48 protein-coding genes and 1 pseudogene (2 of these 49 cut by a window edge) are annotated in these 57,671 nt (G+C 39.6%); 26 read left to right on the forward strand and 23 right to left on the reverse strand.

Annotated elements, in window-relative coordinates; genetic code table 11:
* Nucleotides 1-75, forward strand: the end of a protein-coding gene (locus KTR06_RS09070; protein ID WP_009040190.1) for a DUF3836 domain-containing protein. 441 nt of this gene lie to the left of the window's left edge; only the last 75 of its 516 coding nucleotides appear in the window; its start codon lies off the left edge, out of view; it ends in the stop codon at nucleotides 73-75.
* 142 nt (nucleotides 76-217) lie between these two features.
* Here KTR06_RS09070 and msrB read toward each other — a convergent pair whose 3' ends face one another.
* The 6 genes from msrB to KTR06_RS09100 form a co-directional block, all read right to left on the reverse strand.
* Nucleotides 218-1,246 (reverse strand): peptide-methionine (R)-S-oxide reductase MsrB, encoded by a 1,029-nt coding sequence (gene msrB / locus KTR06_RS09075; protein WP_004315001.1) that lies wholly within the window; start codon nucleotides 1,244-1,246, stop codon nucleotides 218-220.
* A gap of 88 nt (nucleotides 1,247-1,334) precedes the next feature.
* Nucleotides 1,335-2,672: a TolC family protein gene (locus tag KTR06_RS09080; protein ID WP_217290243.1), complete on the reverse strand. Its 1,338-nt coding sequence runs from the start codon at nucleotides 2,670-2,672 to the stop codon at nucleotides 1,335-1,337.
* Between the two features lie 9 nt (nucleotides 2,673-2,681).
* The gene (locus tag KTR06_RS09085) at nucleotides 2,682-3,782 is read right to left on the reverse strand and encodes an efflux RND transporter periplasmic adaptor subunit (protein WP_151934573.1); all 1,101 of its coding nucleotides are present in this window, start codon (nucleotides 3,780-3,782) and stop codon (nucleotides 2,682-2,684) included.
* Between the two features lie 56 nt (nucleotides 3,783-3,838).
* Nucleotides 3,839-5,080, reverse strand: a complete 1,242-nt coding sequence (locus KTR06_RS09090) for an ABC transporter permease (protein WP_008644985.1) — start codon at nucleotides 5,078-5,080, stop codon at nucleotides 3,839-3,841.
* A 4-nt stretch (nucleotides 5,081-5,084) separates the two neighbouring features.
* Nucleotides 5,085-6,344: an ABC transporter permease gene (locus KTR06_RS09095; RefSeq protein WP_008026227.1), complete on the reverse strand. Its 1,260-nt coding sequence runs from the start codon at nucleotides 6,342-6,344 to the stop codon at nucleotides 5,085-5,087.
* A gap of 76 nt (nucleotides 6,345-6,420) precedes the next feature.
* Entirely contained in the window at nucleotides 6,421-7,137 is a 717-nt protein-coding gene (locus KTR06_RS09100) for an ABC transporter ATP-binding protein (RefSeq protein ID WP_008026229.1), read from the reverse strand.
* Nucleotides 7,138-7,316: 179 nt separating this feature from the next.
* Here KTR06_RS09100 and KTR06_RS09105 point away from each other — a divergent pair, with 179 nt between their 5' ends.
* Nucleotides 7,317-8,297, forward strand: a complete 981-nt coding sequence (locus KTR06_RS09105) for an ROK family protein (RefSeq protein ID WP_004315007.1) — start codon at nucleotides 7,317-7,319, stop codon at nucleotides 8,295-8,297.
* 182 nt (nucleotides 8,298-8,479) lie between these two features.
* Nucleotides 8,480-9,613 carry a hypothetical protein gene (locus KTR06_RS09110; RefSeq protein WP_217290244.1) on the forward strand — a complete coding sequence of 378 codons (1,134 nt, stop codon included), beginning with the start codon at nucleotides 8,480-8,482 and terminating at the stop codon, nucleotides 9,611-9,613.
* Between the two features lie 181 nt (nucleotides 9,614-9,794).
* On the opposite strand, the gene rplS is transcribed toward KTR06_RS09110, so the two are convergent.
* On the reverse strand, nucleotides 9,795-10,148 hold the full coding sequence (rplS, locus tag KTR06_RS09115) for a 50S ribosomal protein L19 (protein ID WP_008026232.1): 354 nt from the start codon (nucleotides 10,146-10,148) through the stop codon (nucleotides 9,795-9,797).
* Between the two features lie 155 nt (nucleotides 10,149-10,303).
* On the opposite strand from rplS, the gene KTR06_RS09120 reads away from it, so the two are divergent.
* From KTR06_RS09120 to KTR06_RS09130, 3 genes are read left to right on the forward strand one after another with little or no spacing between them, the layout of a single operon-like run.
* Nucleotides 10,304-11,089: a 5'-nucleotidase C-terminal domain-containing protein gene (locus tag KTR06_RS09120; RefSeq protein WP_015531672.1), complete on the forward strand. Its 786-nt coding sequence runs from the start codon at nucleotides 10,304-10,306 to the stop codon at nucleotides 11,087-11,089.
* A 26-nt stretch (nucleotides 11,090-11,115) separates the two neighbouring features.
* The gene (locus tag KTR06_RS09125) at nucleotides 11,116-11,949 is read left to right on the forward strand and encodes a bifunctional UDP-sugar hydrolase/5'-nucleotidase (RefSeq protein WP_049701170.1); all 834 of its coding nucleotides are present in this window, start codon (nucleotides 11,116-11,118) and stop codon (nucleotides 11,947-11,949) included.
* A complete protein-coding gene (locus tag KTR06_RS09130; protein ID WP_217290245.1) occupies nucleotides 11,946-14,957 on the forward strand; it encodes a glycoside hydrolase family 3 N-terminal domain-containing protein in 3,012 nt (1,003 codons plus the stop codon). The genes KTR06_RS09125 and KTR06_RS09130 overlap by 4 nt, the downstream gene beginning before the upstream one ends.
* A gap of 88 nt (nucleotides 14,958-15,045) precedes the next feature.
* Here KTR06_RS09130 and KTR06_RS09135 read toward each other — a convergent pair whose 3' ends face one another.
* The 4 genes from KTR06_RS09135 to KTR06_RS09150 all read right to left on the reverse strand — a co-directional run bounded on the left by KTR06_RS09135 (nucleotide 15,046) and on the right by KTR06_RS09150 (nucleotide 19,458).
* A complete protein-coding gene (locus KTR06_RS09135) occupies nucleotides 15,046-15,672 on the reverse strand; it encodes an outer membrane beta-barrel protein (RefSeq protein WP_008019936.1) in 627 nt (208 codons plus the stop codon).
* Nucleotides 15,673-15,687: 15 nt separating this feature from the next.
* On the reverse strand, nucleotides 15,688-16,323 hold the full coding sequence (locus tag KTR06_RS09140) for a DUF4136 domain-containing protein (RefSeq protein ID WP_004314298.1): 636 nt from the start codon (nucleotides 16,321-16,323) through the stop codon (nucleotides 15,688-15,690).
* A 227-nt stretch (nucleotides 16,324-16,550) separates the two neighbouring features.
* Nucleotides 16,551-16,901: a winged helix DNA-binding protein gene (locus tag KTR06_RS09145; protein ID WP_004314299.1), complete on the reverse strand. Its 351-nt coding sequence runs from the start codon at nucleotides 16,899-16,901 to the stop codon at nucleotides 16,551-16,553.
* Between the two features lie 31 nt (nucleotides 16,902-16,932).
* A complete protein-coding gene (locus KTR06_RS09150) occupies nucleotides 16,933-19,458 on the reverse strand; it encodes an FAD-dependent oxidoreductase (protein ID WP_217290246.1) in 2,526 nt (841 codons plus the stop codon).
* 130 nt (nucleotides 19,459-19,588) lie between these two features.
* Between KTR06_RS09150 and KTR06_RS09155 the strand changes: the two genes are divergently transcribed.
* The gene (locus tag KTR06_RS09155; protein WP_217290247.1) at nucleotides 19,589-20,929 is read left to right on the forward strand and encodes a sigma-54 dependent transcriptional regulator; all 1,341 of its coding nucleotides are present in this window, start codon (nucleotides 19,589-19,591) and stop codon (nucleotides 20,927-20,929) included.
* Between the two features lie 13 nt (nucleotides 20,930-20,942).
* Here the strand turns inward: KTR06_RS09155 and KTR06_RS09160 are convergent, their stop codons facing one another.
* The gene (locus KTR06_RS09160; RefSeq protein ID WP_217290248.1) at nucleotides 20,943-22,256 is read right to left on the reverse strand and encodes an aspartokinase; all 1,314 of its coding nucleotides are present in this window, start codon (nucleotides 22,254-22,256) and stop codon (nucleotides 20,943-20,945) included.
* Nucleotides 22,257-22,695: 439 nt separating this feature from the next.
* Between KTR06_RS09160 and KTR06_RS09165 the strand changes: the two genes are divergently transcribed.
* The 6 genes from KTR06_RS09165 to KTR06_RS09190 all read left to right on the forward strand — a co-directional run bounded on the left by KTR06_RS09165 (nucleotide 22,696) and on the right by KTR06_RS09190 (nucleotide 28,646).
* Nucleotides 22,696-23,988 carry an MATE family efflux transporter gene (locus KTR06_RS09165; RefSeq protein WP_217290249.1) on the forward strand — a complete coding sequence of 431 codons (1,293 nt, stop codon included), beginning with the start codon at nucleotides 22,696-22,698 and terminating at the stop codon, nucleotides 23,986-23,988.
* A 42-nt stretch (nucleotides 23,989-24,030) separates the two neighbouring features.
* Entirely contained in the window at nucleotides 24,031-24,738 is a 708-nt protein-coding gene (locus KTR06_RS09170; protein WP_217290250.1) for a TIGR02757 family protein, read from the forward strand.
* On the forward strand, nucleotides 24,738-25,394 hold the full coding sequence (locus KTR06_RS09175) for an ATP-binding protein (protein ID WP_254306409.1): 657 nt from the start codon (nucleotides 24,738-24,740) through the stop codon (nucleotides 25,392-25,394). The genes KTR06_RS09170 and KTR06_RS09175 overlap by 1 nt, the downstream gene beginning before the upstream one ends.
* Nucleotides 25,395-25,653: 259 nt before the next feature.
* On the forward strand, nucleotides 25,654-26,007 hold the full coding sequence (locus tag KTR06_RS09180) for a type II toxin-antitoxin system MqsR family toxin (protein ID WP_032812139.1): 354 nt from the start codon (nucleotides 25,654-25,656) through the stop codon (nucleotides 26,005-26,007).
* A 5-nt stretch (nucleotides 26,008-26,012) separates the two neighbouring features.
* Nucleotides 26,013-27,008: a type II toxin-antitoxin system antitoxin SocA domain-containing protein gene (locus tag KTR06_RS09185; RefSeq protein WP_217290251.1), complete on the forward strand. Its 996-nt coding sequence runs from the start codon at nucleotides 26,013-26,015 to the stop codon at nucleotides 27,006-27,008.
* A gap of 507 nt (nucleotides 27,009-27,515) precedes the next feature.
* Complete coding sequence (locus KTR06_RS09190; protein ID WP_217290252.1) at nucleotides 27,516-28,646, forward strand: ISAs1 family transposase; 1,131 nt, start codon at nucleotides 27,516-27,518, stop codon at nucleotides 28,644-28,646.
* A gap of 156 nt (nucleotides 28,647-28,802) precedes the next feature.
* Here the strand turns inward: KTR06_RS09190 and KTR06_RS09195 are convergent, their stop codons facing one another.
* The 8 genes from KTR06_RS09195 to KTR06_RS09230 form a co-directional block, all read right to left on the reverse strand.
* Nucleotides 28,803-29,228, reverse strand: coding sequence for a hypothetical protein (locus tag KTR06_RS09195; protein WP_217290253.1), 426 nt, complete (start codon nucleotides 29,226-29,228; stop codon nucleotides 28,803-28,805).
* A 7-nt stretch (nucleotides 29,229-29,235) separates the two neighbouring features.
* Nucleotides 29,236-31,389, reverse strand: coding sequence for an AAA family ATPase (locus tag KTR06_RS09200; protein ID WP_217290254.1), 2,154 nt, complete (start codon nucleotides 31,387-31,389; stop codon nucleotides 29,236-29,238).
* 12 nt (nucleotides 31,390-31,401) lie between these two features.
* Entirely contained in the window at nucleotides 31,402-31,605 is a 204-nt protein-coding gene (locus KTR06_RS09205) for a hypothetical protein (RefSeq protein ID WP_217290255.1), read from the reverse strand.
* 10 nt (nucleotides 31,606-31,615) lie between these two features.
* Nucleotides 31,616-33,829 carry a DEAD/DEAH box helicase family protein gene (locus KTR06_RS09210; protein ID WP_217290256.1) on the reverse strand — a complete coding sequence of 738 codons (2,214 nt, stop codon included), beginning with the start codon at nucleotides 33,827-33,829 and terminating at the stop codon, nucleotides 31,616-31,618.
* Nucleotides 33,823-34,221, reverse strand: coding sequence for a DndE family protein (locus KTR06_RS09215; protein WP_217290257.1), 399 nt, complete (start codon nucleotides 34,219-34,221; stop codon nucleotides 33,823-33,825). Before KTR06_RS09215 ends, KTR06_RS09210 begins: the two co-directional genes overlap by 7 nt.
* A gap of 1 nt (nucleotide 34,222) precedes the next feature.
* Entirely contained in the window at nucleotides 34,223-36,340 is a 2,118-nt protein-coding gene (locus KTR06_RS09220; RefSeq protein ID WP_217290258.1) for an AAA family ATPase, read from the reverse strand.
* The gene (gene dndC / locus KTR06_RS09225) at nucleotides 36,337-37,671 is read right to left on the reverse strand and encodes a DNA phosphorothioation system sulfurtransferase DndC (protein WP_217290259.1); all 1,335 of its coding nucleotides are present in this window, start codon (nucleotides 37,669-37,671) and stop codon (nucleotides 36,337-36,339) included. Before dndC ends, KTR06_RS09220 begins: the two co-directional genes overlap by 4 nt.
* Nucleotides 37,672-38,162: 491 nt before the next feature.
* Nucleotides 38,163-38,648, reverse strand: a complete 486-nt coding sequence (locus KTR06_RS09230) for a hypothetical protein (RefSeq protein WP_217290260.1) — start codon at nucleotides 38,646-38,648, stop codon at nucleotides 38,163-38,165.
* A gap of 563 nt (nucleotides 38,649-39,211) precedes the next feature.
* Between KTR06_RS09230 and KTR06_RS09235 the strand changes: the two genes are divergently transcribed.
* Entirely contained in the window at nucleotides 39,212-40,432 is a 1,221-nt protein-coding gene (locus KTR06_RS09235; RefSeq protein WP_217290261.1) for a site-specific integrase, read from the forward strand.
* 215 nt (nucleotides 40,433-40,647) lie between these two features.
* Here the strand turns inward: KTR06_RS09235 and KTR06_RS09240 are convergent, their stop codons facing one another.
* A complete protein-coding gene (locus KTR06_RS09240; RefSeq protein ID WP_217290262.1) occupies nucleotides 40,648-41,532 on the reverse strand; it encodes a helix-turn-helix transcriptional regulator in 885 nt (294 codons plus the stop codon).
* 267 nt (nucleotides 41,533-41,799) lie between these two features.
* On the opposite strand from KTR06_RS09240, the gene KTR06_RS09245 reads away from it, so the two are divergent.
* From KTR06_RS09245 to KTR06_RS09300, 12 genes are all read left to right on the forward strand, one after another.
* On the forward strand, nucleotides 41,800-42,393 hold the full coding sequence (locus KTR06_RS09245) for a DUF3575 domain-containing protein (RefSeq protein ID WP_217290263.1): 594 nt from the start codon (nucleotides 41,800-41,802) through the stop codon (nucleotides 42,391-42,393).
* Nucleotides 42,394-42,401: 8 nt separating this feature from the next.
* Nucleotides 42,402-43,565, forward strand: coding sequence for a DUF3868 domain-containing protein (locus KTR06_RS09250; protein ID WP_217290264.1), 1,164 nt, complete (start codon nucleotides 42,402-42,404; stop codon nucleotides 43,563-43,565).
* A 42-nt stretch (nucleotides 43,566-43,607) separates the two neighbouring features.
* A complete protein-coding gene (locus KTR06_RS09255; RefSeq protein ID WP_117811151.1) occupies nucleotides 43,608-45,365 on the forward strand; it encodes an Mfa1 family fimbria major subunit in 1,758 nt (585 codons plus the stop codon).
* Nucleotides 45,366-45,471: 106 nt separating this feature from the next.
* Complete coding sequence (locus KTR06_RS09260; protein WP_117811148.1) at nucleotides 45,472-46,470, forward strand: FimB/Mfa2 family fimbrial subunit; 999 nt, start codon at nucleotides 45,472-45,474, stop codon at nucleotides 46,468-46,470.
* 22 nt (nucleotides 46,471-46,492) lie between these two features.
* On the forward strand, nucleotides 46,493-48,478 hold the full coding sequence (locus KTR06_RS09265) for a hypothetical protein (RefSeq protein ID WP_217290265.1): 1,986 nt from the start codon (nucleotides 46,493-46,495) through the stop codon (nucleotides 48,476-48,478).
* 5 nt (nucleotides 48,479-48,483) lie between these two features.
* Nucleotides 48,484-50,115, forward strand: coding sequence for a fimbrial protein (locus KTR06_RS09270; RefSeq protein WP_217290266.1), 1,632 nt, complete (start codon nucleotides 48,484-48,486; stop codon nucleotides 50,113-50,115).
* A gap of 35 nt (nucleotides 50,116-50,150) precedes the next feature.
* On the forward strand, nucleotides 50,151-50,477 hold the full coding sequence (locus tag KTR06_RS09275) for a hypothetical protein (protein WP_009040202.1): 327 nt from the start codon (nucleotides 50,151-50,153) through the stop codon (nucleotides 50,475-50,477).
* Nucleotides 50,478-50,619: 142 nt separating this feature from the next.
* Nucleotides 50,620-51,438 carry a DUF5106 domain-containing protein gene (locus tag KTR06_RS09280; protein ID WP_032812131.1) on the forward strand — a complete coding sequence of 273 codons (819 nt, stop codon included), beginning with the start codon at nucleotides 50,620-50,622 and terminating at the stop codon, nucleotides 51,436-51,438.
* 384 nt (nucleotides 51,439-51,822) lie between these two features.
* Nucleotides 51,823-52,341 (forward strand): HU family DNA-binding protein, encoded by a 519-nt coding sequence (locus KTR06_RS09285; protein ID WP_055236048.1) that lies wholly within the window; start codon nucleotides 51,823-51,825, stop codon nucleotides 52,339-52,341.
* Between the two features lie 85 nt (nucleotides 52,342-52,426).
* Entirely contained in the window at nucleotides 52,427-52,777 is a 351-nt protein-coding gene (locus tag KTR06_RS09290) for a hypothetical protein (RefSeq protein WP_004296148.1), read from the forward strand.
* A gap of 30 nt (nucleotides 52,778-52,807) precedes the next feature.
* Nucleotides 52,808-53,728 carry an N-acetylmuramoyl-L-alanine amidase gene (locus tag KTR06_RS09295; RefSeq protein ID WP_217290267.1) on the forward strand — a complete coding sequence of 307 codons (921 nt, stop codon included), beginning with the start codon at nucleotides 52,808-52,810 and terminating at the stop codon, nucleotides 53,726-53,728.
* 148 nt (nucleotides 53,729-53,876) lie between these two features.
* A complete protein-coding gene (locus tag KTR06_RS09300; protein WP_217290268.1) occupies nucleotides 53,877-55,433 on the forward strand; it encodes an ATP-binding protein in 1,557 nt (518 codons plus the stop codon).
* 91 nt (nucleotides 55,434-55,524) lie between these two features.
* Here the strand turns inward: KTR06_RS09300 and KTR06_RS09305 are convergent, their stop codons facing one another.
* Together KTR06_RS09305 and KTR06_RS09310 are read right to left on the reverse strand one after the other, a co-directional pair.
* Nucleotides 55,525-55,821, reverse strand: a complete 297-nt coding sequence (locus tag KTR06_RS09305) for a DUF1905 domain-containing protein (RefSeq protein WP_008645043.1) — start codon at nucleotides 55,819-55,821, stop codon at nucleotides 55,525-55,527.
* Between the two features lie 98 nt (nucleotides 55,822-55,919).
* A pseudogene (locus KTR06_RS09310) lies at nucleotides 55,920-57,671 on the reverse strand (UvrD-helicase domain-containing protein) (it continues 311 nt past the right edge of the window).

The raw sequence follows: 57,671 nt of genomic DNA on the forward strand, positions 1-57,671 counted from the left end.
TCTAGTGTGAACTGGGCTATGAACGTGGCTACTCCGGCAACGAATGAAGCAACTCTGTTGACTGCCAGCAGATAAAAATAAATTAGGAGTTGTGAAACTCCTTCTCTCTCTTAATTTAACTGCATTAAAAACGGTGGATTGCCCTATGAGGAAGTCCACCGTTCTGTTTATCTGATAAACAGCTTATATTGATTTGTATTACTTTCCGGTGCGGTGCCTATTTAACGAGCGGCAAATATTCTCCATAACCTTCCTCTTTCATTTTCTCTTTCGGGATAAAACGAAGGGAGGCGCTATTGATGCAATAGCGTAATCCGCCTTTCTCTTTCGGACCATCTGTGAATACATGTCCCAGATGTGCATCTCCGGTTTTACTGCGTACTTCCGTACGTATCATGCCATGCGAAGTATCTTTCTTCTCTGCGATGATATCTTTTTGAATCGGCTGGGAAAAGCTAGGCCACCCGCAACCCGAATCGAACTTGTCGGTAGAAACAAACAAAGGCTCTCCGGTGGTAATATCAACATAAATGCCTGGGCGATGCTCATTCCAGTATTCATTGTGGAAGGCCGGTTCGGTGGCATTCTTCTGGGTTACTGCATATTGTTCCGCCGACAGTTCCTTGCGGAGGGTTGAGTCATCCGGTTTTTGATACACTTTTGTTTTCGGTGCATTGGCTTTGCGTGCCATTTCAAATAAAGCAGGATTGATATGGCAGTATCCTCCCGGATTTTTATCCAGATAGTCCTGATGGTAAGTCTCTGCCGGATAGAAATTAGTCAATGGCTTTACTTCTATAGCGATAGGAGTCTTATATTGTGTAGACAATAGTTTAATAGCCTGGTTAATGACAGGAAGATCTTCTTTATTTATATAATAAATTCCGGTTCTATACTGTGTTCCCCGGTCATTACCCTGACGGTTGAGGCTGGTAGGATCAATTGTCTTGAAATACAGATCGAGCAGCAAATTTAAATCTACCGTTTTAGGATCATAAACCACCTTTACTGTTTCCGCAGCATTGGTTTTTCCTGAACAGACCTGTTCATAACTTGGGTTGGCAACATTACTGTTGGCATATCCTACTTGAGTACTTTCTACTCCTCGAATTTGTTTCAGGAAATGTTCTGTTCCCCAGAAGCATCCTCCTGCAAAATAGATTTCTGCTTGATTTTTCATTGGTTTAGCAACTCCTAAAAATGTATTACTAATCACTACGATCACTATGATGATAAAATACTTCATATCCGTTAGTTCTTTCTATAATAACGAATGAACCAACGGATATGTTTGAAGGAACTACTTACTATACTAAACTCAAATATATTTCTTTTTATTCAATGATCTGTCCTTTGTAGAAATCCAGAATTTTAGTCCGGAACAGATAGTCGTATTTAGCTTGCAACTTATCCGAAAGAGCTTTCGTCAGATTAAGTTTGGCTTCATTATATTCTACAAAGGTAGCTTTGCCGTTATTGAATTTCTCACTCATCAGGCGGAAAGACTCCTCGTTGGCTTTCACTGCCACTTCACTGGAGTTGTACTTGCTTTCAGCAGCTAGAGCATTATACCAAGCCTGCTGAATCTCTTTGTAGAGTACTTTCTTTGCGTTATCCAATCTCAAAGATAAGTCTATTTGTTGTAAACGAGCGGTGCGTACTCGGTTTCGTGTAGAAAAACGATTAAAGATCGGAACGCTCAAATTGAATCCTATATACTTATTTAGGTTGTTCTTTATCTGACTGCCGAAGCTGTTTTCTGATCTTCCGCTCACCGTATAATAATTGCTACCCAAACCGGCGCTGAAAGAGAGTTGTGGATAGAATGCACTTTGAGCAATACGAATGCTATTAAGACTACCTTGTAAACGGTATTCTGCAGCCTTAATACTTGGTTTGTAAGCAAGAGCCTGTGTATATATATCATCCGGTGGGGTGAGAGATTCGAACTCTAGTTCTTCCTTAGGACTTTCGAGCACGAATCCTTCAGGCGTAGGTAATTCCAAAAGTTGGGTGAGGTCTAATAATGACAACTTGTACGTATTGTCTGATTGTACAGCAGTCATTTCGTCCTGTGCGACACGGGCTTGTGCTTCGGCCACTTCAGAAGGGGATGCTTTACCTACTCCGTGAAGTCCTTGGATGCGCTTTAGCTGGTCTTTGCTTAAATCTACCTGATTATGAGCAACCTTACTTAATTCTTGGTTGAATAAAACCTGCAAATAAGCGGAAGTGACATTGATTGCAATGTCTTCTTTGGCTTTATTCAAATCTTCTATAGCGGCTTTTAAATCCAACTTGGCAAGTGAATATTGGTTGGATAACTGCAAACCGGTAAATATAGGTACATTGGTTCCCAAGCTGAAACTGGTATTGGCACTGTTAATGTCACTATACGAGTTGTCTATCGGAGAAGCAGTACGTCCCCAACTCCAGTTTTGGCTGGCGCTACCGCTCAAATTCGGAAGACGTGTCCATTTACTAGTGTTTACACTCACTTTATTAGCTTCAACACTGTTGACCGATTGACGAATCTCTATATTATGCTCGATAGCATAGTCGATACATTGCCGCAATGTCCATGCTTGCGGAGAGTTGTTCTGCGCTTGGATAGAAGTGATTCCGATCCCGGCAAGCAGAAGGGCTGATATGGTTTTACGAATTATTTTCATTGAATTCAATTATTTATCTTTTTTCTCTGCACCCCGTACTTTGTCCTGTGCAGTTATTCCTTTCTTGATTTCTATTTTGATTCCATCACTCATTCCGGCAGTCACCTGCGTACGCTGGAACTTTTGTTCAGGCACTGAATCTGTCATGATGTACACAAATGTAGAGTCGCCATTAAACTCAATAGTGCTTTCGGGCACTGCCAATACTTGATTTGCTCTTTGCAACACGATTTCCGCATTAGCCGAATATCCGGAACGAATCTGAACGGAATCTGGAATGGTAATTGCAGCCTTGATTTCAAATTGGTTGGCACCATTGGTTTCTACCCCTTTCGGAGAGATATATTCCAGAATGGCGTTGAAAGTCAGATTCTGCAAAGCTCCGATTGTCAGTTTGATCGGCATCTGTTCATGGATACGTCCCACTTCCGTTTCATCAATATTACCACGGAAAATCATGTCGTTCATGTTGGCCACCGTAGCAATCGTGGTTCCATCATTGAACGTGTTACTCATAATCACAGAGTTACCGGCTTTTACAGGTACATCCAAAATCAACCCGTCAATGGTAGAACGAATCATCGTACTACTGAACGATGCACTGTTTTTAGTAATCCCTTCTTTTACGATTTCCAGATTATCTTTAGCCGTCTGTCTCTCTTCACGAGCTTGCTTCAAGGCTACTTCACTTTTCTCATATTCTTCCCGGCTAATCAGCTGATCTTCGTACAACTTCTTTACGCGGGCAAAATCCGTTTCTGCCTGTGTTGCATTAATCTCTGCCAGGCGCACACGACTTTCCGCAGAATTCAGTTGACCGAGTTCAGGGATTACTTTTACTTTGGCGATCACTTCCCCTTTCTTCACAGCTTGTCCGGCTTCTTTGTACACTTCGTCGATAATACCCGAAATCTGCGGTTTGATTAAAATTTCGTCTCTCGGTTCCACCTTTCCGGTAGCTACTGTAGTCTTTTGGAGGTCAGTGACTTCCGGTTTTACTATTTCGTAAGTGATTACCTTGGGTTTAGACTTCTGATAAAGGAATACGAATGTTCCGACAAGAATGATAGCAATGACTACCAATAATGTGATTTTCAGATACTTTTTCATGACTTTATTTATATTTTTATTGTTTACGATTAATAATTGAAATCCCTCACACCTCTTTATTCGTCGCGGATAGCTTCAATCGGTTTGATAGCCATAGCCCGATAAGCAGGTGCCAGACCTGCCAACATTCCCAGTGCGATCAGAAGAGCACAAGTGCCGATTGCCAGTCCGAAGGTAACCTGAAAACGGACGTCTCCTCCGTCGGCGTTTGCTCCCATCTCTACCAGTTGCAACACCATGACGGCAAAAGAGATTCCACACATTCCTGCAATAGTAGTAAGCACCATACTTTCCGATAGAATCTGTTGCAGAATATCTTTGGGGCGTGCGCCGATTGCCCGGCGGATACCAATTTCGGTGGTACGTTCTTTCACGGTTACCATCATAATATTAGATACGCCGATGGCACCTGCCAGCAGAGTTCCCAATCCTACCATCCAAACCAGTATGTTGATACCGGTAAACAGATTGTCTACCATCGAGAACATTGCTTCCGCATTCAGGTACATAAGTGCCTGTTTGTCGTTAGGCGCGATATAATGCGCAGCTTTAATAATCTGCTCCATTTCCGGTTGTACATCGGACACTTTGATTCCATGCTTCACGGTGAAGCAGATGACGTCGATCCGTCCCCCTAAGTTATACGTTTGCTGCATCGTGGTGAAAGGCAGGGTGACAGCTTCCGAAGCCCGTCCCTGTATGTTCATATCCCCTTCGGAGGAAGACATGCCAATCACCTGATAATAAATTCCGTCCACACGTATGTATTTTCCGCAAGGGTCCTCTCCCGGTTTGAACAGGCTTTCATAGATACGCTTTCCAATCACGCACACTTTACGCGCTTCCTGTATATCCACTTCGTTGATAAACCTGCCGTACGCCATTTCCTGTGATTCGATGTGGAGATAGTCCGGATATAATCCTTTCACGCTGCAATCGTATTTCTTATCTTCGTATACAGCTTTGGAACCCCAACGGGCAATGGAAGGAGTAATGACCTCCACATCTTTGACTTGCGAACGGAGGCGCTCGATGTCGATAGCTTCCAGATTCCACCATCTGCCTTTGCGGAATCCTTTGTAAGCTTCGCCCGTTTTCTGTGCGGCAAGGAAGCCGGAGTTGGTTGCGAATCCTTCAAAGTTCTTTTTCATCATGCCTTCCAGTCCTTGTCCGCCGCCGATCAGGGCGACGAGCATAAAGATTCCCCAGAAAACACCGAATGCAGTCAGCAGGCTTCTCGTTTTATTTCTTGTAATGGTAATGAGGATTTCCTCACAGGTATCCATGTCTATTCTCATAGTCTTAATCTGCTCTAAGTGCTTCGATTGGTCGGATGCTGACTGCTTTTCGGGCAGGAAATAATCCGGCTAACGTACCAGCTATTATTAATGTGAGTGTAGCCTGTATGGCGATTCTTATATCTACTGTCGGATTCAGGAAAACAGTTTCCGTCCACATTCCGGTATCCATTGTCTGATTGCCAAAGGCGTTATTCATCCATTCGGTCACTCCGATGCCCGCTACCATACCTATATATCCGAATATCGTGGTAATGGTGACACTCTCTACGATAATCAACCAGAGGATAGAAAGCGGCTTGGCACCCAGAGCTTTGCGGATACCGAATTCACGGGTACGCTCTTTTACAGTAATCAGCATGATGTTGGACACTCCTACAATCCCGCTTAACAGCGTGAAAATACCGATCACCCAGATAGCGATGCGTAGCATGTTCGAGCCTTGCTGCTGTTGCAAGTAGTTGGTAAACCGGTTCCAAATCCAGATAGCACTATGGTCTGTCGGGTCAAAGCGATGATTGGCCCCCAGCACCTTGCGGTAATGAGCTTCAAATGCTTCATTCGCTTCTATCGTTTCCAGGTTTTTGGTAGTCATGACAAGGTTATTCAACTTGTCTCCTTTGTTGTAAATCGTTTGCAGGGTGGTGAAGGGGATGTAAGCATCGCTGTCTCCGCTGTCTCCTTTATCATTATACAGCCCTACTACCTGATAAACCACATTACCGGCATTGACAAACTGCCCGATAGGCTCGGTATGCGTTTTATCGAAAAGAATCTCTGCTGTCTTTTTATGGAGCACAATTACTTTCCGGCGCTCTTTAATATCAATTTCATTGATGAAACGTCCTTTGAAGAGTTTCACCACTTCTACTTCCGTATGGTTGGGATATACGCCGGAAAGATTCAAACTGACGTATTCTTGTCCGAAACTTAAGTTAATACCTCCTTGCCACACGGTTGCCCCGGCTTTAATGACATGGTCCGGAAAATAATGGTCGGTAGCATCTACGTCTTTATTATCCAGTTGCACTCGTCTTCCTTCTTTCAGTCCATCGTATGATTTGCTGGTCCATCCCGGAAAAATCTTGATGGAGTTCATGGCACGTTCGGAAGCCGATTGCTCGAATGCATGGATCAATCCATTGCCTGCGCCTAACAGGACGATCAGCATAAAGATACCCCATGCCACAGCAAATCCTGTGAGAAAAGTCCTTAGCTTGTTACGCTTGATGGTACTGTATATTTCTTGCCAAATATCAATCATTTTTTTAAGTATTAAGTGATAAGTAAGTATTAAGTATTAGGCTGCGCTGCGACCGCATGGAATTAATACTTATTACTTATTTCATGAAACCGTCTTTGCCGAACGGAGAGGCATCGTGGTCGATATTATCTTCAATGCGTTCGATAACCCCGTCCTTGATGTGTATAATCTTGTCTGTTTGGTTGGCAACTCCGCTTTCGTGGGTGACAACTACAATCGTCATTCCCAGCTTATGAAGATCTTTCAGAATTTGCATCACTTCCACGGAAGTTTTACTGTCCAAAGCTCCTGTAGGCTCATCTGCCAGAATGATTTGCGGTTGGGTGATTAAAGCCCGTGCGATTGCCACACGTTGTTTCTGACCGCCACTCATTTCGTTGGGCATGTGATGTGCCCAGTCTTTTAAACCCAGACGGTCGAGATATTCCAAGGCAAGTGCATTTCGCTTCTTGCGGCTTATCCCTTGATAAAATAAAGGAAGTGCTACATTCTCTACGGCATCTTTAAAGGAAATCAGGTTAAATGACTGGAAGATAAATCCGATCATGCGGTTCCGGTATTCGGCAGCTTTGGTTTCGCTTAAGTTCTTGATGAGTACGTTATTCAGATAATACTCTCCGGTGTCGTAGTTGTCGAGAATTCCCAATATATTGAGTAAAGTTGATTTCCCAGACCCGGATGCTCCCATGATGGAAACAAATTCTCCCTGTTCGATATTGAGATTGATACCTTTAAGTACATGGAGAGGCGCTCCGTTGTTGTAGGTCTTGTTGACGTTTGTTAGTTGTATCACAATTTTCTTTATTTAGATTCTGTTTTCTAATAATTTTCTACTATTAGACGGCTGCAAGATACGAAAAGTTGCAAAGAGGTTGAACTTTTTTTGAAAAACATTTTGTAGACTCAATCTTCTTTACGTAATTTGTGTGCAGTAAACTTAATGATTAACTAACCCTTTTAAATAAAAGTATCATGAATTCAAACATGGAAAAGCCCTACGTAGTAGGTATTGACATAGGCGGAACGAATACCGTCTTTGGAATTGTAGACGCACGCGGAACTATTATTGCCAGCAGTTCAATCAAAACATCTGGTTATCCTACAGTAGAAGAATACGCTGATGAAGTGTGTAAAAGCCTGCTTCCATTGATTATTGCTAATGGTGGCGTTGATAAAATCAGAGGTATCGGTATCGGTGCTCCGAATGGTAACTATTACACGGGAACGATTGAATTTGCTCCGAACTTGCCTTGGAAAGGAATTCTTCCGTTGGCTGCCATGTTTGAAGAAAGACTGGGTATCCCCACTGCTTTGACAAACGATGCAAATGCTGCTGCTATCGGTGAAATGACTTATGGCGCTGCCCGTGGTATGAAAGACTTTATCATGATTACACTGGGTACCGGTGTGGGTAGTGGTATTGTTATCAACGGCCAGATGGTATATGGACATGACGGTTTTGCAGGCGAATTAGGACACGTGATCGCTCGTCGCGATGGTCGTCTTTGCGGTTGTGGACGTAAGGGATGTCTGGAAACTTACTGTTCGGCTACCGGTGTAGCTCGCACAGCTCGCGAATTCCTTGCCGCTCGTACGGATGCCAGCTTGCTTCGTAACATTCCTGCAGAAAACATTACTTCAAAAGATGTATATGACGCAGCTGTACAAGGAGATAAATTGGCACAGGAGATCTTCGAATTTACAGGTAATATCTTGGGTGAAGCTTTGGCGGATGCTATTGCATTCTCCAGCCCTGAAGCCATTGTATTGTTCGGTGGCTTGGCTAAGTCCGGTGACTATATCATGAAACCGATTCAGAAGGCCATTGATGATAATATCCTGAATATCTATAAAGGTAAGACGAAATTGCTCGTTTCCGAATTGAAGGATTCTGATGCTGCTGTACTGGGTGCCAGTGCATTGGCTTGGGAACTGAAAGATTTGAAAGAATAATATATCGTTATTATAATAAAGGTGATGAAGCCTCGGGAGTCTATGACTTTCGGGGCTTTGTTTTTAGATGCTATCCTGTGGTTGTGTTTATTCGGTTGAGATACAAAAAACGAAGTTAATAATAAATAACCCTATATTTTTGGTACTTTTGTGGCATATACTAAGAATAGAAGAAATACGACATGAAAAAAATATCCTCATTCACCGTCCTCATTATATCCCTGATGTTATTATTTATCTGTAATTCTGCAAAAGCCAATATGGCATCACCTTTCATTGAAGGAACCAAAGCAGCCAGTGCCATTTCGAGCAGGCATGTGGATATTCTGCATGAAAGTATCTTTATTCAGATAGACGAGAATTTCCATACTGCAAAATATAAGGTAGAATACACGATCAAAAGTGACGTAGTCGGTAAGCAAATTCCTCTCCTTTTTTGTGCCGTTGACTATAAAGACGACTTTTGCGTATGGCTTGATGGTCGTCCGGTAAAAGTGTTCGATATTCCGTTCAAAAAAGAAGAGGGGGAAGAATCTTCTGATTCTATATTCAGTGATTTCACTAACAGTTGTGATCGTTGTGACGACAACAACAGAAAAATAGAATGTCGATGGGACGATAATACGAGCGAAACATATTATTCTTTTGAAATGAAGTACTTCCAGCCCGAACTCTCGCAAGGTACTCATCGTATCCGGGTGGAATACACTGCATATCCCTGGCGAAACTGTCTTGATTGGATAACTAAATACAACTTTCGTTACTCTCTGTCGCCAGCCAAAAAATGGAAATCTTTCGGCACACTGGACATTACTGTTGAACAAGCAGGAAAGATAAAAGACTATTCAAGTAACCTTGGAAAGCCCCAAGAGGGTGGAATCAAACAAATCAACACATGGCATTTTGATTCGTTGCCCGAAGACGAATTCATGGAACTGACTTATAAGCCCGAACCGAATTCTTATGCTAAAATATTGTTAACCTTTGGTCCGGAAGGATTGGCAGCAGTGTACGGAATATTCTTATTTCTGCTACACTTGAAATTTATAACCTGTTATCGAAAGAGTAATCGTCAAAAGCGATTCTCATGGGTAGTCATTCTGGGAAGTATTTTGGTTCCATTCTTTATTTTGCTCTTTTTCATTTACTCCTACTCAATAATAGATTTTGTTATTGGCAAAGACGCTTCGCAAAGACATGGATATATTGCACTGATAATAATATTTTATCCCATTATATTACCCTTCTACTGGGTACTCATGTGGCTGATAGACAAACGTATAAAATATAAAATGTTGCATCAACAAGAAAAATAACACAATATTAAAAACCTTATTTGTTATTTTATATGTCAGGAGAAACAAAACCGTGCGGAATTGAATAATCATACGGTCAGTAAATTGAAGAAATAGGATTGCTTAGAGGATGGTAGCAATAAAAAAGGGAACCTCATAATGAATGAAGTTCCCTTTTTTATTTCGAATCGAAAAGTTCGGCTTAGCCGTTAACTCTTTTTTCTTTGATTCTAGCTTTCTTACCAGTAAGAGCACGCAGGTAGTACAATTTAGCGCGACGAACTTTACCTACCTTGTTCACTTCGATGCTATCGATAGCCGGTGATTCGATTGGGAAAATTCTTTCTACGCCTATAGTTCCTGACATTTTACGTACAGTAAAACGTTTCTTGTCTCCGTGACCGGCGATTTTGATAACAACACCACGGTACAACTGTACACGTTCTTTGTTACCCTCGATAATACGATATGCCACTGTTACAGTGTCTCCTGCTTTGAAGCTCGGGTGCTGTTTTCCGGTAGCAAATGCTTCTTCTGCAATTTTAATTAAATCCATTGTTGTTATTATTAAATTGTTTCATCGTTACAACGCAACATACCAAGTATCTCTTCTCTTGACAGCGATTGCGCGAAAGCGGTGCAAAGTAACGAATTATTTGCCAGATAGCCAAATGTTTTTGTATATTTGTAGCATATCTAAAAATAGCGAACATGAAACAGACTTATGTAAAGTATCTGATGGTGGCAGCGTTTGCAGGAGGTTTCCTGTTTACTTCCTGCCGGACCGCACGCGAGACTACGGCACAGTACGAAGTAACCAAAGTAGAGGGTAGCATGATAACGATTGATTCTGTTTGGGACACCACCCCCAACGTGAAAGCTACCGAAATCTTAAAGCCTTATAAGGAAAAGGTGGATGCGATGATGTATGAAGTCATCGGTACCAGTGCGATGAAGATGGATAAAGGAGCTCCTGAAAGCTTGCTATCCGACCTTGTCGCGGGTGTTCTACAGCAAGCGGCAACCCAGGTATTGGGGAAACCGGCCGATATGGGATTGGTAAATATGGGCGGCTTGCGTAATATCTTGCCCGAAGGAGATATCACGGTAGGAGATGTTTTTGAAATTCTTCCTTTCGAGAATTCCCTTTGTGTATTGACTATGAAAGGGACAGACTTGAGACGGCTTTGTGAAGCAATAGCGTCTCTGCATGGCGAAGGAGTGAGCGGTATCCGCCTCGAAATCACAAAAGACGGAAAGCTGCTGAACGCATTTATTGCCGGAAAACCGTTAAAAGATGACCAGCTTTACACAGTGGCTACTATCGACTATCTGGCAGATGGAAACGGACGAATGGATGCGTTCCTGCAGGCAGAAAAGAGAGTATGCCCCGAAGATGCTACCTTACGCGGACTGTTTCTTGATTATGTACGCAAACAAACAGCCGAAGGCAAAGTGATTACCTCCAAACTGGACGGACGTATTACGATAAAATAAAAAAGGAGAATCTAAAAATATTGAATATGAAAAGATTTCAGATATTATTCCTGCTATGTCTTGCATTGAGTTTCACTTTTTCAATCTTTGCGCAGGATACCAAAGAAGTGATCATTTTACAAACAAGCGATGTGCATAGCCGTATCGAACCTATCAATCAGAAGGGCGACCGATATTATAACAAAGGTGGTTTTGTCCGCCGGGCTGCTTTTCTCGAACAGTTCCGCAAAGATCATAAGAATGTATTGCTTTTCGATTGCGGAGATATTTCCCAGGGGACACCTTATTATAATATGTTCCGTGGAGAAGTAGAAATCAAACTGATGAATGAAATGGGCTATGATGCAATGACAATCGGTAACCATGAGTTTGATTTTGATGTGGATAATATGGCCCGTATTTTTAAGATGGCTGATTTTCCGGTCGTTTGTGCCAACTATAATCTGGATGCTACGGTGTTAAAAGATATAGTCAAGCCCTACGTCGTTCTGGAAAAATATGGTTTGAGAATTGGCGTGTTCGGTCTCGGAACCCAGCCGGAAGGAATGATTCAGGCCAATAAATGCGAAGGAGTCGTTTATGAAGATCCTATCCGTGTATCCAACGAGATAGCTACTTTGTTGAAAGAAGAAGAAGGTTGTGATCTGGTTGTATGCCTGTCTCATCTGGGCATCCAGATGGATGAACATCTGGTTGCCGGAACACACAATATCGACGTGATTCTGGGTGGACACTCCCATACATTTATGGAAGGTCCCAAAACATACTTGAATATGGACGGAAAAGAGGTGCCTGTCATGCACACAGGAAAAAATGGTGTTCGTGTAGGCCGTCTTGATTTGACATTGAAACATAAATGAAGATAATTCCCTTAATAGTAACGCTTTTATTCCTTATCGCGGTCGGCACAGTTTCGAGTCCGGCGCAAAATGCTACCACCGTTGAACCTCTACTGGTGTATAAAGCCCTTCAGGACAAGGACTGCCGGCACTGGGTTGATTCGGTGATGGATAAACTTTCTTTTAAAGAAAAGGTAGGTCAGTTATTCATCTATACCATTGCTCCGGTAGACACCAAACGAAACCTGGAACTGCTGCGCGAAGTCATCGACACTTATAAAGTAGGCGGCCTTCTCTTTTCCGGCGGGAAGATGCAAAACCAGGTCGAACTGACGAACCGGGCGCAGCGACAAGCCAAAGTCCCTTTGATGATTACCTTTGATGGAGAATGGGGATTGTCTATGCGCTTGCGCGGTACGCCTGTCTTCCCGCGAAATATGGTGCTGGGATGTATCCGCGACAACCGGCTGCTTTATGAGTACGGACGTGAAGTTGCCCGCCAATGCCGGCAGATTGGAGTGCAGGTAAACTTTGCTCCGGTGGCAGACGTGAATATAAACCCTAAAAATCCTGTCATCAATACCCGTTCTTTTGGCGAAGATCCGATCCAAGTGGCCGATAAGGTAATCGCTTATGCTTCCGGTTTGGAAGGTGGAGGGGTGTTATCTGTGTGCAAACACTTTCCCGGACACGGGGATACTGATGTCGATTCGCATAAAGCGCTTCCGGTACTTCCTTTCACTCGCGAGCGTCTGGATAGTGTGGAGCTTTATCCTTTTAAAGAGGCCATCCGTGCCGGACTGGGCGGTATGATGGTGGGGCATCTGCAAGTTCCGGTGATTGAACCTATTGGCGGACTTCCGTCTTCCTTGTCCCGCAATGTCGTGTATGATTTGCTGACCGATGAACTGGCGTTCAAAGGGCTGATATTTACCGACGCGCTTGCCATGAAAGGTGTGGCAGGAAATGGAAATGTCAGTTTGCAGGCTTTGAAAGCAGGTAATGACATGGTACTGTCTCCCCGGAACCTGAAGGAAGAAATACCAGCCGTACTGGCAGCTGTTGAAAAAGGGGAACTAAGCCGTGAAGAGATTGAAAACAAATGCCGCAAAGTCTTGACTTATAAATATGTGTTGGGACTTAAGAAGAAGTCGTATGTACAATTATCCGGTCTGGAACAACGCATTAATAGTCCGCAGACACGTGACCTGGTTCGTCGGTTGAATTTAGCGGCAATAACCGTTTTGAGCAATAAGAATCATATCCTTCCTCTACATACAGACAAGGAACAAAAGATTGCACTGCTCGAAGTGGGAAATCCCGGAAAAACTGATGTATTGGCCAAACAACTTTCCCGTTATACCTCTTTAGCTCGCTTTTGCCTTCGCGCTAATCAGACAGAAGAGGAAAATCAACGGTTGCGTGATTCTCTGTCTACCTATAAACGAATCATTGTAGCCATTAGCGAACAGCGCTTGGCTTCTTATCAGCCTTTCTTTGCGAAGTTTGCTCCTCAAAGTCCGGCTATTTATCTGTTCTTCACTCCTGGGAAGATGATGTTACAGATTCAGCGGGCCGTGGCTCATGCTTCGGCAGTCGTGTTGGGACATAGTTATAATGTAGACGTGCAGCGTCAGGTCGCAGATGTGTTATTTGCCAAGGCATCCGCAGACGGACAGTTGTCGGCAAGCTTGGGAGAACTGTTTCCAACGGGAGCAGGAGTGACCATTACCCCCAAGACGCCATTGCATTTCGTGCCGGAAGAATATGGGCTTTCTTCCACTCATCTGAAACGCATTGATTCTATCGCATTAGACGGCATTCGTCAGGGAGCTTATCCCGGTTGCCAGGTGGTAGTGTTGAAAAACGGGCATATCATGTTCGACAAATCTTTCGGCACTTATGCGGGTAAAGGAAGTCCGCGTGTCGAATCTACCAGTATCTACGATTTGGCTTCCCTATCAAAGACGACGGGCACTTTGCTTGCCATCATGAAACTCTACGATAAGGGACGTTTCAATCTGACAGATAAGATTTCGGATCATTTACCGTTTTTGCAACGTACTGATAAGAAAGATATAACGATTCAGGAAATCCTGTATCATCAGTCCGGTTTACCTTCCTGGATTCCTTTCTACCAAGAAGCCATTGATAAAGACAGCTATGACGGAAGATTGTTCAGCGCACGCAAAGACGCGCATCATCCGTTACAGTTGGGAACAACTTCATGGGCGAATCCGAAGTTCAAATTCAAAAGTGAATACGTCTCTCCCGTCAAGACTGGTGATTACATTGTTCAAATCTGCGATAGTTTGTGGCTAAACCGTTCCTTTCGGAAGGTGATGGAAGAGAAAATAATAGAAGCTCCGTTAAAGCAGAAACGCTATGTATATAGTGATGTCGGATTTATTCTGTTGGGTATGTTGGTAGAACAACTGGCGGGTATGCCTATGGAAGCCTATCTGCAACGTGAGTTTTACGAACCGATGGGGTTGGAGCATACAGGCTACTTGCCTTTACGCCGTTTTGCCAAATCGGAAATTGTCCCTTCCAACAAAGACCGTTTCTTGCGTAAAGAGACTTTGCAGGGATTTGTGCATGATGAGGCTTCCGCTTTCTTTGGCGGATTGGCCGGAAATGCCGGACTTTTCTCTACTGCCCGTGATGTAGCCCGCGTTTATCAGATGTTGCTGAATGGAGGAGAAATAGACGGTCAACGCTATCTAAGCAAAGAAACCTGTCAGTTGTTTACTACGGAAACTTCAAAGATCAGCCGGCGTGGCTTGGGCTTTGACAAACCGGATGCTGATGATCCGAAGAAAGGAAATTGTGCTCCTGCCGCACCTGCCGAAGTGTACGGTCATACCGGCTTTACCGGTACATGTGCATGGGTAGATCCGGTCAATGAACTGGTTTATGTATTCCTTAGCAACCGGATTTATCCGGATGTAACAAATCGCAAACTGAACCAACTGCACATTCGTGAGCGAATACAGGGAGCTATTTATGATGCGATGAAGAAAAAATAAAAAAAGAAAGGTAAAAGGTGCCTATATTAAAAGCTACCTTTTACCTTTTTTATTATTAACGTAATATTCTGATAGTTGTCAGCCAGTCTTAGAAGGATACACCCAGGCGGAAGCCGAAGTTGCTCAATCCATCTACACTGTAATGCAGTACGTCAGCCTTGTTGGTACCATAGCTGTAGTACAAAGCAAAGTGCAAGCCCGGTCCGTAAACCCATGGGAATACATTGATACCTACTTCAGGAGAAGCGTAGAATCCCCAACTGTTTTCTCTTGCTTCCAGCATGCTGAAATTAGAGCGGATTTTAGCATATTCAGCACCTAATTTAGCACTGACGTATGGTTGAAAGGCTCCACCGCGATTCCACTGGTAACGTGCAGCAGCACCGAAAGGCAATTGGAAAATGGTATGTTGCTGATCGGTAGTCACTTCACCGGCGCCCATCTGGAAGGTTTCGCGACCTACATATTCGTGGTTGCTGTGATAGTTGAGGAAAAGACCCAAACCGATGTTAGGAGTAACGAAATAACCACCTTCGAAGTTCATACCCCAACCGCTTGCTTTATCAGCAAAATTGTTACTTAGCGGAGCGTTGAACTGCCAGTCGATATTTGCATATCCATTGTCCGATAGCTGTGCCTTAGCCGGCATGGCGAAGGCGATGGCAATAGCCGCCAAGGCTACTACCTTGAAGTATATATTTTTTCTTGTTTTCATAACAGTTGTAGTTGTTTATTTGTTAGTAAGATAAGGTGACTGTGTAAATGACTGGTTGACAGCTTCTACTGCAAGAGTACGGTTGATAGCTTTGGAACCAGTTTCAAATCCGGTCAGATAACTTGTCCATACAACAGGCAGTTTTTTACTGTCTCCCTGTTCGGCTTTCAAGTTCACCATTTCTGTCAGGAAGGAGTTGGTGCTATAACTATAAGTTACTGCATACGGGTAGTACCATCCACCACCCCAGTTGCCACCCCAGTAGCCAGGGCCCCAATATCCGGGATAACCCCACCACCATTCAGGTTGTGTGTAGCTGGTGAAATAATAAGTACTTGCGATGTAGCTCACTTGGATACCAAGATCTGCGCTTTCCTGGTCAGCTGCTGCTTCGTAACCTCTAGCTTCCATATTGTCTGTATAAGCTGCCAGAATTTGTTCTGCGCCTTCACCTTCGAGATATTCCGGTTCTTTACTATCACTGATGACCAGAATCTGTGGTGCCAGATAGAATGTAGGAACTTTGAAATCGGCTTTCTTGTCGTAGTTAGTGTATACCAGATAATTGTCATCCAGTTTACCCATGTCCGGGTCTTTTTCACATGAAGCGAGTGCAAAGACCGCCAATAAAATAGGAATTAATTTCTTCATATCTTTTATAATGTTTAGGTTATATAAAAATCACGCCCAGGTACCTTGGGCTTTTGATACAAACAACAAGAAAGGTGGAAAAAGGTTCGCGTGGAAATTTCTTTTGCCGGAAAATTAACATATTTCTTTGGCCCGGCGGAAAGAAAAACGGTGAGCGCTCTGCCCTATTATCAGGGAGTTTGCTCACCGTTTATTATTTACAGATATTTATTTGAAAAATCCGTTTATTAAAACAGAGGTTTTAGTAGATCCGGTATTTCTACCTTATCAAGTTCCAGTTCAGTTACCCGTTGTTTACCCAATTGAGTCAGATGGAAATACATCTGTCTCCGGTCTTCACTTCCGAGTGATCGGACGATTAGTCCTTTTTCTTCCAGTATCCGCAGCATTTTGGATGTGTGTGAGGGGCTTAGTTCGGTTTGTTTAGACAGGTTGGTAGCCGTCACTTTGTCCGAAGCCTCTTTAAGGGCACACAATATCATTGCTTCATTAAGCGTTATCTGGTACATTTTTTCAAATGCTGTTTCAAAGTTTCCCATTGCTTTGAATACATCACGCATTGCACATATTGTTTTCATACCTTATTTAAATATTTCATTTGTTCATTTTTTAAATAAATAGATTAACGTTTGCGTTATCCGCCCGTTCCATATACGTTGCTACGCCGCCAATGGTCACCTCGTCCAGGAGTTCTTCTTGTTTGACTCCCATCACGTCCATTGACATCTGGCAAGCAATAAATTCCACACCGTTTTCCAGCGCTTGCTGGCGCAGGGATTCCAGTGAATCAATCCCTTTTTTGTTCATGATATACCGCATCATTTTTCCGCCTATTCCGCCCATACTCATCTTAGAAAGTTTCAGCTTTTTGGAGCTGGAAGGCAGCATCATGCCAAACATTTTTCCGAAAATATCCTTTTTGGTTTCCGGTTTGTGCAACTTCTTGATGACGTTCAGTCCCCAGAACGTAAAGAAGATGGTGACTTTTTGTCCCGTAGCTGCTGCGCCGTTTGCTAGTACAAAAGTGGCCAAAGCTTTATCCAAATCATCACTAAACATGATAAAGGTTTTTCCTTTGCCCTCACATGAAGTAACAATATTGCACGATTTTGGTTCTCCTTTTTCTATGACAACAACAGATTTTCCTCCGGAGCTGTCTTTCGAAATCAGTTGATTGCCCGTTGAACTGCACCATGCGGCAGCGTCACGCGGAAATCCCGGATCGGTTGAGGTGATTTCCACCCGTTCACCTGATGCCAGTGTATCCATTGTTTTCTTCATTTTCAAAATCGGGCCGGGACATTGTAACCCGCAGGCGTCTACCCGAACTGTTTTAGCGGGGTTTGCAAGGGCATCGGCGGTGACGGCAGCCGTGGCAGTAACCGTGGTATCCGAAACCTTAGCAACCGCAGGTTGCCCAACTTGGGGACTACCTCCCTGTTGTTTGGGTGATTCGTCTATTTCATTTCCATTTTCTTCGCGTATGATAATCGGAGCAGTGGCAGCCCGATAAGTCTTCAGTCCTCCCGAGAGATTACGCACCTTGTCAAATCCATGTTGAGTCAATATCCGGTAGGCAAGATACCCCCGTAGTCCGACAGCGCAGAAGGTATAAATCATTTTATCTTTCGGCAGTTCGGCCAGCCGGTCACGAAGCTCATCCAGCGGAATATTCACGGCGCCCGGTAAGCTGCCTAAAGAATATTCGTCCGGGGTGCGGACATCCAGGAGGAACTTATTTTCCATTTCAATGTCCCGCAACTCTCTCCAATATACCGGATTGGTTTTGCCGGTAATGATGTCTTCCGCTACATATCCTGCCAGTGCTACCGGATCTTTGGCCGAAGAGAACGGAGGAGCATACGCTTGTTCCACTTTCATCAGGTCGTAGATCGTTCCCTCGTGTTTGATGACAAGCGCGAGTTCGTCAATCCGTTTGTCCACTCCGTCGTAACCGACGATTTGCCCGCCGTACAATCTTCCTGTCTTTTTATCGAAAGTGATCTTGATACTCATCGGCATGGCATCCGGATAGTAGCCGGCATGAGAGGCGGGATGGATGGTAGATGACATATAATCTATCTCTTCCTGGCGCAGGCGCTTGCCGGGTAAACCGGTTGAAGCAACGGTCATGTCGAAAACTTTTGCGATTGAAGTGCCGATAGAACCTTCGTAAGGTATTTTTGCCCCGAGAACGTTGTCTGCAACGATGCGTCCCTGACGGTTGGCAGGTCCGGCAAGATAGTTGAGCCAGGGTTTTCCGGTGATCGGATGGCGGAACTCGATTGCGTCACCGATGGCATAAATCGATTCATCAGACGTTTGCAGGTAATTATTCACGGCAATACCTCCTGCAGGGCCGATAGTCAGTTCGGCAGCTCGTGCCAGACTGGTTTCCGGGCGTACTCCGATTGACAGGATAACGATATCGGCAGAAATGGACTGACCATTTTTGAACGTTACTTTCAACCCTTTTCCCTCCCGGCTAAAAGAGGCGACAGCTTGTTCCAGATAAAGATTGACTCCTTTATCCATCAAGTGCTGGTGGACGAGCGATGCCATCGAGAAGTCGATAGGAGCCATCACTTGATTGCCCATTTCCACAATCGACACTTTCGCTCCCTGTGTATGTAAGTTTTCCGCCATTTCCAGACCGATAAATCCGGCTCCTACGATAACGGCTTTTCGCGGAGCGTGGCTCTTGATATATTCTTTGATCCGATCCGTGTCGGTGACATTCCTTAACGTGAAGATTCCGTTAAGGTCGATTCCCGGAAGAGGAGGACGCACCGGGGAAGCTCCGGTGGAGATGACTAATTTATCGTAGCTCTCCTCATAAGTGTCTTCACTGCTTTGCCGGATGGTCACTGTCTTTCTTTTCCGGTCAATAAAAATCGCTTCGTTTTCTGTACGTACATCTACACGGAAGCGTGTAGAGAAGGCTTCGGGCGTTTGCACGAACAATTTATCCCGTTCCTCTATCACTCCTCCTATATAATAAGGAAGGCCGCAATTGGCGTATGATATATACTTTCCTTTTTCCAAAAGGATAATTTCTGCTGTTTCATCTACTCGTCTGATTCGGGCAGCAGTGGTGGCTCCTCCTGCAACTCCCCCAATAATAATTATTTTCATCTGTTTATAGTGTAAATAGTTTCCTGTGGAAATAACAAACAGGGTCGAAGAAATGTTCATGGATTCAGATAAAAAAACTATATTTGCGCACCCTGTTTTTCATTCTTCTATATTAATGTAGACAATTTGTATGAATAAAATTCTTATTATTGACGATGAAGTCCAGATTCGCAGCCTTTTAGCTCGTATGCTGGAACTTGAGGGCTATGAAGTGTGTCAGGCAGGTGATTGCAAAACTGCCATCAAACAACTGGAAATTCAATCGCCCGACGTAGCTTTATGTGATGTTTTTCTTCCTGATGGAAACGGAGTGGATCTGGTTTTGAATATCAAAAAAATAGCTCCCAATGTGGAAGTGATTCTTCTTACTGCTCACGGCAATATTCCCGACGGGGTGCAGGCTATTAAAAACGGTGCGTTTGATTATATAACGAAAGGAGACGATAATAACAAGATTATCCCTCTCATTGGTCGTGCCGTAGAGAAAGCAAAAATGAATGTCCGTCTCGAAAAACTGGAAAAGAAGGTCGGGCAAATGTACTCGTTCGATTCTATCCTGGGGGAGTCAAAAGTGCTGAAAGAGTCGGTGTCTTTGGCGCAGAAGGTGTCTGTGACAGATGTTCCCGTATTGCTGACGGGAGAAACCGGAACAGGAAAGGAGGTCTTTGCGCAGGCTATACATTATAACAGCAAGCGGAGCAAACAGAATTTTGTGGCGGTCAACTGTTCGTCTTTCAGCAAAGAACTGCTCGAAAGCGAGATGTTCGGACATAAGGCAGGTTCGTTTACCGGTGCGTTGAAAGATAAGAAAGGGCTTTTTGAAGAGGCCAATAACGGAACGATCTTTCTGGATGAAATCGGAGAGATGGCTTTCGAATTGCAGGCAAAGTTACTGCGTATCCTTGAAACAGGAGAATATATAAAGATCGGTGATACCAAGCCGACAAGAGTCAATGTGCGTATCATCGCTGCTACCAACCGGAATTTGCAGGAGGAGATCAAAGCCGGGCATTTCCGTGAGGACTTGTTTTATCGTCTTTCGGTTTTTCAGGTGCATCTTCCTTCGCTTCGCGAACGTACCGGTGATATCAGGATTCTTGCGACTGCTTTCGCCAAAAGTTTCTCTGAAAAACTCTCGTATGCCGTCAATGAGATGACTCCTGCTTTTTTGGAAGCGCTGGAACAACAGCCGTGGAAAGGGAATATCCGTGAGTTGAGAAACGTGATTGAACGCAGCCTGATTGTTTGCGAAGGTGGACGGCTGGATATCTGCGACCTTCCTTTGGAAATCCAGAACACTCATTATGAATGTTCGGACGATAGTACAGGTAGTTTTGAACTGGCTGCAATGGAGCGCAGGCATATTGCGCGTGTGTTGGAATATACGAAAGGGAATAAAACGGAAGCTGCCCGCTTGTTGAAAATCGGACTTACTACGTTGTATCGGAAGATAGAGGAATATAAAATCTGAATATACATTTTAATCAGGCCACGCACTGGCTTTCGAGAAATTGTTTGGATAGCGAACTGATTAGTTTGTTTTTATCTGTGCTGTGCACAGATAGTGTGAAACAATGATCGCTTCCTCCATAAGAAATGAGAGATACGGGGATATCTTTGATAGTATCCATAATATGGCTTTCTACTTGTGTGCGTTGCCAATGAAGGGAGCCGATGATATGTATTACAGACATATTTTCGTCCATTATCATTTCGGCATATTTGTGTAGTTCCCTTTCAATGATTCGCAGGGTGTCCCGGCTGGCTGTCAGCATCATCGAGATAGATACATTGGATGAGGCCATTGAGATGACATTGATTTGATATTTGTTGATAACTTCCAATATCTTACCCATAAACAAATATCCGGGCAATACATTCAATGAGGTAAAACGTACAAAGGTAGCCGAATCCTGTGAGAGGATGGCTTTGACACTGTTGCCTGTGTCATGGGAAGATATATAGAGGCGTTCTGTTAACAGATCGTGTGTATCGGTTAGGCGGATAACTATATTAGAGCGTGCCGCAAGGGTGATACAATCTGCGTAGAGCAGGTGTACTCCGCTGTTAATCAGTTGTTCGGCTTCTATGTAAGTTAGTGAATGTTGTTCTCGCAGACAATTCCGGTTTGCGTAGATATGGTTGATAGGGGTGGATAACAGCATTTCGTCCGCTTTGAATAGGGTGGCAAGCACTGTTGCATAGTAATCATTGCGTTGTTCGCTCATGAAGTCTATTTCACCATACACATTCCTGCAAATGGAAAGTGGGGCGATAAAAATATCTACATTCCGGTTCTCGTCAATGTATTGTTGGATAGATTCCTGAATATATGGGATATCCGGCTTTCTTTCCAGGTTGATCTGTATAAGTTTGCCGGTATCTAATGTTTGGGCACGAAGATCCTGTTGACGTAAGCAATAAGTGAATAAATCGCTGGATAATCCGTATACTTCCGCTTTTATCATTTTATCAATCAGTAAATCTGCTTTGTCTTCTACAAGTATATGTATTTTCTTTATGCATTCCAGAATCCGGTTTTTAATTTCTTGATTTAGGTGCGAATCTGTAATGAGATGATTGGCAAGGGTATAGCAATATGCTTCGATGGCATTGACTGTGGTATGAGAAACTTCATCTTCTTCGTGAAACCAACTGATGGAAATAGCCTGTAACCACTCCTGTAATTGTGCCAATATAGGGACTACAGCTACATAAGGATGTTCTTTCTGAATACAATTGATTACTTGCTTCATTTCATCCTCATCTTTAATTTTCTCGAATTTACAAACTTTCATTGTTATCTGGTTATTTATTGGTTACTACTCTTTTCAAAATGATATGCCTTTTTTCAAAAGAGAAAGATATTTAAGAATCATTCCTTAGCTTTAGAATATGGTATATCTATATAAATCAATCTGTTAATGTTGTAATCAATGTTTTTAATACATCTCTTTACTATAAGTAATCTGCTAATACCATACCACATTGGGATATGAAAATAAGATTTCTTATCTTTGTAGCGTAATTGATTGATAAACCAACAGTATTTATCTATTTATGAAACTCTGTATCTAGCTACGCTCAACGAATAGCATCATTTCTAACAGGGCTATTCAGCTATCCGACAGGCAACTACTCGTCTGCCAAAGAGTTTTATATCCATTATTATAAATTTACGGAACTGTGTGCTGCTATGATGTGGTATACCGTATCGTGCTATTTTTAAGTTGAGCAATGAATTATACATATAAGCAAATATGGCTCATCAACTTTCCTGTGATGATGAGCATTCTGATGGAACAATTAATCAATATTACCGACGCTATTTTCTTGGGGCACGTGGGAGAAGTCGAACTGGGAGCTTCTGCGCTTTCCGGAATCTATTATTTGGCTGTTTATATGCTGGGCTTCGGATTCAGCATCGGGCTGCAGGTAATGATTGCCCGGAGAAATGGGGAACAATATTATAAAGAGACGGGACGTACATTTTTTCAGGGAGTATATTTCCTGTCGGGGATGGCAGTCATTCTTTGCCTATTGCTCCATTTGGCTTCTCCCTTGACCCTGCGCCGGTTGATAACTTCGGATGAAATTTATCAGGCAGTGATTCATTATCTGGATTGGCGTAGCTTCGGCTTGTTGTTCTCATTTCCTTTTTTAGCTTTCCGGTCTTTTCTGGTAGGGATAACAACGACCAAAGCATTGTCCGTGGCAGCTATCATGGCTATCTGTATCAATATTCCTTTTAACTATCTGCTGATATTCAAACTGAATCTGGGTATATCCGGGGCGGCGATGGCTTCTTCTTTGGCAGAGTTCGGAGCTTTTATCGTACTCCTATTATATATGTGGGTGAAGATAGATAAAGTGAAATATGGACTGAAGGTTGTCTATGACGGGAAGTTGTTGATGAAGTTATTACGATTGTCTGTATGGAGCATGCTTCACGCTTTCATCAGCGTTGCTCCCTGGTTTTTGTTCTTTGTTGCTATCGAACATCTGGGAAAGACGGAACTCGCCATTTCCAACATAACCCGTAGCGTTTCTACTGTCTTTTTTGTGATAGTCAATTCTTTTGCATCCACTACGGGCTCATTGGTCAGTAATTTGATTGGAGCAGGAGTGGGGAAAGAACTTTTTCCTGTTTGTCGTAAAGTTCTTAAGCTGGGCTATGCGGTGGGACTTCCGTTGATAGGGATAGCTCTTTGGAGCAACCAATGGGTTGTCGGATTTTATACGAATAACGATAATCTGATGAGATTAGCTTTCTATCCTTTTATAGTTATGCTGTTGAATTATGCTTTTGCATTGCCCGGATATGTTTATGTCAACGCTGTTACCGGTACAGGAAAGACGAAGCTCGCCTTTATCTTCCAGTTAATCACCATTCTTGTATATTTGATTTATCTGTATCTGTTAAGTGAATGTTTTCATGCTTCTCTGACTGTGTATATGACGGCAGAATATTTGTTTGTTATTTTATTAGGGATGCAATCTATCATTTACTTAAAGAGGAAATCCAACTAGAATATGTATTTTTGTACTTTCAATACTTGATACTTTCTCGAAATGACTGAAGATATAAAGAATAAACTTTTGATGTGTGCGGAGATGTATCATCGTGCAGACTTTATACAAAGTGACCCGGTACAGTTTCCCCATCGTTATACGCTGAAACAGGATATCGAAGTCAGCGGTTTGCTGACGGCGATTATGAGTTTTGGCAATCGCAAACAGATCTTGAAGAAAGCGGACGAATTGCACGGGCTAATGGGAGATTCGCCTTATCAGTATGTACTGTCCCGTCAGTGGGAGAGAGATTTCCCATCGGGAGCAACCGGTAGTTTTTATCGGATGCTGTCACATGCTGATTTCTATGGATATTTTCAGCGATTATACATTGCTTATACACAGTTTGAAAGTCTGGAAGAAGCCTTGAAGACATACCCCGGAATACCGATGGAAAAGCTATGTGCATTTCTTGAAGTCTCTGCCAAAAGCCCTCAAAAGAAACTGAATATGTTTTTGCGTTGGATGATTCGTCGGGACTCGGCGGTCGATTTGGGCATTTGGAAGAGTTTTGATCGTAAAGAACTAATTGTTCCTTTGGATACACATGTCTGCCGGGTAGCCCATTATTTTAAGTTGACGGATGCGGAAACCTTTTCTCTGAAAAATGCCCGCCAGATAACGGCAGCATTGGCTGAGGTCTTCCCGGATGATCCATGTTTGGGCGATTTTGCCTTGTTCGGATTAGGGGTGAATGGGGAGATTTAATGCATGGCTTGATAGAATCTCAGAAACAATATGTTGCTTCAGTGAAAGATACTGTTTTATTGCATGATATCGTAAAACGCAAACCTGTCCGTGATGTAAAACTGCTGGATGATACTTTTATTTATTTGGTTAATAATGCATCAAACTTATTTTCTGTCCAAAATCTGATTAATTTCTTTAAGTCTAAAAATCGGAGAGTAAGTTATGACACATTATCTAATTATTTAGGTTATATAGAAGAGGCTTTTTTAGCATATAGAACAGAACGGTATAATATAAAAGGGAAAGATGTAGTAGCCGGTAATTGTAAGTATTATCTGAATGATTTGTCTTTTAAGAATTTTCTCTATCCGGGATTTTCTTATGGTGTGGGGTGTTTGCTGGAGAATGCAGTATATTTGGAGCTTCGTCAGTCGGGATATTCTGTATATGTGTGTGCTATTTGTGATAAAGAAGTTGACTTTGTTGCGATGAAGGACGATAGAGTTATATATCTTCAGACCACTTATATGTTGGAAACGGAACAAACAATAGAACGTGAATATTCACCTTTACTATCAATAAAGGATAATTATGAGAAATATGTTGTTTCTTTAGATGAGATACAGCTCCCCTCTAAAGAGGGAATGACATATTCAGGTTTGGAATTTGAATGAAATTTTATAAATAATCGATTATATTCGGAAGAGTCGATACAAAATTAATGGGTAATCCATTATTAAAAGTTGATAGACAAAGAGCTACTTTATCACTTGTTAAGTAGTAACAGGGTGTCTTTCGGACACTCTCAACGTACTATTATATCAATGTTCCTTAAATCTCTAACCCTTAATGCAACAAATATTCAACTTTAAAGTTGAATATTTGTTGCATTATACTGCATTATTCATATCTTTGCATAAAGATATTTTAGATATGGATATAGAAACAGTCGATAAATTCTTGAAAGAATTTAAAGATAAGGCTAGGGCTTTCGGGATTATCTTTCGCATAGATAGAAAGAAGAATATGCAAGCTTTGCTTGATTTGGAAATTTCGGCAATTATGCGTGAAAAGATAATAATGTCTTTGACAGTTGAAGACTATTATAAAGGTCCTACGGAAGATAAATTGAATTATATGGGAGAACTTTGGGAGTTTGGCAAGTCTGTAGATAAAAAGGAGGTCTATATCAAAATAAGTAAAGGTACTGGAACAAATTCTCCAATCTGTGTCTCCTTTCATTTGGCTGAGAGAAAAATAGAATATCCTTTCAAAAATAAAAAGTAGAAGTTATGAAAAGTCCGTTTACAGGTGGTGACGCTGTATTGTGTCATGAAAAGCAATCATTTGAATTTCGAAAAGACAATTTTGAGATAGTATATCATTTTTATAGATGTAAGGATACAAATGAAGAGTTTACTACAACTGAACTTGATCAACTGAATATGAATCAAGTTTATAATTTGTATCGTCAGAAATATGCAATACCATTTCCGGATGAAATAAAAAGGGTCCGGGAATTATATGGTATATCTGCACTTCGAATGTCTAAACTTTTAGGTTTTGGCGATAACCAATATAGAAAATACGAAGAAGGAGAGATGCCTAGTGTGTCTAATGGAAAAATGATTTCAGCTTTGAAAGATCCTCATTTCTTTTTGGAAATTCTGAAACTTGCTCAAAATCAGTTTCCCAATGATGAGATACTTAAAATTGAAAAAAGGGTAAAGGAACTGTTATTAAATAATTCCTGTTTTGAGAATAAAATAAATGAATTTATATTTCACAACCATTTGTCTTTACGTTCAAGTATGAATGGGTATGCTTCTGTCATTCCCGAGAAGGTTAAGCAGATTATTGTCTTTTTTGCATCTGCATTACAAGGAGTTTTTGAAACAAAACTAAATAAATTATTATTTTATTCTGATTTTCTTTCCTATAAGAAATATGGTAAAGGTATTAGCGGGTTACAATACCAAGCTATAAGTTATGGACCTGTTCCTGTACGTTATAGTACTATATATGAGAACTTGGACGGATTAAAAAAGGAAATCATAAATTTGGGAAATGGTTATTCTGGAAGTATAATTACAACTGTTGAGCAATTTGAACAGTCTTTATTCACAACTGAAGAATTAGAGGTTTTACAATGTGTATTAGCTCATTTTGAGAAGAGTAAGGCTAATGAAATTTCAGAAATGAGTCATGCTGAGGAAGCGTGGCGCCAAAATGAAAAACAACATAGTTTGATTGATTATAGTTATGCGTTTGATTTGAGACAGTTGTAATGTAAACACGAAGGAAAAAAGGAATCTTCCAAGGGATATTCCTAAAATGATAAAATTTAAGGCAACTAATTCATTGCGAGTTAGTTGCCTTTTTTGTATCTTTAAGCATTCCCCCCCAAAAACGGTTTGACGGCCAAAACGGGGGGAATTAAAAATAAAAACACATGGTAAAGATACAAAAAATCTCAGAAATCGAACCTCGATTTATATAGCGATAATTTATATGGGGACACGGCTTTTTCATTTAAGAAATATTGTTCATCGCTTGTTATTGCAGTAAAAATCCTTATATTCGTGCGCAGCGATGCGGAAGCACCGCTTTAGGTGTTTCTTCTTATCGTTCATTTTTAATTTTTTTATAGGCGGAATTCAATAGAATATGATGTTGGTATTGTCTTCCGCCTTTGTTTTTGCGCCAGCAAAAATACGATTTATCCCACTGATATACAACTTTTTACGTAAATATTATTAAAGAAGAAACACCTTGACTGTCTTCGTGGCAGCATTATGACTCATTTGAGAAAATTTGTATCCTCAGTCCCTGAATACCGCAGAACAAGCCGGGGAAACTTCAAACACAAACTTGAAGATATACTCATGCTTGTAATATTGGGCAGGCTCAGTAAGTGTATTACCAGAGCTGAAATACTTCAATTTGGCAAACGTCACTTGAAACGCCTACAGGCGAGAGGGTTATTTCCGTATGGGTTACCCTCAGAAGCTACGCTTTGCCGTGTGTTTCAAAGCATAGACGATGAAAAGATGGCTGATCGCATGTCTGCTTTTGCCGACGTTTTCCGCAAGGAAATATCCGCTTCGGCAACTGACATCATTTGTATTGATGGAAAGGCCATGCGGGGTACCTTGTACGACAACGGACGTAATCCTGATATCGTCTCTGCATATTCACTCCGTTCGGGTTTTACTTTGGCTACTGATGTTTGCAAAGAGAAAAGTAATGAAATCAAATCCGTGCCCCGGCTATTGGACAAACTAGAGGTATCAGGATGTGTAGTCACCGCAGATGCCATGTCATGCCAAAAGGTGATAATAGACAAGATTAGAGATAAAGGAGCGGACTTCGTGATCGAACTCAAGGCGAATCAAAGATCTTTGCGCTATGGGCTTGAAGATTCTATAAAGACCGCCACCCCAACTGATATCTATAAGAAAGGTCCATACTTGGAACACGGCAGGATTGAGTCAAGGATATGCCGTATATACCGTGGGGAAGAACTGATTGTCGACAGAGAAAAATGGAATGGCAATTTGACAGTTGTAGAAATACTCACAGCTACGGAAAAAAAGTCTGATGGTAAGAGTACATCCGAACAGCGACTGTACATTTCAAGCCTGGATAGCAGTGCAGAGCGGCTTAGTCAGATAACCAGACAGCATTGGGCTATTGAAAGCATGCACTGGGATCTTGACCGTAACCTCCGGCAGGACAGCATAAAGCGTAAGGCTGAACGGGCGGCTAGAAACCTGGACACAATTCAGAAAATGGTGCTGGCACTGATTGCCGTTTGGAAGAACAGAAGGAAAAAAATATCAGATAAGCAAAAGGGGACGGCGCAGATAATAAGGGAGCTAGCGGTAAGTTTCACTAACGTGTTGCATTTTCTGGCTCAAAAATGAGAAAAATTCAGATTTGACATATCCGTAACGCATTGATTATCAATAACAGCATTCCCGCCCATGCCGCAATGGCATGGGTAGGGGAATGGTACGCCCAATTCAAAGCTTAAATGAAAAAGCCGTGATATGGGGATTTTATCGGGGCTTGTCTTTTAATCATCTCATAAATATTTCTTGTTTAACCCACTCTAAATCATTTGTGATTGATTGGTCTTGCATCATCTTCATGATGTAGTAAAATCCTCCGTTTGCATATTCATTAATCATATCAATAGCTTTTGTAGGTTCTTTCATTATATCCAATGAGCCAGCTTTTGCAATGCACATACATAGTAAGGCTTCGGCATCCTTTTCACCGCCACCATTGCACATGGTATTTAGGCTAAATGGACGGTCTGCTAATGGTGATTGTAGTGGCCTACGTTCATTATGTATGAAACCAACAACAGCAGCCCAAGCAAAGCATTGCCAATGGAATGAAAATACATTATAAGCACCGCCTTGCTTATTGGAGAATTTAAGGATTACATTATCCTTAACGTTTTGTTCAAACGTAAATTTAATATCAAATATATTTTCCATACTATCTCTATTTTAACACTTGTACCTTTGTAGAAACTTCATGTTGGCCTCTACTTGAATCTCCACTGTATATCTCACTTTCAAGATTGTATATTCTTGAAATATTTCTTTGATTTAGCAGATCAATATATTTATCGCTATCTAAGTCTACATCTTTAGTTAGGATTATAGATTGACCAAAAATATCTTTAATACCAAGTAAATATTTGTGGGTTGTTTCAAGGTCAAAGCTTGACGTAGGCGCATCACTGATAAAGGGATAATAAGTTCCCATTGCCTCCTGATTTAAAGAAAGTAATGCATTAATAATACTCATTTTTTTGCGATCTTCGTGGCTAGTATTTAATCCTGCGTCAAATTCTATAGAATAATCTTCTCCAATCTTAACATTACCTTTATACCCATCGTCATGTTCTGTAAATTTAGCATAGAAAGTGTTAGCGCGTTCTTCGATTTTATGTAAAAGTTCCTTTCTTGCATTCTCTTGAACACGTTTACAAATATCTTCCAAAAAAGTTGAAATATATTTCCATTCTGTTTCAGGTACTTTGGCTATAGAGGTGTCTTTGACTCCCAATTTTTCAAGCTCTCGTTCTGCATTACGTAAGTCTGCTTTATAGTTTGCAAGAGTCGTTTTTATGGCTTCTAGCTTCCGTTGTAGTGATTCTAAATTTGTTCTACTAGCTCGATTTCTGCTATTAATAATATCTGCGGTTTCTGCTTCTGTTACTGGATTCACACCATGTTTCTTTTTGATTTCTTCAATCTGTTCGTCCAACTTGTACTTTTCATTCTGTTTTTTACGACGTTGAACCATGTATTTTTCAAGCTCTTCTTCACTATCTTTCCACTGCTTATCAATCTTTGACAGGGAAATGAGCAAGGAGTCTGGATAGTCTTGAATCTTGCCAACAAACATATTAAACTGTTTAGATAATTGCATGTTGTTGACATATTCTTCCATTTCTTTTAAATATTCTTCCTGTAATTTTAATCTTTCAGTAATGTAATGATATGGAGCGTCTTTTTCTGTGAATTCAGTTCCGCAAACAAAGCATTTTTTATCTTTTAAAATTTCTTCTAATTTAGCACGGCTGGGATTATCCAAATACTTTTTTTCCGAAACTGTATATTCTTCCTTTTTGTGTTCTTCTATAATCTCTTTACACTTCTGAACCATAGATTGAATCCCCCTTAGTATCCATAATGAGGGAAGTTTTTCTCGTTGAAAATTATCAATTTTCGTAGTTTCAGATAATAATCTAGTAATTTCACTTTCACAATCTTTATATTTCTTCACTAGCATAGAGTAGCTAGCTAGGCCTGATATTTTAGTTTCACCATCAGCTAATGCAATCTTTACTGTATCTATGTGGGCTTCTAATTCCTTTTTGTTTTCCTCTTCCCGGTTAATTTTGCAATTAAGGGTTTCAATATTTGACAATAACTCTTTTACGTTTGAATTATGCTTATTGACTTCTTTTAGTCTACGATTTTCGATGTTTATAATTTTAACTTTTGATTTACTGATAATGTCTGAAAGTTTTTCATAATATGGAAAGTATGATATGTGTTTTACTGCATCTTTAAGAGTCTCTTTTTTTCTAAAATTAATCAAACTTTCCAAAGATTCTCCTTGGAACCAAATGTAATTTCGAATGCCATCAGGGAATAATTCGTTAATTTTATCTTCTGCATAAAGATCATTAAGTACTTTAGTTCCTGTGGCAGAATCAAAAGATATTTTTAGCATATTAGGTCGAACAATCCAAGCATCATCACTTTCCCAATTATCACAATTTTGTCTAATAGCACTGACTGAGCGTTCTATTAGATAGTTTATGCTTTTATCATCTTCTAACTCTATTTGTACAGATGCTACGATTTCTTCGTTTTCATTTGCTTTAAATAACGCTCTTTTATTTATAAATTCATGACGTTTCATAGTAAATTTTGCAGATTGAGGTAGATTGTCTGTTCTACACCAACCTATTCCTGTGATATAAATTTTACCAAATAATATCCAGTAGAATGCATTGAAAAGTTTTGATTTACCTTTACCACCATTACCTATGACAAGATTAAGACCATTAGAAAAATTCATAGTCTGACTCTTATAATAGGATTGAAAATTTTCTATAGTAATATTTTTGATTATCATAGTCTTACGTGATTAAGAGTTGCAAATATTTTTTATATTAGCAATGTATTGACTTGTTAAAGCGTCTGCCTCACCTGCATCAGTAGAAAGATTTGTAAGCATTTTTGCTACTTCTTTTGCTTTTTCAAAGTTCACGGTAACTTTCTCCATTCCTGAATTAATTGTTTGATTGATTTCTTTTTCAATCGCTTTGTACATTTCGTCTTGAATAGCCATGATTATTTTTTTATTTATATTGATTATTCTCATTTTCAAGCATTGCAAATAAATCGATTTTCAATATCTCACAAAACTCTTTTAATTCACCATAGAGTATATCTATTTGGTTGTCCGCTAGTGCGGCAAAATTTACAATTCTTTTAACCTCACTAATAAAAATGTTTCGTTCGATGCCAGTAGAGTCATTTGCTGCATTGGGTGGAGTAACTATCAAATCCCATATTTTTGCTTTTTCTTTCCCCTTACTTTTTCGTAGAACGCGTCCGCGGCGTTGAATAAATTGACGTGGATTACCTGTACTTGAACAGAAAATAGCGTGTTCCGCTCTTGGGATATCTACACCTTCATCTAGACATTTCATAGAAAGAAGGATTTGTATATCCCCATTAGTAAAACTTTTTAATATACTTGGAGCATCATCCAAGCCACTGATATATTTGTGGTAACTATATCCATGCTCCTTGAACATCTGAGAATATTCATCAATAATATGAATATCCTCCTGTTTTATGTTATATGAATCATTTTCTGAATAATCAGGTTCATATCCTTCTGGGACAAAAACAAAAGTATAATCAAGTTTCTTCTTCTGTTTCAAATTTTCTAAAAGTTCAGATATTGCTACCTTTTTATTTTCTGCTTTATGAATTATTCTTTTACGTTTTAAGAGTAGTTTTTCAGCTTCGGGTCTATATTTATTTGTTTCTGGATCTATAAATTTCCTAAGTTTTGCAGATATTCTTTCATACTCTTCCATCTCATAACTAGTTAATTCGACAAAGATAGGATAATAGTCGTAATGACATAAAATATCTTCATCAATAGCCTGTTTCATCGTATAACGATAGGTATATTGGGGAGGTGTTGAATTGAAGAATTCATAAAGTTTATTAGAACCCCAATTATCATAGACTCTTTCTGGTGTTGCTGATAAGCCAATTCGCCACTTGATCATCTCTGGTAGATGTTTAAGTGAATTTGGAGAAGCTATATTATGCGCTTCGTCAGCTATATATATAAATGATTCTATATCTTTTGTTTTATTTATAAAAAACTGTATATCCTTGCGATTAAAAGTGGCGTAAGTTGTAATCACTATAATACTTTTAGTTTGATCTAATAAACTTCTTGTTATGTACTTATTTAGAGTGTTTTTCCAATCTTTATCAGTATGTGTTGAAACAATGTTTTGAAAATTAAATGTTTCTGCTTCATGTTGCCACTGAATTGCTAATGCTTGTGTTGGGACTACAATAATTGCTTTATAAAATCCATTTTCTTTGTATTGCTTACGGAGGCAGTTTAATGCAGTAACAGTTTTACCAGAACCAGTTGCCATTGCAAAAATGCCACTTTTATTATTAGCTATCCATGCATTGTATGCATCTATTTGAATAGTTCTTTCTTCTGGAAATGGAAACCGAGGTTCCTGTTCTTTTAATTCTAATTTGTCAAGTAGTCTCTTTGATAATGGTTTATGATATTTATTTAATACTGTATAAGTGCTTTCCTTTTCTATTTCCCTCAAATCAAGACCGCTCTGTAATAATTCTTCGACCGAATATTTAGGAAACTTGTCTTCTATGTATGTTTTTACTTCATCTATAGGTATATGAATCAAATGAGGTGTGTCATTGTTCCATGATTCGCTGAATAAAGTTTGATATTCATCAATTCTTTTGTCATCAGCAGGTGAAGAGAAAACAGTTATAGTTTCTCCATTTAATTCTAATGCAGAATGAGAAAAATTAGCGGAACCAATAAATGCGACTTTATTACCTTTCTCATCTGTGAAAATGCCATATTTATCATGGCCAAGTCCTCCTTTTGTGGAAACTGTTGCTATAAATTCTATTCTGTTAATAGATATTAAATATGATAAGCAATGAAAGAAGTGTTCGTCAGTTTTTGATAACACTTTTGTTAATCGTGTAATATCGGATAATATGCGACTCTCAAATTCATTTACTAAATGAGTTTGACCATTCTTAATAGCTTCTTTATCTTCTTTGCTCAATATGTGATTGATAATAACTCGCATTTTACCACCATTGGCTATAAATAGAGCAAAACCATATGCAAGGCTTCTGATTCCACTAGACGAAAAGAATCCTAATCCCAAATCGAAAGTAGAACTTTCAATCAACGCTTCAGTAAAAAATTCTTTAGGTTCATCGTATCCTGAAGAATAACTGTGTTTAAAGATCACATCATTTAACATATCATATCCTCCAATCCTTTGTGAATTTTATCAAACAAGTAGTCATAGCCTACTAGATTTGGATTATCTTTAACATCTCGTGCAATACGTTCCAAACCATCATCTAGATGAATCTTTAGGTAACGAGGAATGTCTTTATCATTATCGGAAATTTGGTAATGAGTACATATCATTGCTATGTATATGGAATAATAATTGCCAAATAGCACATTCTTACTATATTCTTTCCCACCAGAATCTGTTATATCTAATGGGGAAAATTTTACACCTGACTGTAAGGAATATGCGATAGCTATACGAGCAATTATATTTTCGGCACCTAAGTTAAACTTACGCGTTAATTCCACTACATTTTCTTTATTCTTGCTATTTGTCTTAATTTGAGAAAACATATTACTCTTTCATTAATAGTTCAACACTAATCTGCTTAAAGTATGAATGAGAATTCTCATTTATAATCACATACACTGAGTTTACGAGTGGTTTCATTAGTTCAAGTTCTTGTTCTGTTAACTCCTTATGTAATAACGGAAACAATACGACTTGCTTGGATATTGCTGGATAAAACTCTGTGATAATCTTATTAGAATGGCTCTTGTCAAATTTTTGCAAAGGACTATCAATAAAGACAGGAAATTCAATTCCAGATTCATCAACTAATGCTTTCAATATTGACGTTGCATATAACTGTTGTTCCCCTTTTGATAATGAGTCTTTGCGAATAAGTTCTCCATTTGGCGAATATAAATCAATGTCAATTCCATCATCAATAATCTGTACTTTAACGCTTCCGATAAAATCTTCTTTATGCATTAATGTATTCATTGTACCACGAATACGGTGTTCTAATGAATACTTTTTCTCTTGTTTTAAAGAGTACAAAAAGGCATCAAGTTCTTTTATCAGTTGTTCTGCTAGAGCGTCTTTCTTTACATCACTATCATCTAGGCTAACTCTTTTATTTAGCTCGGATATTAATTTGTTTACAGTTGCTAAATCTTTAGTTATTATTCCTTTAGATTCATATAAAGAACGGATATTACCCTCTACTTCCATAATTTGTTTTTCAACAATATTCTTTTGCGCTCTAATCTCTTTAATCAGGAGATCGCTTTCGTTATTTCGCATATTGGCAATTTGGCGAGAGGCACGTTCTAATGTTTGTTTGTTTTTACGATAATCGTCGGCTAACCGTTCAAATTCTGTTTTATAAGTGCTTGTTATATTGTTAAATACGGAAATAAACTCTTGATATTCTTCTTTACTAATATTAATTAATTGTACTTCATTACTTTCTATGCCTTTGTATTTATTCAGTACATATTGAATGTTGTCTTGTAATTGCAACGAGAGATCTGTTGCTATTGGAATGCGACTCAATGTCAACAGTAAATCTGATGTAATATCGGCTATTAAGTTATTCTGGTTACTTACATTCTGAGCTGATTTAGCTATCTTATAATCATATTCAAGTTGCTCCTTTGTCGCGCGAAACAACTTGCCAGAAATAGCAAATGGGGCATATTCTAAAAATGTTTTCAGTTTTTGTTTGTATTCAATATCTTTCTTTTTTGTGACGTCAACAACCGTTTCTAAACGGTTTAATTCATCTAAAGTCATACCATTGCCTTCTCTTAACAAAGATATTTGATATGATTCATTTTGCTTTTTCAACAAATTAAGAGATTCCTCATAGTTTTTAATCTGTTGGTCTTGCTCATTGATAGCTGCCTGTAATTTAGTTTGCTTATCCAGCAATGAATTTAGTTTGTTTCGATTATCAATGTCGCTTGATTTTTTACGAAATCTTAGCCTTAGATTTTCTAAATTTTTTTTAAGGTCTTCATACTTTTTTACTCCAAGAACTTCATTGTACGCAGAAGCAAGTTTACGCTTTTCTTCTATTGTATTTGTTTCTGCGAGAGTAACAATTTTTTCTGAATCAAAGAAAAAGAATCTAGCAATATCCTTATTGAGGATGAAATCATTAATAAAAACATCACTACCTATTTCTGCAGAAAGTTCATTAATGTTTCCATCTATACGTATTTCAACATTCTCTTTATCCAGAATTACGTCATAACTGCGTGTAACTCTTAGAGAGCGGCATGGTATAGATGGTATAAAAATATCCGTAAATTCAATTGAGACAGAATAAGAAGCAAGAGCCTTGAGTTCATTGTCATCAGATATATATCCTTGGCGCTTAATGCGGGTTATTTGTTCTTTTCCGAGCTTGTCAATAATTTGTCTGAGCTCGATATTCAGGTTATATTGGAGAAATGCATTATATCCGCCTCGAATGGCAATGTCTTTACGTATGGAATCATCAATGTCAATCATTATGCGGCCATATAAACACCAAAGTAATGAATGTAAAAATGTTGTCTTACCAAAACCATTCTGTCCTGATACTAAATAAATATTCTTTTTGTTTTCAGTTAAGAATACAAGACGATTTGTCCCTTTATATAAACGATAATTTGTTAATGTTATATCTCTAATTTTCATAAAATTTCTTCCTTTACAAAGGTTGCTAAACGATTGTCAAGATCTGTCTGTAATCCATATTTTTTCATTAACAGAGTTTTGTTTTTTTGTAGAGCTAGTAACTCTTGTATTAACCTATAATGCGATGAATCTTTACATGCTTTTTCTAACATTAATCTTTCTTGTAGGCCTATGTTGTCATTAGGTAAATCAAAACCATACACCTGATTATATATGTCGTTTACAGTAGTTGTGAAATTTCCATCGCGATACCATATAACCTGTATAGCAATTAACTCCTGACTTGTAATAAGGTCTATGCTTGAACGAAATTCTTGGGTCTCTTTTTGGATAGTTAACAACTCTCGTAAAAGTTGAATTCTATACTTCATAGTGTAGCAACCTTGATTATGCCCAGTTTCATCTACAGCTAATTGGCCATTTCGTCTTCTGTCACTTCTTAATTCAGAAACATTACGATTTAGTACTAATCTATTTCTAAAATCCAATAGGGGTTTCATCCATTCGACTCCATTTTTTATCAGAGAGGTCATAGATTTATCCTCTTTGACGACAGTACATATCCAACAACCAAATCTGCTTTGTCCACAAGAACGATGAGTCTCGTCTGTAACCACAGTCGGACACTCGTAGTCATCAGCTGATGCATCAGAGTATATTTTGAAAAGGATTTTATTGTCAAATCCCCATGGTGAAGGAATAATATTAATAATCCACCACACTTCTTCAAGCATTAGTTCTTTTATTGGTGCATAAGTATAAGTGTTAGGATTAAGTGGATGTTTTGTCAATCTATGTCCCTTAATTTCATGCTTTCTTATAGAATTTGCTCGTTGTTGGCTTTCATCGAGACGGGTTCCAATGAGAATTATAGCTTCGCCATCTGCTGCTACTTGATTAGTGATAAATGTCGAAGTAGGCTTAATTTTCATTTTCTCTGTACAAAAACGAAATGCATTGTTTGGAACAGGATAACCTTTACCGATCACACAGGACCAAAAAGTATCTTCAATTTGTGGGGTAGTAGTTCTTACTGTTATAGGTAATTGTTGCTCTTTTGCTGCCTTCTTTATTGTTTGCAGTACAGTTGTTACATATTCTTCTATGACAGGATTCTCTACCATTGTGTCGTTGCACACAACATACACACGGCGATGTAGAGGTATCCCTGATTCTTTAAGTCTTGTAATAGCAATCCAAACCAGTGTAAGTAATACTGTAGAATCTTTACCACCGCTAAATCCTATAATCCATGAACGATTATAGCGATCCGTCTCTTGGTATTGATCCATCAACTCTTCAATTATATTTTCTATTTTTTTGTTCTTCATTATAAACCTCTAATCAATTTTGTCAGGGTTGTTAAAGCCCTTAAGTTAATATTAGGCGCATTGTGATCTCGTTCAACGGAGTTATAGGTGGTTTTTGGTAGAATTCCATTGAGAGAATAGTACTCTTGGATTTTCTCTATTTTTCAACTAGCCACTTACTTGTTTTATAAGAGTCACTTTTATTTGATTTATTATTGACTGATTATTCAACATACGTTTATACTTGTCAAATAACTAACAAAGATAATGTATTTATTGGATATAAAATAATATTTGGTGGATATAACCTATATTTATATGCTGATTTTCTATATATACCTTACGGGATATGTGGAATCCGCTGATTTGATGGTTAGATTCAGAAAATGCCAATGCAGTATTAGGAGAAAAAAGATTTATGTAGTATTTCATGGCTTTATGTCTTGTTTTTGACAAATTTATAAAAAGAATTTTGGATGATATGATATTTGTAGGATTTTTTTAGATGAAATTTATTCTTCTTTCATTTTCTTCCTCCACCTCTGAAACCCTCTCATCAAACTTTCCTCTTCCACCGACTCCACCATATCATACTTTACCACAAACTCATGCATCGACTTTATATACATCACCCCATTTTTGAACTTATTTTCCAATAGGAATGAATAAAGCTCCGCTTTCATTTCCACCTCAATTTCCTTTTCAATAATAAAGATACTGTCCTGACCGAAGTAATTGTAGATTTCCGGGTTCTTGCCCTGTCTTGGGCTAGGAAGAACAAAAGTGATATTTCCAGTCTCTTTCCAGGAGACGCCTTGCGGATGAGGAACGGATAATTGATGCAAGAAATGATAAATGGGAGTGAGGTGGGAGAGGTGGATTGGAATGGGGAGCCTTGAAGACGGATTGCTATAAGATTGAAGTTCTAAACTTTGTCCGTACCGGACATACATATACCTCGCCAGATATGGCTTGATGGCAAACGTGACTGTAACCATGGGATTTGAATTTTGAATTGTTGAAATTTGTTGTATACTGATTGCCGCTTCGTGCGGCAGATTCCGTCGTGTTTGTTGGAAAAAATCCCATGGGTTACGGGGACGGAACTCTAATTTAGTAAGAAGTTGAATTTCAAATGGTTACAAATGTCGGTTTTTCCTTTAAAACCAACGGGCCGTTCCTTTTAAAGGAACGGCCCGTTGCACACCGAGGAATGACCTCTTCCTTTTAAAGGAACGGACGGCTCCCTAAAATCCATAGTGCAAAGCTATGCCTAATATTCTAATTTTTCAAAAGGAATAATAGCGACAATATTTATATTATGTAATGAAATATCATAAATAGTGTACATCTCTAATTTATGCGTATGCATATTGGAGATATGTAATAAAAATATACTGATTACTAGAGCGTGTATTTTAACTATATTTATTAGATAACTATTCTTAAAGTGGAAAAACTTTTTATTCCACTTCTTGTTTCTTGCGTAATAGGCGGAAAAATAGTTCTGATAAGTAAGGTGAACTTTGTACTTTTACGTCTCAAACAAAAAAAGCAAGATATGATAACATCAGTGAAACTTATGCTGAACAAGAGCAGGATATTGAATAATGGTAGTTACCCTTTAGTATTTCAGGTGATACACAATCGGAGAAAAAAGTTACTGTATACAGGCTACCGGATGAAAGAAGAGGTGTTTGACGAGCTGGAAGGGAAGATTATGAATGGCGTAAGTTCTACTTTTACGGCTACGGAGGTTGTGAAAATGAACCGCGAGCTACGGAAGATGCGGAATCAGATTGATACACGGATCAGGCAGCTTGAGCGGACAAGGGAAGAATTTACAGTGGAGGATATTCTGGCTCAAAATGCTTTTGGTACAGGAAAACCACAGTTTTATTTATTGCGATATATCAATGCGCAGATTGAGCGTAAGCAGGAGCTGAAGAAAGTGGGAATGGCTGCGGCCTACAAGAGTACCCGTTCGTCGTTGGCAAAATTTATAAGTCGCCCCGATGTGCGGATGTCGGAGGTTGATTTGTCGTTCGTCAGGAGATATGAGGATTTCCTGTATAGTAACGGTGCTTCCGGCAATACGGTAAGTTATTATCTGCGCAACTTGCGCTCTTTGTATAACCAGGCGGTAACGGACGGCTATCATCCCCGTGGCGAATATCCGTTTGCTAAAGCGCAGACCCGTCCGGCGAAGACTGTGAAACGCGCTTTGTCACGGAAGGATATGCAGATTCTGGCGGACTTGGATTTGACGAATGAACCGCAACTGGAGTTTGCCCACGATTTGTATCTGTTTAGCTTTTATGCGCAGGGAATGGCTTTTGTTGATATTGTTCTTTTGAAGAAGGTCGATATTTGCAATGGTGTGCTGACCTATTCCCGTCATAAGTCGAAACAGTTGATTCGTATAGCGGTGACTCCGCAGATGCAGGGCTTGATAGATAAATATAAGACAGAAAATGAGTATCTCTTTCCGATAATCAGCGGTGAATATGCTTCTGGATACAAACAGTATCGTTTGGCGTTGGGCCGTATTAACCGGCATTTGAAGAAAATCGCTGTTGTAGCTGATATTAAAGTACCGTTGACGACATATACTGCACGCCATACCTGGGCTACCCTCGCACGTGACTATGGAGCTCCGATTTCTGTGATTAGTGCCGGACTTGGACACACTTCGGAAGAAATGACACGCGTCTATTTAAAGGATTTTGATGTATCCATGCTCAATCAGGTGAATAGCATCGTTACAAACTTATCCAAATGAAATAATTATTTGTAATATAATCTGTTGAGAATTAGAAGATATCATATTTTTATTTATCTTTGCAATATTGTAATCTATTCCGTAATAGAGATCATATTTAAATATCTTTGTTTCTTAATATATTTCACGCTGCAAAGTAAATGAAATTTTTCATTATTGAATTTATCATAAAGTCCAATAATTTATTCATTTTGTACAGATAGGGATAATAATGGCTAACTCGTTTGATTGGTTGCCTGACATTGCTCTATCAGTTGTTTGGGGGTACATCCGAAATGTTGTTTGCAGTAACGGTTGAAGTTACCTTGCGAATCAAATCCCAATTCTTCAATGATATCTTTTATACATACTCCCGGTTTCGTCATTTTTTCCAATATTCTTTGGTTCTTTTGTTTCAGCATCCACTGTTTAGCTGTCATACCAAACACTTCATTGAATTTGATAAAAAAACAGCTTCTTCCCATATTCGATAGTGAGATAAGCTGCTCTATATTATCTACTTTGGTATGATTGTGCATGACAAAATCTTTAAAATCCACTTCTTTTCCGATAATGGGGTGGAATAATGCTGCAATCTCCTGTTTTTCATAAAACCCTCGTAAAAGAAAGAAAAACTCTCGTTGCATCAGCTCGTGTAAGTGTGCGCAACTCATTCCGTTCTTGATGCAGTGGGTTAATACCTCGAGAAATAGTGTTAGTGGATAGCGTATTTTAATTGGTGAAAAGTCATATTTAATGTTGTTGCATACATTTGATAAAGACTGTAATATGAGCTTGTCACAGTTCTCTGCAGGTATATCGAAAAACATGGAGAGCAGGCTTGAATCGGTTTCCGCAAATCCTTTTAGCCGGGAAGAACGAGGGATGAGTATCATTTCTCCGGCATGAAACAGCTTGTTATGAAACTGGTTGCAACAAATGGTGAAATCGCCTTTCAGAAAGAACAGAAGATAATTTTTAGTTGTATTATCTTCTTCAAATGCTGCATTCTTGGCGAATTCAAGATATTTGAATCCGGTTTCAATCGTTGTCATGTAGTTTTGACATGACTGATGTTCTTCAATGTACAAAAGTTCGCTTTTTGTATGTTTTGTTTCCATGGCAATAACTGTTTTGATTGTTTAGTCTGTTACTTATCTGTTTGTTTCACAATTGTTTCAGTATCTATTTTTTTAATGAATTATATATCAGAATAATATTATTTATTTTGTTTGTTATGATTCATTATATTATGATATTGAAACATTCTGTTATTAGTTTCTGTAATATAATTCGTTGATAATTAAATGTTTATTATTTATGTGTAATTATGCATCTCTATTACGGAATAGAGATGCATAAGAAATAGTTTGAAAAGACTGTATAAAATGAATGATTGTATAAGAAATAAAGCCGGCATACTTATTGGTCTATTTACTTTGCTAGGATGTTTTGCGGTTAGAGCACAAGATATAGCAGTAAAAACGAATTTACTTTATGGCGGGTTGTTACAAACACCAAACATAGGGGTGGAATGGGGAATATCTCCCAAACTGACTATTGACTTGTGGGGAGCCTACAATCCTTTTCCTTTGGGTAAGAATGGTTATGGTTCCAACAATAGAAAAATGAAGCATTGGTTGATACAATCAGAGCTTCGCTATTGGCTTTGTGAACGGTTCAATGGACATTTCTTTGGCGGACATTTGTTTTATGGACAATATAATGTCAGTAATATTCGATATTGGGGACTAGGTGACTTTAGAAGACAGGGAAATCTTGCCGGATTCGGATTCAGTTATGGGTATCAGTGGATTCTTTCACCACATTGGAGTATAGAAGGGACATTAGGGATCGGCTATGCACACCTGCATTATAGTAAATACCCGTGTAAGGAATGTGGTAAGCGTTTAAGCGTAAACAACCGTAATTATTTAGGGCCTACACGTGCCGCTGTATCTATCATATATTTACTTAAATAATATCCCAAATGAATAGTTTTCAGATTATAATACTTTCCTTTTTTATGAGTATAACGGTCATGTCAGTTTCCGCTCAAAATAATGATTCGATCAAGATCAATAATTTTTCTATAGAGAAGAATGCTCAAGGTGATTCTGTGAGTTTGAGATTTCATTTGATGATTGCTCCCGGCATTACAAAAGCAAATGATGAGTTGTTGCTTACACCTATATTGATAGATATAAAGGGAAATCACTCTTTTGCTTTCCCTGTCATACGCGTAAATGGCAAAATACGGGAGAAAATAGTTCGAAGACAAAAAGTGCTTCACTCATCAAAAGCAGAGAAAGACTTAATATATACAGTATCCAATCGGCAATGGAATACAATAACATGTTCAACTCCGATGTTAGCCAATCAACTTTGGATATGGCAGGCAAAGTTAGTGTTACGGCGGCAACTTGGAAATTGCTGTATGAAAAAGGAGTTGGATATGGTGGAATTGTTTACGTGGAACCGGACGGATGGATATTCTATTGTTAAGCCGGAAATAAAGAATAAGGTGGAAATACCGGAAATGTTACCGCATAAATGTGCTACGGAAGTACTGGCTGAAACAGAGAAATTTGTAGAACCCATAGATAACTATTCAGCGGGTAAAAGGATTCTGGCGGGCGAGCAGGAAGGAGCACAGATTATTTATTTCAAGCTTGCAAAGGCAGAGATAGATAGCAATTATCTGGATAATGAGAGAGTGCTGGAACATATCATTGATGTAATTCGCCGTATTAGTGAAGATCCCGAAGTAGAGATAGCTCGCGTAGTGCTATTGGGGCTTTCCTCACCCGAGGGGGCTTTTGAATTCAACAAACGATTGTCTGGAAAACGAGCTGAAGCGCTGAAGCAATATATAGCCGACCGGATTGCTTTGGCGGATAGTTGCTTTGCGCTTGTGAATGGTGATGAGGGCTGGGAAGAACTACGTTATAAAGTGGAACACTCTGATATGGAATACCGTAAGGAAGTATTGAATATTATTGATTCAGTTCCGATAATGAAAGGCCGTGAGGGACAGTTGCAACGTTTGAAAAGAGGAGTGCCCTATCGTTATTTGGAAGAACACTTCTTTCCGCAATTGCGTCGAGCCGGATACATCAAGGTGTATTACCGGATGAAAAATGGAACCATATAAATCTCAATATATAATAATTTATTTTTTAATCATAAGACAAAAATGAGAAAGAATTATTTTCTAATCGGAGTATTTGCGCTGGCAACAATAACGTTTGCTGCTTGTAGCAGTGAGGACAAGCTAGGTGAAGAAAGAAGCGATGACAATGGTAATACCGAAGTCATAGAGGGAGAGCCTACTTGGGCGAAGTTTACATTTAAATTGGGCAAAGATGGTGTTGTAGCACGTGCAACGGGTGACACACATGAAGGTACTACTACAGAAAAAAACATCAAAAATCTGCGGGCTTATATCTTCAATGAGTCCGGTAGCTTTGAAGCAAAGACGGATAATGCTACTGTAGATGAACATGGCACGGAGCACACTGCTGTATTGAAACTAACTTCCGGTAAAAAGAAAGTGTATGTAGTAGCTAATATGCAGGACGACTGGATTACGTCTACCACTACAACTGCTCAATTTGAAGCTGTTACTTTGACACATTGTACGAAAGCAGGACGTATTGCCCATACCAAAGGTGTAGAAACGGCAGTTGCTGTATCGCGTGTCGGTAATTTTGATAAAATATCCGGTAATGGGAATGCGGCGACCAATGGTTTCCTGATGGCAAATGTATTAAAGGCAACCGAATACACATTATATCCCGGGATTTCTGCTGAGGATTGTTCGAAACCGGCGTATGATAGTTCGGCGGAAATGAAGAAAAACAATCATTTGGAGGTGTTCATATCCCGTGCTGCTGCTAAGTTGCAGGCTACTTATGCAAATGCGGATGCTTTGATATTGAAAGATAGTGAAAGTAATACATTAGGCAAATTACTTACTCCGACTTTTACGGTTCGTAATCTTCCGGTTCAGAGCTATATATTTCTGCATAATCATGTTGATGGTTTCCTTACGCCGTTCTATACAATGACTAATACTAGCTCTACATTTGCAGATTTCGCTAAATATTATGACGAGGTGAATGAGCCTAATTTGGATTTGAAAGCAAGTGCTGACGAGGAAGCTATAGAGTCTATATATTTGCCGGAGAACTCCAATCAGACACCGGTAAGGGGAAATACTACTTATGTGTTGGTGAAAGGTGTATTTGCTCCGGCGGCTAATGTGATGATTAATGCTGTTGAAGTGAAAAATGATGGTGGCAATCTTAGTATCGAAAATAAATTAGACGGAACTGATTATACTACAGGAGGAAAAGATGTACCGCCATATTTTATTGTCCCGGAATGGGAAAATCAGATTTATACGGCTCCTGCAGACTTTAGTGGAAACTTGGCAAACTATGGCTTGGGCATGATTTTAAAGACTTATTTGAATAAAGCCGGAAAACAGAAATGGTTAAATGCAGTAGACGAGGGAAGTGCTGTAGACGAAGGTGATATAGAAAATTCTGTAAGTGTATATTATGGAAGCTCATTCTCTACTTCTGAAGGTATTTATTCAGTTGTTACCATCAAGAAATATTCGCATAGCAAGAAGGACTTACCTGGATATAAGGAAAGTATTGAAGGAACAATACGTATTTTTCAGTACACCGGAGGTACTTGTTATTATCGTGTGAATGTTGAAGATAATATGGACGGAAAGACGGAAGCCAACAACCTGTTCTATTCGGTAATGCGCAACCGTTTTTACAATGTAAATATCTCAAAAATTACTTCAATCGGTTATCCCGATGATGAAGATGTTACCGTGGACCCGACAGATCCCATCAACCAGAAAACGTACATGCAGGCACATATCACAGTGGAACCATGGACGAAAGTTGAACAGGATGCAGAACTGGGAATGTAATTGCTATTAGTCTGCCGGTTCATTAAAAATAGATTTTAACGGATTCTTTTGCCGGGGCATTGTCCCCGGTAAAAGAATCTAAAATCCCTCTCAATAACAATTTAACATGCATAGTACATTTTACCGGAAAAGAAGGATGGTGGCATACATATCAATGCTATTATGGCTTATTACAGGATGCGTTAATGAAGATTTTTCCGATTGTCCGCAGGGAAGTTTCCAGGTGGCTTTCGAATATGTTCATCACACGGACAATACTTGTCTCGATCGCTTCAACATTGACGTACAGCAAATAGACTTGTATGTATTTGATGCAGCCGGATGTTTTTTGAAATGTATAACTCGTAAAGGGACGCCTTTCCCGAAAGATTTTCGGATTGACCCGGAACTTTCTGCCGGTAGCTATACGTTGGTGGCATGGGGAAACTTGACTGATGAAGTGACTTTACAACCGGCCTTTATTGCCGGACAAACTACGCTTGAGCAGGCGTTATTATCACTCAACGCAGCTGAAGACCGTAGTGTGAACCATAGACTGACTCCTGTTTTTCATGCTATGAAACAAGTAGAAGTAAACGATGTGAAGGAACACACTGAAGTTCTTTCACTTATAAAGAATGAGAATCATTTGCATCTGAATGTGAAGTGGTTTGAAAAAAGCGGAATACCATGTATTCACCGCTGTGCGGATGGCGTGCGTGTCCGTGTACTTGATCCCAAAGGGGCGACCTATAAATTTGATAATTCTGTAGTTGCTTCGGGCAACGAATTGACATATTATCCATATCAGGGCGTAAATAATGATGCATGGAATCAATTTGCAGGCGTTTTTTCTTTGATGCGTTTGGTGGAAGGGGAAAAATTGACGCTACTGATAGAACGTTTGATGCAGGACGGCACAGCCAAAGAACTCTACCGTTCTGACTTAGTCGAACTTATCCGGATGCATCCATATACCCGCATCCAGTCGGAACTTGACCGGCAAGATGTGTATGAAGTAGAAATATCGCTTATAGATGATCTGGACGGTGACACGGATACTTATATGCAAACGGCTGTTACCGTATCAGGGTGGACAATCATATTGCAGGATACGGAAATGTGATACTTTATAATTAAACGAGAGAATGAGACTGAAATTAGTTTATATATATAGCTTCGTTGTGACATTATTATATCTGCTTACTGCTTGTACTGACGGAATAGAAGCATCTTCCGATAGTAATGGCCAGGGGGAAGGCAAGGAAATTCCTGTCAGTATCATGCCGAAACTTGTTGCAGGGGATGAAAATGAGGTATCACAATTGCGTGTTATCATTTTCTCGACACGTACTTCCAATCCTTACGGTCCTAAAGTTTTAGTCAGCAATCAATTGATAGATGTAAATGAAGATTATGTTGCCATTACCTATATAGGATACAATGATATTTATGTGATAGGAAATGAACCGGTAGATCTTTCGGGAATCAACAGCCCTGAAGAATTGAAAAATATTCAGATGAATACGGAAAGCAGCCTGAGTGCTTCAAAATTTGTATTTTTCCGGCAGTTGCTTAATGTGAATGTACGGAGTAAAAATGAGATATATCCGGAAGGGGCATCCGCTCCTGTTTCAAAACTGGAGATAAAGTTGCAACGAGTGATTGCCAAGTTAAGTGTGAAGTTTGACCTTAGTACGGAGATTTGTGAAAATGGAAACCCTACAGGTGAATTCGTTAATCTTGAGTCTATGGAGTTACTTCGTATTCCAAAGTATAGTTATCTGGCTTCCTGTAAATACAGGATAGAAGAGGGGTTTCTAGATAACCGCGTTTTTTCACTAGAAAATAGCAGTGCAGAACAGAATCATTTCACATGGTCATCCGGTGATATATATTTGCCGGAATATCTGCCGATGGATGAGATTTACAGAATGGTATTGCGCATTAAAGGGACATCAAGAGGAATCACCCGTATATATACTTTGCCGATTGGTGATGCGATGAATTCAATTGATTCACATTCTACAGAATGGAATATAACCCGCAACAGGCATTATAGTTTGAATATTAAAGCGATTACCGGTTATGGGGAGGAGTCCCTTGAAGTGAAATCCAACGTTTCCGGATGGGCGGAAATCAATGTTCCGATTGAAATAACGGGAGCTAGTTTTCTTGCAGTCAACAAAAATACGGTCGAAGTAAAGTCTTTACGCTTTTACTCGTATGTGCGTTTTGCTTGTAACGCTCCGGTTGAAGTAAAACTTCCCGATGAGGTGACAATCGGTAATCAACTGCAGATGACAATAGAATATGATGACGTGACAAAGAAAAGCGGTCGCGTCGGGTTCAGACGTGGAAATTGGAATACTGGTAATGATATTATATATGTAACTACATTAAAATCGAGTACCGCATCTGTTGAACTTAATCTGCAACTTTATAGATCTGAAACAATTTTTGTCGGATATAACCTTGTTACTTGGGCTGAAGCCATGGGATATTGGGAAGAGGCTAACTGGATACGTACGGGTATTTATAATGATGAGTTTTATAAAAGAGCCACCCGGGAAACTGGATGTAGAGCATATTATCCTGAAGGAGTAAATGAGAATGATGCAACAAGAGGGAAAGGATGCTGGAGATTAGCTACCATACGTGAAAATTGGGCAATTAATTCTGCTGAAGCATGGTGCATAGAGGAATATGATACAAATGGCAGAAAGGCATATGTAAGTTCCGGATCGGGAAATCTCATGGACGATTATAAAGAGAATAAAAAATATCGCTATAACTGTACACTTGATGTTCGTCCTCCTGAACTTTCAGATTTTATAGTCTCAAGTTCAGATGTAACGAATGTCACGAAGGAAAATGCGTCCTCTATATGTGCAAATTTAGGTAGTGGATGGAGATTGCCTACAGGAAAAGAAATGAATTATGTTTTCCTGAATGCCGGAACCAACGGGCTTCCCAATAATTTCTTTTCGGACAGTTATTGGGGAAAGAATGAGGACGGTACCTTCATTGTAGCAACAATGAGCGATCCGGATGGAAGTGCCACGACGGATGAATTGCGAAATGGGAGACATACGGTGCGTTGTGTGAAATTACGTTATCCCCCTGTTGGATAAGAAAAATGATAGATATGATAGTAAAAAAGAAATATATTCAATTAGTCCTGTTTGTATTGCTTTTCTCTTTGGGGGCTTGCAATAGTGATGAAATGTCGGATATCAACGATACAACAGAAGTACAGGAGCAAATGGTTTTGAAACTAAGTGTGCAACAAGAGTCTGTTGTGTATACGCGGGGAACAGGTACCCCTGCCGATGAAGCAAAGGTTGAAAGTATGGATTTTCTGATATTCAATCATGACGGAAATATTGTTTATCATCAGCATCCTGTATTGGAATGGACTGGAAATGAATATAAGACGACAGTAAACATTCCTTCGGCGACAGGAGAGCATACATTGTATCTGATAGCTAATTATCCGAAGGAAGCAGGGACTATACATACTTTACAGGACTTGGAAAGCAAGATATGCACAAGTACGGAGGCACTTGTAAAACCACCCTTTGTAATGGCTACCAGGCGCATTACTCTTTCATCACTCAACATGATAGCTATTCGTAATGCGATGGAAAGTGACGGTAGCAATGGTTTCAGTTTAAAACGGAATGTTGCGAAATTCAGTGTGGGAGTGGCAGACAACAATTTTGAATTGATTTCAATAAATTGGTTGGGTTGTCCTGTGTCAGCCTCTGTATTGGCAGACGTGGATTATACCAGTCCGTCCACTTTGTCTGTCAGTAACCTTGCTCCTTCGTCAAATCCTATTTATCTGTATCAGATTCGGAAAATGGGTTTGGATGCGCATAAAGGATTTCACATCGTTGTACATGGAAAATATACGGCAGCGGATGGGACAGAAAGGGAAGGATACTATAAACTCCGTCTATGTACAATGGATGATGCTACAGGAGAAAAAGTTCCGTTGACTTCAATTGTAGGCAATGATTACTATAAACTGAATATCCGGAGTGTTACGGGATTTGGCGCTAATTCATTCGAGAATGCAGAAAAGAATGGATTTACTAATGATATGGAAGCATTCATGTTATTAGAGTATAATGGTACACATGATTATCAAGAGAATTATTTGCAGAATGGTTATCAGATGGGATTTGAAAATTCCCGTTGGATTATATACAGTAATGAAATCTTGAATTCTTTTGTGTTAGGTCATTTCTACCGGTGCATCCGGGATGAATCATTGGAAGGTTACACCATGTTTGATCCGAATTATCCTAATCTTCAGCGTGGATTGATAACGGTGAAAGCAAATGGGACAGAAATAACGGGGGAAACAGTTTGTAATGATACTCCTGATAATCCCGTCGAGATGGACTTGTGTTTCACGGAATCGAGTGAAGTCGCAGGTACGGAATACTCTTTTACGAGTATTATCCAATATGGTGTTCTACAAAAAACGGTAACTGTTGAACGTCATTCCTCTATCGGTCGGTCATATACAGTGCTTCCTATGTTATATACGAATTACGGGGAAGTGTTCGATTCATGTGATTGGATCGGGATAGCTGAACAACGGCACGAAGGTGCTATTATTTATCCGCAGTTAGACTCTGCTAATGATTACATTTTTGTCCATGTAAAGGAAAATGGCACAGGCAATGCACGTGAAGGAAAGGTGCGTCTGTTTGGTAGGAATGGATATTTTGAACTTCGGATACGTCAGGAAGGATAATTCAAATAGTGTTAAGAGTGAAAGGAGATATGAGGATGAATATATTAAACGATATTTTGGAAAAAGAAGGTGATAATCGAGGCTCTGTTTATTTGTATTGTCTAGAGGATTCATGGAAAGCATTCGGATATTCTGCTTTTTATCTGTCTTTACTTTATCCGGGGATTAAAATCGTGAAATATGATAATCCGGATATTATATGTTTTTGTATGTGTATATCGGATGATTGTCTGATGGAAATATTCGAGATGAGCCGGATATATGTCGGGAATGAATGTATAGAGATGAAAGTGCCAGAAAGGATTTGCGGTGGAGAAAACGAGTATGTCAAATGGTGTAATGAATTGTGCTTGAACTTGTAGAATTATGAATAAACGAAGATTAAGGTTATTACACCTTTTAAGATTGGTAATCCATCAGAAATATATAAGACTTCTTTATATTACTTTAGGCGTGTTTTTACTTTTATGTACTTGTTCTGCCAATTCTGGTGAATCAAATGCTATGGCAAAGCAACAAAAAGACAGCATACTGATAGAGCGCTTTTGGGATACGTATGATTTTACAGATACTATCCGGTTAAGCAGCTCTGCCACTACAGAAAGGATGTTGGTGGATTATCTTTCTCAATTGTCGGAACTGACAGAGGAAAGGGCTTGTGAAAATATCAGGAGATTGGTGTTGAAGACTAAAGTTAATAAGGTGGTAAACCGTTGGTTTCTACAACGGTTGGAGCATCATCTATATGAACCTGATTCGTCACTACGGAATGATAGTTATTATATTTCAGTATTGGAGGAAGCATTAACATCCGGACATTTAGATGGAATGATGCGTATACGTCCCTTGTATCAATTGAAAATGCTTAAAAAGAACCGGATAGGGATAAAAGCTGCTGATTTTACTTTCATTCTTTCTACGGGAGAATTTCAAAAACTATGGGATGTTTCCGCTAAATATACGTTATTACTGTTTTATGATCCGGATTGTATTTATTGTCGGCAATCAATGATGGAACTGTCTGAATCATCGGTAATAAATTCCTTCTTGCAACATAGTGGACTATCCCTATCGCAACTTGCTCTTGTTACAATTTGTACGGAAGGTGAAATGGATGCGTGGAAAGAATATCAGCAGTCTCTTCCTTCTGTGTGGATAAACGGTTATGATGTCAGGAAGGTGTTGACTGAAAAAGAACTATATTTTTTGCGTTCTCTTCCTTCGATATATTTGTTGGGAGAGGACAAGCAAGTATTATTGAAAGAACCCTCTTCTATAGGTGAAGTTACCGGTTATTTATTAAATAAGTATGATGATATATAATAGTGGCATAGGAAAAATGGAATCATGACTTTTCCGCTGCCTGTGAAGGTAGCCTATTGTTTGTTTTGTTTGTGTGTGCATCTTTTTCCCGGTGGGGAAGAAGGTGCACTTTTTTATTATGATATTTATTAGTTTGAATATATTTGTTTATTTATTATTCTCCCCCAGGTATTGATTTTGTCGCTTTTTTCTGCTTTTCGTCGTTTTCTTGTCGTTTATTTAGTTCCTCTACGTGTGGCTGTATGTGTCTGAAATGCTTTTTAGTACTTTTCTGATGAGGCTGTTTGGTGTCGTTTCATCTCCGTGGAAGATGCTGCATCTTTGCATCGTTAACGTTAGCGAAGTGATAATTAAAACAGTATTCATTAAAAAAAGAAAAGTAGTATGGCTATTAGATTTAGAAGGGTGTCTCGCCTGTGTGACCCTACAAATAAAGAAGCAGGAAAGAAAGTGTATCCGGTGATTTCTTATCAGTATGATACGAGTGCAACGTTGGATGAGTTTGCAAAGGAGATTGCGTCTGCTTCTGGTGTTAGCGAGGGTGAAACGATTAGTGTATTGAAGGATTTCCGTACGTTATTGAGAAAGACATTGCTGGGTGGTCGTTCGGTAAATATCGCCGGTTTGGGATATTTTTACCTTTCTGCTCAAAGCAAAGGGACGGAGAAGGCGGAAGAATTTACAATCGCTAATATTTCAGGGCTTCGTATCTGTTTTCGTGCTAACTCGGACATTCGTCTGTTTACTGGAACGACTACCCGTTCGGATGGATTGAAGTTCAAGGATTTGGATCATATTAATGATTCGGGTAGCATTGGTGACGGTTCTGATGATGGAGGTGAAACTCCGGATCCGGATGGTGGTTCGGGTGGTAATGGTGAAGCACCGGATCCGGCAGCTTGATTCATAGATCGTTGAGAACTGTCTGGTTTGTATGGAATGGGGCTTCGGCCTCATTCTTTCTTTATAACTACGCAAAAATATAAATATGCAAATAACTACAATTCTTGCTTTTATTACCGCTATGGGTGGTTTGGAAGCTGTGAAATGGTTAGTGAGGTATATCACTTGCCGTAAGACGGATGCACGGAAAGAGGAAGCGTCCGTGAACAGTATGGAAGAAGAAAATCGCCGTAAAAAGGTGGACTGGCTGGAAGAACGGCTGACTCAACGTGACGAGAAGATAGACGGGCTTTATATTGAACTTCGCAAGGAGCAGGAAGAGAAGATTGACTGGATACATAAATGTCATGAAGTGGAGTTGATACAGAAGGAGTCGGAAGTGAAGAAGTGTGAGATTAGAGGGTGCGTGAAGCGTATGCCACCTTCGGATTATTAACTGGTGCGTTTGAACTAATAATGAATTATCATGAGAAATATAGATTCTATCATAGTACATTGTTCGGCTACGAAAGCCGGGCAGGATTTTACTGCCACAGATATTGACCGTTGGCACCGGGAACGTGGGTTCAATGGTATCGGGTATCATTATGTGATCCGTTTGGATGGGAAATTGGAAAAGGGGCGTGATGTCGCTTTGGCCGGTGCTCATTGTAAAGGTTGGAATAAACGAAGTATCGGGATATGTTATATCGGCGGATTGGATGAGAACGGGCGTCCGGCAGATACCCGGACGAATGCTCAAAAACGGGTGCTTTATCAGATTATTATGGATTTGCAGCGGGAATATAATATTCTCCAAGTGTTGGGACATCGGGATACTTCACCGGATTTGAATGGTGACAGAGTGATTGAACCTTATGAATATGTGAAGGCTTGTCCCTGTTTTGATGTGAAGGAGTTTTTGAGGAGTGGGAGGGAATTGCTGTTTGTGTTGCTGGTGGTTTTAGTTGTGCCGGTGTTGTTGTCGGGGTGTAGGAGTAAGAAAGAGGTAGTAAACAGGGAGAGTGATGTTAGGGTTGATTCAAGCTTGAATAGTAGCTCCGGGAAAAGTCTTGTTAAAAATAAGGCTGCTTTGGAAAAGGATTCGGAGGTGGTAGAAGAGCATATCGAGCAAGTGTTGTTTGTGTTTCCTGTGGATACGCTTGGGTTGAAGGCTGGGAGGGTGGTGAAGACTGTGGTGGATAGGAAAAACGTTAATGAGAAACAACTTCTTCAAGAAGTGAATTCACTGTCTGTGAGCTTATCGGATATGAGTGCTAAGACAGAGATTCATAAAACGGGAGTTGAGAAAACTACTAATAGGACAACCGGAGGTTGGTATTGGTACGAAATTATTTTGCTGGTTCTAGTTATTGTGTGTTGGATTTGCAAAGTGAAGAGGACGTGAGATGTTGTTTGTCTGGTGCAAAGTTAGTTTTGATGAAAAACGGAGTCATGGTAGTGCTGTCTGTGAAACTGTGTACTTTTTTGTGGAGTTTGTATGTGTATTCCCATGGAAATGCGTATCTTTGAATAATCAAAATAGAGGAAAAATCATGGACGGGATATTACGTAAACTTCCTATTGGAATACAGACTTTTGAGAAACTTCGCGAAGGAGATTATCTTTATGTGGATAAGACTGCTCTTGTATGGAGAATTGCTTCAACGGAGACTCCTTATTTTTTAAGTCGTCCTCGTCGTTTTGGCAAGAGTCTTCTTCTTTCTACTTTTGAAGCTTATTTCGAAGGTAAGAAAGAATTATTTGAAGGGTTGGCCATAGCTGATATGGAAAAGGAATGGAAGACATATCCGGTACTACATTTGGATTTGAACGCGGAAAAATATGATTCTCCCCAGGCTTTAGTTGAAATTCTTAGCAGGCAGTTGACGCAATGGGAACTGAAATATGGTAAAGGAGAGGATGAGGAAACTCTTTCGGGACGTTTTGCAGGTGTAATTCGTCGTGCCAGTGAACAGTCTGGTCGTGGAGTCGTAGTCTTGGTTGATGAATATGATAAGCCTTTGTTACAGGCGTTGGATGATGGTGCTTTACTTGATGACTATCGTAAGACATTGAAGGCGTTCTATGGTGTGCTGAAAAGTTCAGACCGTTATCTTCGTTTTGTTTTCCTTACCGGTGTGACTAAGTTTGCGCAAGTCAGTGTGTTCAGTGATTTGAACCAGTTGAATGATATCAGTCTGAAACCTCAATATGCCACAATTTGTGGTATTACACGACAAGAATTGGAGGATACTTTTATTCCTGAACTGAACCGATTGGCAGAAACAAATGAGCTGACTTATGAAGAAACATTAAATAAGATGACGGCTTTATATGACGGTTATCATTTTTGTGAGTTTGCGGAAGGAGTATTCAATCCATTCAGTGTGCTTAACGTTTTTGACGGGTATAAGTTTAGTAACTATTGGTTCCAAACCGGTACTCCTACTTTTTTAGTCGAACTGCTTAAAAAGAGTGAGTATGATTTGCGTACGTTGATTGATGGGGTAGAAGCCAATGCTTCTTCGTTTATGGAATATAGGGTAGATGCTAATAATCCGATTCCGTTGATTTATCAGAGTGGCTATTTGACTATAAAGGGGTATGACAAGCGTTTTGGAAACTACCTGCTGAAATTTCCCAATGATGAAGTACGATATGGATTTATGGATTTTTTGGTTCCTTATTACACATCAGTGGTAGATGATGAACGGGGCTTTTATCTAGGTAAATTTGTACGTGAATTGGAGAGTGGTGATGTTGACGCTTTTCTTACCCGCTTACAGGCTTTCTTCGCAGATTTCCCTTATGAACTGAATGAAAAGACCGAACGACATTATCAAGTTGTATTTTACTTAGTTTTCAAACTGATGGGGCAATTTACCGGGGCAGAGGTTCGTAGTGCCCGCGGACGGGCGGATGCAGTGGTGAAAACTCCGAAGTATATTTATGTATTTGAATTTAAACTGAATGGTACTGCCGAACAGGCTTTGCAGCAGATTGATGAAAAAGGCTATCTGATACCTTATCAGGTAGACGGGCGTGAGTTGGTTAAAGTTGGAGTGGAGTTCAGTGCAGAAAAAAGGAATATAGACCGGTGGTTATATTAGCTCGATAACCATGTTGTTAAAGGAGTTACGGAGCCGTTTGAGATTGTTCAAGCGGCTCTTGTTTTGCGGGTAGTTCTTCTTATCACTTGTTTTAAATCCAAATCATAATCTCTATTTCTTTATCAGTTGTGATCTTTTCCTTTTTTCTGATTTCCGCTTTGAGAGGAAGTAAATAAGTATCAAGTTTGGTGTCAAACCAGATTGCGGTTTCCCATTGGGTATTGCCGATTTTGGCCGTCATCTTCAACCGTCCCCAGCCTTCCTCTAAGAATCCGAGATTCTCTCTTATCTCTTTGGACATTTCTTTCGGCAGGCAGGCTATGTGCCAACCGCCTGTTCCAACGGTTGATGAGTAGTTCCAAACTTTTGTGGTAAACTCGTATTTCATTCCTTTATTTTCCATTGTACAAAAATAGAAAATAATAGGAGATTAGCTATAATTTTTTCTTTTAATTAATTTTCGATGTTTGTTTGAATACACATCTATTATAGGAATTGGCAACTGGGCAAAGTGGTAGAATAAGTCAAAGTTAACTTGTGCATAGCCCTTGTGGCTGCCACATAAAGCATACTTTTATCAATATTGGAATGATAGTTCTTATCATCTGTTTGCGGAATGATTACTTCGTCAAATTCCAGTCCTTTCGCCATATGGGCGGAAGTGATGATAATCCCTTTCACATAAGCAGAACTTTGATTGGACAAAAGTGAGATGTCGTTTGCATATATCTGGAGTTTTTGAACAAGTTTTTTTGCTTGGGATTCTGTTTTGCAGATGATCCCTAATGAGGTATAATGGGAGTTCCTGAAGGAGTTTACTAAATCCGCAATACCTTGGATCTCTTCTTCTGTATTTTTGAATGGAAGAATCTTGGGGTGTTCCCCATGTCTCATAATCGGTTCTAATTCATTGTTCGGTTGAATTTTTTGTGCAAAACTGGTGATCTCAAAAGTAGAACGATAGCTTTTGCAAAGTTTCATTATTTCTCCTGTTGCAAATGCTTTCTGAATCATATCGGCAGTGGAAGAACCATAAGGATTGACGGATTGGGAAGTGTCTCCAAGAATTGTTTTTCGACACGGATAAAGTTTTTGAATCACTTTGTATTGTATGGGAGAATAGTCTTGCATTTCGTCTATCAGAAGGTGTTTGACATAAGATTGGGCGTTGTTCCCATCTAATGCGATATGAAGATAAGCCAAAGGAGCTAAGTCCGCATACTCCAGTATGCGATTTTTGCGTGTCTTGAACATCTCCGGTTTTCCGATCCATTCAAAAAATCTTTATAGATTTGGAGATCGTTATTGCCCGCGAACATCTTTTTTATCTCTTTCTTTAGTTGGTTTTTCTCCGGAGTGCTAACTGTGAGATTATATTGTAGTTGCATCATCTCCAGAATGTAATCTGTCATAGTCTCAAATCGTTGACGTATGGGATAGCGGTGGAATCGTTTGAACTGTTCGTTAATAAATTCGGCAGGAACGGTGATATATTTGGTGAGTTTTACGTCTGTTGCTTTGAAATAGTTGTTTTCCATGTAAAGGATGAATTTGTCAAGTAGTGATATAAACTCGAAGGAGGCTTTGTATTGAATCCGTTCGATAAAGTCGGGTGTCGGGTTTTCTAATAGTTCCGTCACTTGGTCGAAGAAATTCTGGTGTTTATATTTGTTGTCAATTACATCCGACAGAATTTGCTCCATGCTGGTTTCGGGAACGGTCTCTTCGCCAAGTTCCGGAAGTACATTAGAAATGTAATCGGCAAATACTTTATTGGGGGAGATGATTAATATGTCTTTGGAAGAAATCTGTCCTTTCTGTGCATAAAGCAGGTAGGCAATACGATGGAGCGCGATAGAGGTTTTTCCTGAACCGGCAACACCTTGTATAATGAGTACAGAAGCGTTTTCATTACGGATGATCTGATTCTGCTCCCTCTGAATTGTCGTGACGATGTTTTTCATTTTGTTGTCGGCATTGGAACATAGTTCTTTTTGCAGAATATCGTCATGAACAGTTACGGAACTTTCAATCATGTACTCCATTTTTCCTTTGCGAATACGATATTGGCGTTTGAGTGAGATCGCCCCGTTAATTTTGCCTGCCGGAGAGGAGTAGAACGCCTCGCCTAATTCATGATCGTAGAACATGCTTGAAATAGGAGCTCGCCAATCGTAAATCAGATTCTTTTTTTGATTGAGGTCATAGAAAGTATGTATTCCTATATAGATCGGACTA

This window comes from Bacteroides sp. MSK.20.12 (assembly GCF_019052435.1).
GTDB lineage: Bacteria > Bacteroidota > Bacteroidia > Bacteroidales > Bacteroidaceae > Bacteroides > Bacteroides xylanisolvens.

Coding starts and splice junctions, on each gene's coding strand:
- msrB (WP_004315001.1), bottom strand. CDS start 1,246: ATGAAGTATTTTATCATCATAGTGATCGTAGTGATTAGTAATACATTT.
- KTR06_RS09080 (WP_217290243.1), bottom strand. CDS start 2,672: ATGAAAATAATTCGTAAAACCATATCAGCCCTTCTGCTTGCCGGGATC.
- KTR06_RS09085 (WP_151934573.1), bottom strand. CDS start 3,782: ATGAAAAAGTATCTGAAAATCACATTATTGGTAGTCATTGCTATCATT.
- KTR06_RS09090 (WP_008644985.1), bottom strand. CDS start 5,080: ATGAGAATAGACATGGATACCTGTGAGGAAATCCTCATTACCATTACA.
- KTR06_RS09095 (WP_008026227.1), bottom strand. CDS start 6,344: ATGATTGATATTTGGCAAGAAATATACAGTACCATCAAGCGTAACAAG.
- KTR06_RS09105 (WP_004315007.1), top strand. CDS start 7,317: ATGAATTCAAACATGGAAAAGCCCTACGTAGTAGGTATTGACATAGGC.
- KTR06_RS09110 (WP_217290244.1), top strand. CDS start 8,480: ATGAAAAAAATATCCTCATTCACCGTCCTCATTATATCCCTGATGTTA.
- rplS (WP_008026232.1), bottom strand. CDS start 10,148: ATGGATTTAATTAAAATTGCAGAAGAAGCATTTGCTACCGGAAAACAG.
- KTR06_RS09120 (WP_015531672.1), top strand. CDS start 10,304: ATGAAACAGACTTATGTAAAGTATCTGATGGTGGCAGCGTTTGCAGGA.
- KTR06_RS09125 (WP_049701170.1), top strand. CDS start 11,116: ATGAAAAGATTTCAGATATTATTCCTGCTATGTCTTGCATTGAGTTTC.
- KTR06_RS09130 (WP_217290245.1), top strand. CDS start 11,946: ATGAAGATAATTCCCTTAATAGTAACGCTTTTATTCCTTATCGCGGTC.
- KTR06_RS09135 (WP_008019936.1), bottom strand. CDS start 15,672: ATGAAAACAAGAAAAAATATATACTTCAAGGTAGTAGCCTTGGCGGCT.
- KTR06_RS09140 (WP_004314298.1), bottom strand. CDS start 16,323: ATGAAGAAATTAATTCCTATTTTATTGGCGGTCTTTGCACTCGCTTCA.
- KTR06_RS09145 (WP_004314299.1), bottom strand. CDS start 16,901: ATGAAAACAATATGTGCAATGCGTGATGTATTCAAAGCAATGGGAAAC.
- KTR06_RS09150 (WP_217290246.1), bottom strand. CDS start 19,458: ATGAAAATAATTATTATTGGGGGAGTTGCAGGAGGAGCCACCACTGCT.
- KTR06_RS09155 (WP_217290247.1), top strand. CDS start 19,589: ATGAATAAAATTCTTATTATTGACGATGAAGTCCAGATTCGCAGCCTT.
- KTR06_RS09160 (WP_217290248.1), bottom strand. CDS start 22,256: ATGAAAGTTTGTAAATTCGAGAAAATTAAAGATGAGGATGAAATGAAG.
- KTR06_RS09165 (WP_217290249.1), top strand. CDS start 22,696: ATGAATTATACATATAAGCAAATATGGCTCATCAACTTTCCTGTGATG.
- KTR06_RS09170 (WP_217290250.1), top strand. CDS start 24,031: ATGACTGAAGATATAAAGAATAAACTTTTGATGTGTGCGGAGATGTAT.
- KTR06_RS09175 (WP_254306409.1), top strand. CDS start 24,738: ATGCATGGCTTGATAGAATCTCAGAAACAATATGTTGCTTCAGTGAAA.
- KTR06_RS09180 (WP_032812139.1), top strand. CDS start 25,654: ATGGATATAGAAACAGTCGATAAATTCTTGAAAGAATTTAAAGATAAG.
- KTR06_RS09185 (WP_217290251.1), top strand. CDS start 26,013: ATGAAAAGTCCGTTTACAGGTGGTGACGCTGTATTGTGTCATGAAAAG.
- KTR06_RS09190 (WP_217290252.1), top strand. CDS start 27,516: ATGACTCATTTGAGAAAATTTGTATCCTCAGTCCCTGAATACCGCAGA.
- KTR06_RS09195 (WP_217290253.1), bottom strand. CDS start 29,228: ATGGAAAATATATTTGATATTAAATTTACGTTTGAACAAAACGTTAAG.
- KTR06_RS09200 (WP_217290254.1), bottom strand. CDS start 31,389: ATGATAATCAAAAATATTACTATAGAAAATTTTCAATCCTATTATAAG.
- KTR06_RS09205 (WP_217290255.1), bottom strand. CDS start 31,605: ATGGCTATTCAAGACGAAATGTACAAAGCGATTGAAAAAGAAATCAAT.
- KTR06_RS09210 (WP_217290256.1), bottom strand. CDS start 33,829: ATGTTAAATGATGTGATCTTTAAACACAGTTATTCTTCAGGATACGAT.
- KTR06_RS09215 (WP_217290257.1), bottom strand. CDS start 34,221: ATGTTTTCTCAAATTAAGACAAATAGCAAGAATAAAGAAAATGTAGTG.
- KTR06_RS09220 (WP_217290258.1), bottom strand. CDS start 36,340: ATGAAAATTAGAGATATAACATTAACAAATTATCGTTTATATAAAGGG.
- dndC (WP_217290259.1), bottom strand. CDS start 37,671: ATGAAGAACAAAAAAATAGAAAATATAATTGAAGAGTTGATGGATCAA.
- KTR06_RS09230 (WP_217290260.1), bottom strand. CDS start 38,648: ATGGTTACAGTCACGTTTGCCATCAAGCCATATCTGGCGAGGTATATG.
- KTR06_RS09235 (WP_217290261.1), top strand. CDS start 39,212: ATGATAACATCAGTGAAACTTATGCTGAACAAGAGCAGGATATTGAAT.
- KTR06_RS09240 (WP_217290262.1), bottom strand. CDS start 41,532: ATGGAAACAAAACATACAAAAAGCGAACTTTTGTACATTGAAGAACAT.
- KTR06_RS09245 (WP_217290263.1), top strand. CDS start 41,800: ATGAATGATTGTATAAGAAATAAAGCCGGCATACTTATTGGTCTATTT.
- KTR06_RS09250 (WP_217290264.1), top strand. CDS start 42,402: ATGAATAGTTTTCAGATTATAATACTTTCCTTTTTTATGAGTATAACG.
- KTR06_RS09255 (WP_117811151.1), top strand. CDS start 43,608: ATGAGAAAGAATTATTTTCTAATCGGAGTATTTGCGCTGGCAACAATA.
- KTR06_RS09260 (WP_117811148.1), top strand. CDS start 45,472: ATGCATAGTACATTTTACCGGAAAAGAAGGATGGTGGCATACATATCA.
- KTR06_RS09265 (WP_217290265.1), top strand. CDS start 46,493: ATGAGACTGAAATTAGTTTATATATATAGCTTCGTTGTGACATTATTA.
- KTR06_RS09270 (WP_217290266.1), top strand. CDS start 48,484: ATGATAGATATGATAGTAAAAAAGAAATATATTCAATTAGTCCTGTTT.
- KTR06_RS09275 (WP_009040202.1), top strand. CDS start 50,151: ATGAATATATTAAACGATATTTTGGAAAAAGAAGGTGATAATCGAGGC.
- KTR06_RS09280 (WP_032812131.1), top strand. CDS start 50,620: ATGGCAAAGCAACAAAAAGACAGCATACTGATAGAGCGCTTTTGGGAT.
- KTR06_RS09285 (WP_055236048.1), top strand. CDS start 51,823: ATGGCTATTAGATTTAGAAGGGTGTCTCGCCTGTGTGACCCTACAAAT.
- KTR06_RS09290 (WP_004296148.1), top strand. CDS start 52,427: ATGCAAATAACTACAATTCTTGCTTTTATTACCGCTATGGGTGGTTTG.
- KTR06_RS09295 (WP_217290267.1), top strand. CDS start 52,808: ATGAGAAATATAGATTCTATCATAGTACATTGTTCGGCTACGAAAGCC.
- KTR06_RS09300 (WP_217290268.1), top strand. CDS start 53,877: ATGGACGGGATATTACGTAAACTTCCTATTGGAATACAGACTTTTGAG.
- KTR06_RS09305 (WP_008645043.1), bottom strand. CDS start 55,821: ATGAAATACGAGTTTACCACAAAAGTTTGGAACTACTCATCAACCGTT.